Source organism: Algibacter sp. L4_22 (assembly GCF_023473045.1).
GTDB lineage: Bacteria > Bacteroidota > Bacteroidia > Flavobacteriales > Flavobacteriaceae > Algibacter.
Window position 1 is genome coordinate 1,038,087 of the sequence record NZ_JAMCOK010000001.1, and the last position, 52,266, is coordinate 1,090,352.

Consider the following 52,266-nt stretch of genomic DNA (forward strand, 5'->3'; position numbering starts at 1 on the left):
AGGAATGGGTTTAGACCTTTATGAAAACTCTCCTTTAGCACAAAGTTTATTCGAAAAAGCTAACGATATATTAGGTTTTCACATTACCGACATTATGTTTGAAGGTTCTGCGGAAGACTTAAAACAAACCAAAGTTACACAACCAGCTATATTTTTACACTCGGTAATTTTAGCGAAAACTTTAGGCGAAAGTTTTAAACCAGATATGGTAGCAGGACATTCTTTAGGTGAATTTTCAGCATTAGTTGCCAATGGAGCATTAACTTTTGAAGACGGTTTAAAACTGGTTTCTCAACGTGCTATTGCGATGCAAAAAGCTTGCGAGTTAAAGCCAAGTACTATGGCTGCAGTTTTAGGTTTAGAAGATGCTGTAGTAGAAAAAATATGTAAAACCATAGAAGGTGTTGTTGTTCCTGCAAATTATAACTGTCCAGGTCAATTAGTGATTTCGGGAGAAATTGAAGCTATAAATAAAGCTTGTGAGGCTTTGAAAGAAGCTGGAGCACGTCGTGCTTTAGTATTACCTGTTGGTGGTGCATTTCACTCACCAATGATGGAGCCTGCTCGAGAAGAATTAGCGGCAGCTATTGAAAACACAAAATTTAGTAAACCAAATTGTCCAATTTATCAAAACGTAACGGCAAGTGCGGTTACCGATGAATCGGAAATAAAAGCGAATCTAATTTTGCAACTTACTGCGCCTGTACGTTGGACGCAATCTGTACAACAAATGATAAACGATGGTGCTACTTTATTTACTGAAGTAGGTCCCGGTAAAGTTTTACAAGGTTTAGTTAAAAAAATTAATAGAGCTTCGGAAACGGCTTCTGCAACGTTAGATACAAATAAGTAAATGAAAATTACAAAACGCTCGATTTACATTATTTTAGTTATTGTTTTGACTATTGCTGTTGATCAAATTTCTAAAATATTAGTTCGAAATAATATTGTTGGACGCACAGATCTTCATCCTGGAGAACGTATTTCGCTAATTGGGGATGCTTTTATTTTAATGAATGTTGAAAACACAGGAGCTTTTTTAGGTATGGGAAGCGATCTAAACCCAACACTTAGAATTATTTTATTATTAATTCTGCCTATTATTGTTTTAGCTTTTGTTTTGCGTCATATTTTAAAAGATACAAGCTTAGATAATTTATCTCTTTTTGCTTTTGCTAGTATTATTGGTGGTGGTATTGCTAATGTTTACGACCGTGTAGTTTATGGTTCTGTAACCGATTTTTTCTTTATTGATTTAGGAGGTATTTTTAGAACAGGTATTTTTAATATGGCCGATTTATCGGTAACAACCGGAATGATTATTTTGGTGATTATGAGTTTTAAGAAGAAGAAAAAAGAAGCTTAAAAATAGTGATATCTTAATCAAATAAAAAAACCAACTAAAATATTTAGTTGGTTTTTTTTATTTATAATTTTAAAAAAGCTTAGTTCGATTTTTTGGATTTAAACCTATCAAACTCCGATTTTGAATCTGTTTTAGGAAAGCTATTGTTATTCATATCGGTATCTGCAAGCTCAAAATTAGGATCCAAATTCACCTTAACAACTTCTTTATTTTTTATAAAGGTTTTCTTGATTTCATATTCGTTTCTTCTCCATATTTGAGCCGGAATTCTATCAATTTCCGAAGAACCATCAGAATAAATCCATTCAACAATAACGGGCATTACTAAACCTCCAATGTTTTTAACTGTAATTTCATAAATGTTTTTTCCAGAAAGCTGTTTGCGCATTTCAGATTCATCTAAACGTGAAGTAAATTGTCCGTAATCTTTATCGGGAGTCGAAATCATATTAATAATTTCTGGCCCATTCGAGAAATCTTTAGCTGTTGTTTCTCCATGAGGACCACTCATTTCTATCTTGGCATTCAAGGTTGTGTTTTTGCCTTCTAAATTGGAGTTTTCCTCATGTACTTTAAACCATTTTATATTGCTTAATTCTAAATCAACATAATCTGTTGTAAAAAACCAACCTTTGTAAAACCAGTCTAAATCGGTTGCTGTAGCATCTTCTAAGGTTCTAAATAAATCTGCTGGATTTGGGTGTTTGTATTTCCATCGGTTGGCATATTCTCTAAAAGCTTCATCAAATAAGTCTTTACCTATAATTGAATTACGTAACATTTGTAAGCCAACGGTTGGTTTAATATAAAAATTAGCTCCAAATTGATTGAATAATTCATTATCCGATGTTGTCATTATTGGGCGTAAAATGTTTTTGTCGCCAGTCATAAACGGGACAATTTTTTTAGGTGTAACGTGGCTGTAATTTGGGTAACGTTCTTTTAATGTGCGTTGGTGTAAAAAAGTATTTAATCCTTCGTCCATCCACATCCATTTACGTTCGTCGGAACTTACAATCATTGGGAACCAGTTGTGTCCTACTTCATGGATGATGGTGCCAATCATACCTGCTTTAGCTTTTTCGCTTATTTTACCATTTTTTGGACGGCCACCATTAAAACTAATCATTGGGAATTCCATGCCAATATTAGACGTGTTAACGGAAATAGCAACGGGGTAAGGGTAGTCGAAAGTTGCGTTTGAATATACTTCAAGTGCATTTTTAATAGCTCTTGTAGATTCTTCCTGCCAAACGGGTAAACCTTCTTTTGGATAAAACGACATAGCCATTACTGTATTAGTAGGTAATTTTACAGCTTGAGCATCCCACATAAATTTTCTAGATGATGCAAATGCAAAATCCCGAACATTTTTTGCGTTAAATTTCCATGTTTTTTTATTGGTGGATTTATTCTTTTTGTTGAGATCAGCTTCTTCTTTAGTAATTATCATTATCGGTTTTTCGAAACTGGTTTTAGCGTCCTTCAAGCGTTTAAGCTGTGTTTTTGTAAGTACGGATTCACTATTTTCTAATGTGCCAGTTGCAGCAATTATATGATCTGCAGGAACGGTAATCTCAACATCGTAATCTCCAAATTCTAAGGCAAACTCGCCAAGCTTTTGAAATTGTTGGTTTTGCCAACCTTCAGTATCGCTGTAAACGGCCATTCTAGGAAACCAATGAGCAATTAAATATGCATTGTTGTCATCTTCAGGGAAATACTCATAACCTTCTCTAGATAATGTGTACATACTTCTATCTGTTATTGGGTAAGACCATGCGATAGAAAAACTAATTTGTTCACCAGATTTTAGAGGTTCATTCAATTTAACCTTCATCATGGTGTTATTTATCATGATTTTTAGGTTTTGGTTATTAGCGTCTTTTATCTGCTTTATAGAGTAACCCGCAGGAAAGTCAATAGTTCGGGTAAGAAATTGCATTTTTCTAGTAGTAATAAAATCTTTCATCTCATTATTGATACTACCAAAATCTTCATTCTCTTTTTTGTTTACATTTTGTTCTAACTGAAGCCATAAATAGGTTAGCTCATCTGGAGAATTATTAAAATATGTTATAGTTTCTTCTCCTGTAAGGGTGTTAGTTTTTTCATCTATTGTTGCTTTTATTTTATAGTTAGCGCGCTGTTGCCAATAATCTTTACCGGGAGCACCACTTGCTGTGCGGTAAGTATTTGGTGCAGCAATTAAATTATCAATAGGTTCAAATTTACCTTGCCAAGGTTTAGTTTGTGCATTTAAACTAAAGTTAAGTAGAAAAGTGAAAATTATAATAGGGAGTAATCGCATATCGTGATGGTTATATATTGATATATTAAAAAATACAAGATACTAATTATAGATAAGCTTTATAATTAATGTAAGACTTTTATAAAAACAGATCTTTTTTTGGTAAGAAAAAAACATGAAATTATAGAAGAATTATCTTTTAAATCATGAATTAGGATAAGGTGAAATTTGGATTAAGCTTACTGTTTTGTATTAAAACTAGTTGTTTTATCTTGTTTACTGCTTTCGTGTTCAGTACATTTGTATTCTGATATAGAAATAAAATCCTTTCTTAAAAGGATAAATATAAAATAAGATTTAATATGAGTAAAAAGCAAGCACAACCCTTAACTTTTGATGTTTTAATTGAAATACCAAAAGGAAGTAGAAATAAATACGAATACGATTTTACATTACACAAAATCCGTTTTGACCGTATGTTATTTTCTTCAATGATGTATCCTGGTGATTATGGGTTTATTCCCGAAACATTAGCGTTAGATAAAGATCCTTTAGATGTATTAGTTTTAGGTCATCAACCTACATTCCCAATGGTTGTAATGGAAGTTCGCCCAATTGGTGTTTTTTATATGACTGATGAAAAAGGTCCGGATGAAAAAATTATTTGCGTACCAGTATCAGATCCTATTTGGAGTAATAAAATGGATATTGCTGATTTAAACCCACACAGATTAAAAGAAATAGAACATTTCTTTCAAGTATATAAAGATTTAGAGAAGAAAAAAGTTGATACAGGTGGTTGGGGAAATGCAGAGGAAGCTGTAAAAATTTATCATGAATGTGTAGATCGTTATGATAAAAGCGAGCACAAGAAAAAACGCACTTTTACTATCTAATTAGTAGATTCTTAAAATATCGTATAATAAATGAGTCATCTTTAACTAAAGGTGGCTTTTTTTATTAATTATATTTCCTTATTTTTAGCTTTGGAAAAAATTAACTAACCCAAAACCATCTAACTAATATGGAATTAATAATAAAATTTTTACCTCTTTTCGGAATTGGAGCATTATTGTTCGTCTTTATAAAAAGTGCTTGGGTTACTAAGCAAGATCAAGGCGATGAAAAAATGATTAGAATAGCCAAGAATATTGCCGATGGAGCGATGTCTTTTCTTAAAGCAGAATACAAAATCTTATCAATTTTTGTGGTAGCTGTAGCTATCTTATTATATTTTAAAGGAGATGCCGAAATGGGCTCTCATGGTATGGTAGCTGTATCTTTTATTGTTGGCGCTATTTGTTCAGCATTAGCTGGATTTATTGGTATGAAGGTAGCCACGAAAGCTAATGTTAGAACTACAAACGCTGCGCGTACTTCTTTAGGGAAAGCCTTAGAAGTTGCTTTTGCAGGCGGTGCCGTTATGGGGCTTGGTGTTGTAGGTTTAGGTATTTTAGGATTAAGCGGATTATTTATGCTTTATCAAAACATGTGGTCTGGTCCAGAGAATTTATCTTTAGTACTTAATGTGCTTTCTGGTTTTTCTCTTGGAGCATCATCTATTGCCTTATTTGCCCGTGTTGGTGGAGGTATTTATACCAAAGCTGCCGATGTTGGAGCCGATTTGGTTGGTAAGGTTGAAGCAGGAATTCCTGAAGACCATCCATTAAACCCTGCAACTATTGCGGATAATGTTGGTGATAATGTTGGAGATGTAGCTGGTATGGGAGCCGATTTATTCGAGTCTTATGTTGGTTCTATTATAGGTACCATGGTTTTAGGAGCTTTTATTTTAACTCCAGATTTCAATGGTTTAGGAGCTGTGTATCTTCCTTTAGTTTTGGGAGCTGTTGGAATTGTAATGTCTATACTAGGCACATTTTTTGTGAAAGTAAAAGATGGAGGGAACCCACAAACAGCATTAAATATAGGTGAGTTTGGCTCAGCCGGATTAATGGTTGTGGCTTCTTATTTTATTATTAAAGCATTAATTCCAGAATCTGTTGAAGGATTACCTTTTGGTGCTATGGGTGTGTTTTGGGCAACTATAGCAGGCTTGGTTGCAGGTTTAGGTGTTGGTAAAATAACAGAATATTATACGGCTACAGGTAAAAAACCTGTTATGTCTATTGTTGAGCAGTCGGAAACAGGCGCTGCTACAAATATTATAGCAGGCTTAGGTGTAGGTATGATGTCTACAATGATTCCTATTTTATTAATTGCTGCAGCAATTATGGTGTCTCATTATTTTGCTGGATTATATGGTATTGCTATTGCAGCCGTTGGTATGCTAGCTAATACAGGGATTCAGTTAGCAGTTGATGCGTATGGACCAATTTGTGACAATGCTGGTGGAATTGCAGAAATGGCAGAATTGCCAAAAGAAGTACGTGAGCGTACGGATAAATTAGATGCTGTTGGTAATACAACTGCAGCAGTTGGTAAAGGATTTGCTATTGCTTCGGCAGCGTTAACGGCATTAGCCTTATTTGCTGCTTTTATGAAAACAGCTGGCGTAACCGCAATTGATGTATCTCAACCACAGATTATGGCTGGTTTATTAGTAGGAGGTATGTTACCATTTGTTTTTTCTGCATTATCAATGAATGCGGTAGGGCGTGCTGCTATGGCAATGATAGAAGAAGTACGAAGACAATTTAGAGATATACCTCAATTAAAAGCAGCTTTGGCTGTAATGCGTAAATACGATTCGGATATGTCTAAAGCGACTAAAGAAGATCGTGCTATTTTTGATGCGGCCGATGGTTATGCTGAATACGATAAATGTGTTGATATTTCTACAAAAGCATCTATTAGAGAAATGGTATTGCCAGGGTTATTGGCGATTGCTGTACCTGTTGCGGTTGGTTTTATTGGTGGTGCCGAAATGTTAGGTGGGCTTTTAGCCGGAGTAACAACTTGTGGTGTGCTTATGGCTATCTTTCAGTCTAATGCTGGTGGTGCTTGGGATAATGCTAAGAAAACTATTGAAGAGCAAGGTAGAAAAGGAACCGATGCTCATAAAGCAGCCGTTGTAGGAGATACGGTTGGAGATCCATTTAAAGACACGTCTGGACCTTCATTAAATATTCTATTGAAATTAATGTCGGTTGTGGCTTTGGTTATCGCTCCAAGTATTGCAATATCTTCCAATGATGTTGCTGCTTATGTTAATAAAACGGATGGTATAGAGCAAGTTGAAGTTAAAAAAGAAGTAAATGTTCAAATACATAAAAATGACGATGGCACTGTAAAAGCCATTGTGAAAACGGTAATGACAAAAAATGGAGAAGGTTCTACAACTTATGAGAATTTTGAAGGTACAGAAGCTGAGGTAAAGAAAAATCTTGCGACTTTAAATGAAGATGGTAAAGATGTAATTATCGAAATACAAAATGATATGAATAAAGTTGAAGAAGATGTTCTAAATTAGATTAGACTTCTTTTTTTAGTAATTTTTAAAAACCACGTGTAAGCGTGGTTTTTTGTATTTTTGTAATCTGTATGTTCAAAAAAGATCCCGTTCAAATTATAGCATTTAAAACTTATGGCACTGGCAGCCGTGTGTATTTACGTGGTCGAGCTATAGAAGATGAAAGTATTGATTTGGAACAAAAAAGTGTTTTAAAACTACTCATTAATGCATGGAAACGTTTTGAAACCGATGAAATAAAACATGCTGAACTAGTTGTTAAACTTGGCGATGATAGCTTATTTTATACCAAAACAGACGAAAGAGGTTATTTTCTATTAGATGAAACGGTTGATGATATTTGTAAGTATCAAGATGATGAAGGTTGGGTTCGATTTGAATTTTCTTTTAAAAATAAACTTGTAAAACGAGAAATTCAGTTTGAGAATAAGTTTTCTGCACATATGCTTATTCCTTCTGGTAGTGCGCGGTTTGGTGTTATAAGCGATATTGATGATACTATTTTGCATACCGGTATTGTTTCTATGTTTAAATGGCGAGTGCTTTTTAACACGTTTTTAAAGTCGGCAGGAAAACGATTACCTTTAGAAGGTGCTGCAGAATTTTATAAGTTATTACATAAAGGAAAGGCGGGACATGAAGCTAATCCTATTTTTTACGTAAGCCATAGTCCTTGGAATCTTTATAGATATTTGGATTATTTTTTAAAGCAAAATAAATTTCCTGCTGGTCCTATAATTTTAAGGAAATTTCCGAGTGTTTTTAAACGAAAATCTAAAGATGAAAAGCCAGAAAAACAAAGGGAAATCATAAATTTATTAAAGTCCTATCCCGATTTAAAATTTATTTTAATTGGTGATTGCGGTGAACACGATCCTGATATCTATATTGAAATTACTCAGGTTTTTCCCGATAGAATTTCAGCCATTTATTTACGCAGTGTAAAGCATAAAAAGAAAATGCTTCGTGTTTCTGGATTGTTCAAGGATTACAAAACTACACCTGTTTTATTGGTTGAAACTAGCGAACAAGCTATTGAGCATGCTCGAAAAAGCGGGTTTGTATTGTAAATTATGTTATAGTTATTCTGTTTTTTCAATTTTCAGTTTTTTAATAGTGAAATTTTTGTTTAATTTTTTGTCTTTTAAAAACATAATTTTAAAATCTTCTATGGCAGCTATAAACTCTTGTTTTGTTAAACTACCATCATATGGAGAGAAATAGAAAAATAAATTTTTATTTTCTAAATCTATTTTTGGCATAAGTAGCTTTTTTAAGCTCGATTCGAGTGTTTTGTTCTTAAGTTCTTCGGTTGTAATTACAATGCCATATGTATCGTGTAGTGAGTCTTTATCTTTGCTATAAAGCCTATATTTACGTTTCTTCTCTGCTCTTTTTTTCGCATCGAGTTCCTGTTGAGTAAGTTTATAATCTACAACTAGTTTATATTTTTTTGGAGCTTTCTCGGGAATTATCGAATCGAATAATTTTCCTTGGTAAAAGCGAACTCTATTGTTATTCAGCAAGATATCATAACCTTTGCTTTTATTTTGAAGAAAATCGTTTAGTTCATCTGCTCTCCATTGCAGGTTTTGGTAAGACATCGCATACTCGTTCACGTAATAATCAATATTTGGGCGTATAGTAGCTTTTAAATTATTAGTATCGTTAGTGAAAACATAAAGATATTCTGTTTCTTTTAATATTTTGTTTTCATTTTCTTGATAAAGATTGTATACCTTACTGTAATCGTTATTTGCTTTTTCTATTGCTTTTGCAATGGGATCTTGCTTTTTAAAAATAATGGACAAAAGGAAGGGTGCAGCGAGTACTAGAATAAGAATAGAATAGATTTTAAACTGAAACCAGTTGTAGCTATTGGAGTCTATAGTTTCTGTTTTTGCATCGTTGTTTTCGACTTGCTTTATGTGCTCTGGTTGATTTATCTTTGTGTCTAAAGAGTCTTCTTTTTTAGTTTCGATCGGCTCAAAATCAGACTCGTCTATATCAGGAATTAGTTTTTTTATTCGCGCAATAGTTTCGTCGTTAAATTGATTTCCCTCTACCCAAAAATCTAAGGTGCTTAAAATTAAATTACTAAATGAAACTGGTAATTCTTTTAATTGGTTGTGGCTTACATCTAGAGTTGTTAGTTTTTTTAGATTACCAATGTTTTTTGGTAATGCTTGAAGCTTATTTTCTCCGATATGAATGGCTTCGAGGTTTCGCAGGTTTGCAACAGATTCTGGGAGATTTTTTATTTTATTTACTGATAAATTAAAAATCTTTAACGATCGTAAATTACCAAAACTTTCGGGTAGCTTTTCAAAACAATTGCCTTCTGCCCATAACCATTTAAGTTGCCTTAAGTTTTCTATAGAATCGGGTAGAGTTGTTAGGTTATTTCCATCGAGTGATAGGGTTTCTAGGCTACTTATTTTTGTTACCGATTGTGGTAGATGTTCTAAGTTAAGATCGTATATGCCTAAATCTTTTAGCTTGTATAAACGCCATAACCATTCTGGAAATTCAGTTAGTGGGTTAGAGCCTATGTCGAACTTTTCGAGTTGAGTTAAAGTGCTATAGCTTTCTGGAATTTTTGTTATTTTATTTTCAGATAAAGTTAAAATGCGTAATGCTCTAAATTTCAATAATAATTCAGGAGCTACAATAATTTTATTATTCCGAAGAAGTAATACTTCTAAATATTTTAAACGTGTTAAGAATTCTGGTATTTCGGTAATATGGTTATTTCTTAAATCTAGCTCTTTTAGATTGGGGTATTTAAGAATGTCTTCTGTAATGGATGTAATCGACTTATCTGATAAATTTAATTTGTATGTTTCTTTTCGTTTTTTTATCATTTTAAAGTCAATTACGTATAGTATTCTAATTTATAAAAATAATAGATACACCAGTTTTATCACTCACTAAATTAAGCAAGTAATTAATAATTGTAGCTTTTAATAAGGAATTTAGCAGAAGAATGCGTTAGGGATTGAACGGCATGTTTGAGCTCCCCGACCAAAGGAGGGAGCGAGTAGTGAAAGCCCGACCCTTGTGGTGGCGCCCAAAACAGGTTTTTAAAACAGCCCGTTTATTTCGGCATCAATAGTATTTATAACAGTTCCTAAATCTTCAGGATTGTCAACAAAATCTAAGTGATCTACATCTATAATTAAAAGTTTGCCTTTATCATAACCATGTATCCAAGCTTCGTAACGCTCGTTTAATCGGCTTAAATAATCGATACTTATAGAGTTTTCGTAATCGCGACCACGTTTTTGTATTTGCGATACTAAATTAGGGATAGTGCTACGTAGGTAAATTAGAATATCTGGACCCTGTACAAGAGATTCCATGAGCTCGAAAAGTGATTTGTAATTCTCGAAATCACGATTTGTCATAAGTCCCATAGCATGTAAGTTGGGCGCAAAAATATGTGCATCCTCATAAATGGTACGGTCTTGTATAATGGCTTTTCCGCTTTCGCGAATTTGTAAAACTTGACGAAAACGACTATTTAAAAAATACACTTGCAGGTTAAAACTCCAGCGTTCCATTTGGTTGTAAAAGTCGTCTAGGTAAGGGTTATCTACCACATCTTCTAACTGTGCTTCCCAATTATAATGTTTAGCTAGTAGTTTTGTGAGAGTGGTTTTTCCAGCACCTATATTTCCGGCAATAGCAATATGCATAGTGTTAATTTATTTTTAAATGGAATTCTTGTAAAGTTTTCTGGCTGTAAATATACAAGGTTTCATTGATTACAAAAAACTGATTTATTATTAAATTTGGCAGACTAATGGGTATAGGCTGTTCGTCGTTTTTATTGAGATAAAAAAGGGTGTTATCTTTTTTTAGCACCAAGTTTTCGTTGTTTACGGCTATAGTTGTGTAGCCGTCGTTATCTATTTTCTTTATTAGACTTCCAAAATAGTTGTATGTATATAGGTGGTTTTTAGTGAGTAACCAGCAGTAATTATAGTTGCTTTTTAAGTCCAAAACATCACTTTGTATGGGTTGTGTTTGCGCTCGAGAGCTGTTTAGTTTGTAATCGAATAGTTCTAATTTTTGGTTGTTTTGGTTAAAAATCCAAACGGTGTTATCATTTCCTGTGGAAATATATGATACGTTTTTATAGTTTTTGATGGTGTTGAAATCTGTTCTAAAAATCTCGGCTAGCCGGTTGTCTAGAATTATTATTGTATTAAAATCTTTATAAAACAGGTTGATTTTTAATGGGTTAAATGTATTTGCGCTAACCAAATAACCCAATTGTAAGTTGTTGTAATTTAGGATTATATCGTTCTGTTTTTTGTAAAAAACATTGTTATTGATATAAAAAGCGGTGCCGAAATTATTAACCGAAACAAGGGTTTCTGCATGTAATGGTGTTTTTTTTATTAAAGTAGTTTCAATAGCTTCTTGAGAGAACATTGAAAGTGTAAATAGGAAAAGGATAATTGTGCCGTGCTTCATTGGATTGGAAAAATACAAAAATTGAATCAATTTTTTTAAGAATATTTTAACGTTTCGTAATTAAACTTAGTATAACGAAAGGAGTCTAATTTAAAATTAAAGATTAATTTTAATAACTAATAAAATATCTATAGAATGAAATTTAATACTTTAAAACCTATAATAACAGCGGTATTGCTTTTGGTTACCGTAATCTCTTTTGCTCAAAAAGATTTTCAAGGTAAAGCTTACTACGAATCTAAGACTACCGTAGATATGAGTAATTTTGGTGGTGGAAATTTAAGTGAGGAGCGTAAAAAAGAAATTGCAGGCAGAATGAAAAGTATGTTAGAAAAAACATTTATTCTAACTTTTAATCAATCGGAATCTTTATATAAAGAAGAAGAAGCTTTAGAAGCTCCAGGGCAAGGAGGACGAGGTTTTAGATTTGGAGCAATGATCTCTACAGGAGGCAATCAATATAAAAACGTACGAAATAAAGAGCTTTTACAAGAACAAGAGTTTTTTGGTAAGCAATTTTTAATAAAAGATAGTTTACGAGAATTAAAATGGGAATTAGGTTCGGAAACTAAAACCATTGGACAATACACCTGTTTTAAGGCAACAGTAGTAAAACCATTAGAAGGATTCGATTTTAGTGATTTAGGAAAACGACCACCAGAAGGTAAGGCTGATGAAGACACTGAGAACAAAAAGGATGATAAGCCAAGAGAAATAGAGGTAACTGCTTGGTATACGCCACAAATACCAGTAAATCAAGGTCCAGATACATATTGGGGATTACCAGGATTAATTTTAGAAATTAGTGCTGATAAAACAACTATTTTATGTTCTAAAATTGTTTTAAACCCTTCGGAAAAAGATGAAATGAAAGTACCTTCTAAAGGAAAAGAAGTTACACAAAGTGAATATGATGCTATTGTAAAGAAAAAAATGGCGGAAATGAGAGCTTCAAGAGGTCAAGGTAACCGCGGAGGTGGTGGAGGCGGAAGACGCTAGTTTAAGTTGTCTTGTTTATTCTTTAATTAATAGAAAAATTATCCTGTGAAAAATATAATATGCTTTATGCTGCTGTTAGCGGCGAGCTCAGCCTTTGCCCAAGTGAAACTGGAAGGTGTTGTAAAAGATAGTATTGGTATGCCGTTGGAGTTGGCGAATGTAATTGCTATAAACCAAGAAACCCAGAAACTAGATGCTTATGGCATAACAAACCCTGATGGTCGTTTTAAACTTTCTGTAGAAAAAAATTCTAAGTACAATATACAGGTGAGTTATATAGGTATGAAAACTGGACAGGCTGAAGTTGTTACTACCGATGTTGCAGTTACTCAAAACTTTATATTGGTTGAAGATAATGCTTTAGATGAAGTTGAATTGGTTTATGAAATGCCTGTAACCGTTAAAGGCGATACTATTGTGTATAATGCCGATTCTTTTAAATCGGGAACCGAAAGAAAATTAGGAGATATTTTAGATAAGCTACCAGGTGTTGAAATTAATGATGATGGCGAAATTGAGGTAGAAGGCGTTAAGGTTGGTAAAGTTATGGTAGAGGGCAAGGAGTTTTTTGACGGCGACTCTAAATTAGCAACTCAGAATATTCCAGCAAATGCTATTGATAAAGTTGAGGTGCTTAAAAATTATGCCGAAGTTGGGCAATTAAGTGGAGTTACCAACAACCAAGATAATATTGCTATAAACATAAAGTTAAAAGAAGGGAAAAAGAATTTCTGGTTTGGAAATGTTACCGCAGGAGGGGGAACATCCGATAAAGATGCTTTGTATGTTGTGCAGCCAAAATTGTTTTATTACAGTCCAGATTACAGTATTAATGTTATAGGCGATTTAAATAATATTGGCGAAATAGCTTTTACGCGTCGTGATTATTTCAATTTTACTGGCGGTTTTAGATCACCAAGCAGAAGTAGTGGTACTAATATTGACTTGGGAAGTAATAATTTAGGATTCTTATCACTACAGAATGATAAAGCAAAAAGTATAACCACAAAGTTTGGTGCGGCTAACTTTAGCTATTCACCTAATAAAAAATTGGATTTAAGTGGTTTTGCTATTCTATTAAGTAACCGTACAGATTTAACTGAAATTAGTGATGTACAGTTTTTAGATGATCCTTCTCGAGATGAAAATAAGGAAAGCAATACGCGCCAGCGTAGCGATATGGGTATGTTGAAGTTTAGTGCTAAATATAAACCAAACGGAAGTAACCAGTTAGATTATGATATACTTGCTAGAACTTCTAAAGAGTCGCAAGATCAATTTGTATTATCTTCTCAGGTTGGTGATGTTAGTGAGCTAGAAAGTTCTTCACCATTTAGTATCAATCAAAATTTAAATTATTATTATACTTTAGATTCAAAAAATATTTTTGCCTTAGAGGCGCAGCATTTATGGCAAGATGAAGATCCTTTTTACAATGCTATTTTAGAAAACGACCCAACTAATAATGATAATGGTTTAAACGATCCGCTTAATCCTAGCGATGCTTATGATGATATAGCGAGTAATTTAGGGTTTGATAGAGATCAGGTTCAATATGATATCAATCAGGATAAGCGTGTAAAATCTAATCAAATGGATGCTAAAGTTGATTATTGGAATATTCTAAATCAAAAAAGTGATATTAATTTTACTTTAGGAACCATTTATAGTAAGCAAGATTTCGATTCGAATATATTTCAAACTTTAGATGATAATTCCAATTTTGATTCAGCTCCAACTATTAACGATGGTTTAGATGTAAATGATATTGCTTATACCTTTTCCGATGTGTATTTAGGTGTGCATTACCGTTTAAAATCTGGAATTTTCACTTTTACTCCTGGTTTTTCGGCGCATGCTTATAGTGCGAAAAATGATCAATTTAATGTGAATTATACCGATAATTTTTTCCGCCTTCTACCAGATTTCAATACGTTGATTCAGTTAAAAAAGAGCGAAAAAATTATATTCAATTATAGTATGGAAACCGATTTTACCGATGTTAATCAATTAGCAAGAGGTTTGGTTTTAAATAATTATAGTTCTGTGTTTTCTGGTTTTCAGGAATTAGAAAGTGCCTTATCTCATAATTTAAATCTATCTTATTTCAGTTTTAATATGTTTAACTACACCAATGTTTCGGCCAGATTAAATTATAGTAAAACGATAGATCGTATTAGAACGAGTTCGGAATTACCAGCAGGAAGTGTAATAAATGTAAGTTCGCCGTATAATTCTAATTTAGCAGATGAAAGTGCTAGTATTAATGCACGTGTTCAAAAAACGATAGGGAAATTTAGAGCTACAGGTACAGGGAATTTAAGTTATACAAAGTACAACCAGTTGGTAAATAATTTGCCTTTTACTAACGAAAATTACACGCAAAGTTATAGAGGGGAATTGAGAACTAATTTTAGAGAGGCTCCAAATTTTGAGTTTGGCTATCGTTACAGTATCCAAGATAACGATCAAGGTACACAGAGAACAAAGTTTTATACCAAGGCTCCATCGGTAAAATTTGATGCTTTAATTTTAAAAAGCTTCACTTTTAAGACCGATTATACTTATAATAATTTTTCAGATGAAGAAAAAACAATAAATTCTTATGAATTTTGGGATGCTTCTTTAGCGTATAGAAAAGATGAGAACAGCAAATGGGAATATGAAATTAAAGCGAGTAACTTGTTAAATACCAGGTCGCAAAACCAGAGTAGTGTTAGCACTATATCGGTAAGTGCAACCGAATATTATATACAACCTCGTTTTCTAACTTTTAGAATTCGATACGAATTATAAAAAAGATTTGATTTTTGTTTGTAGAATTAATAAACAATAATATATTTGCGGTCAGTTTTGGGGAGATACTCAAGCGGCCAACGAGGGCAGACTGTAAATCTGCTGACTACGTCTTCGTAGGTTCGAATCCTACTCTCCCCACTTTAATTTGAAAAGCCTGCTTTTAAGCAGGCTTTTCTGTTTTATAAGGTTTTCGAATATATTAATACGTGTTTCTTAAGTATTCGAAAATGGTTTGCATGTTTTGTTTTACTTCAGTAGTTGGTTTGGTGTAATGGTTATTCATAAAACTAAAAATTAGAGTTTCTCCAGTGTTGGTAATTAGATAGCCACTTAAAGAATAGTTATTTCCTAACGTTCCCGATTTTGCATAAATATATGGTTGGTTTGTGCCAGCGTACCATTTTTTTAATGTTCCAGATGTTCCGCCAGCAGGAAATAAATTAAATAAGCGCGCTTTTGGAATACTGTCGTATAGTTTGGAAAGAACATCTACAAAAGATTTTGGAGAAAACAGATTGTATCGGCTTAAGCCCGACCCATCAACCCAACGGGGTTTTTCGGTTAATGTTTTTAAATGGTTCTCAAGAATAAATTCTCTCGCGTTTTTAGAGCTTAATGTATCCGATAAAGTTGAAGATGCCATAATGAGCATTTGTTCAGCTAAAAAATTATCGCTTACATGCATCATTCGTTTATACAATGTATCCGAAGGGATACTATAAACGGTTTCCAAATGGGACGGGATTTTAGTTGTAAAATTAACAGTTGGGAGTAAGTCTTTCCATATTTCTTCCGATGTAAATCGATTTAAAACCAATGGGATTTCAACGGAATCGGTATGTTTTGGGTTGTAATAAAATATGTTTTCATTATAGCTTCTTTTATGTTTGCTAATTGTATCACTAATATTTTTTTTGAATATGCTTGGTGTACAAATTAAGCTATCTAAATTACTAATTGTAACGACATTGCCGTAAACGGGAAAGGCGCTTCGTTCGGGATTAAAATAAGTGTCGTAATCTTCCCAAGCCCAGCCAGGACCAAACTTTTCGTCTGCTAAATTGTTTTCTATAATGTTAACTATTTTATACTTCTTGGTTAAGTTTAAAGCTGTGCTATCCTTAAAATAAGTATGTAGGAAAGTTGGATTACCTGTGCCAACTATGGTTAAGGTATCGTTTTTAACGTTGTATTTTAATGCGGGAATACTATCGGGTAGCATTTGTAATGCCGTGTATAACGTGAAGATTTTAGTGTTACTGGCAGGTGTAAAATATTTCTGTGCATTATGTTGATAGATGGTGTCTTTCATTTTGGGGTTATAAACTAAAAAACCAGTAAATTGATTATTGTAAAAATTGGTTTCTAAATCTCTGTTTATTTGTTTTGTAATTCTGGCAGATTTACAACTAGACCCCATGATTAGAATAGATATAAAAATAAAATATTTATTGATTGGGCTCATGTTCTAAAAATTAAAAAGGTCTAGGATAATCAAATATAATTAATAAATTGGTTTATGCTTATTCGTTCTTTCTGCTATTTTAGGTTGGTTTCTAATAGTGAAATGTACTTAATTGCTTAATGTTTTTTGTTAAATAGAACATAAACCTATTTTATACCTATTATAATTTTGTTACATTTGGCTCGAAATTAATTTAACACAAAAAAATGAAAACAATTAAAGTTTTAAGCCTGGTTGCTCTTACAGCATTAATGGCATCTTGTAATAATACAGGAGTTACAAAAAAGCCTATAAAAACAGAATTAGACTCAGTAAGCTACGCTATCGGTATGGATGTTGCTAGAAATGTAAAAACTAGCTTTACAGAATTTGATAACGAATTGTTTATTCAAGGGTTTATGAACGCTATTGATTCTACAGATGTTTTAATAGAGCAAGCAGATGCTCAAAAAGTAGTACAATCTTATTTTCAAAAAAAGCAACAAGCAGACGTAGCTAAACAAAAAGAAGAAGCAGCAAAAAAAGCAGAAGCTGAGTTTGGTGAAGTTAAATTAGCTGGTGAAAAGTTTTTAGAAGAAAATAAATCTAAAGATGGTGTTCAAGTAACAGCAAGCGGATTACAATATATTGTTGAAGAAGAAGGAACAGGTGAAAAGCCAACAACAGCTTCTCAAGTAAAAGTACATTACCATGGTACGTTAACCGATGGAACTATTTTTGATAGTTCTGTAGATCGTGGAACTCCGGCTACTTTTGGTGTAACTCAAGTTATTCCAGGTTGGACAGAAGGTTTACAGTTAATGAATGTAGGTTCTAAATATAAATTCTTTGTACCACAAGAATTAGGTTATGGTGCAACACCAAGAGGTGGAAAAATTAAACCTTTCGATGTTTTAGTATTCGATGTTGAATTATTAGAAATTGTTAAGTAATTTAAAATTCAATCGTTTCGTTTGTTGTGTAGAGTTTCTCAAACAATAATTAAGTTGAAACGTTTAAATATATAGAAAAGACTGTCTGAAAATGACAGTCTTTTTTGTTTTAGTAAATTCAAAAAAATAAAGGTTGTAACTTTGCAGCTTAATAAATTGAAGATTATGAACCATAAAGCAGGTTTTGTAAATATTATCGGGAATCCAAACGTTGGAAAATCGACACTAATGAATGCCTTTATTGGTGAAAAATTATCTATTATTACTTCTAAGGCACAGACTACGCGCCATAGAATTTTAGGTATTGTAAATGGCGAAGATTTTCAGGTGGTATTAAGTGATACGCCAGGAATTATTAAGCCGGCTTATGAGTTGCAAGAATCTATGATGGGTTTTGTGAAATCGGCCTTTGAAGATGCAGATGTATTAATTTATATGGTGGAAATTGGAGAGCAAGCCTTAAAGGATGAAGCGTTTTTCAATAAAATAAAATCTTCTAAAATTCCTGTGTTATTACTTTTAAATAAGATTGATATATCAGATCAAGAACAACTAGAAACTCAAGTACAACTTTGGGCAGAGAAAGTGCCAAGTGCAGAAATTATTCCAATTTCAGCATTGCAAGGGTTTCAGGTAAAAGAAGTGTTTCATAGAATAATAGAATTATTACCAGAATCACCAGCCTTTTATCCAAAAGACCAATTAACGGATAAGCCAGAACGTTTCTTTATAAACGAAACTATTCGTGAAAAAATCCTTATTCATTATAAAAAAGAAATTCCTTATGCTGTAGAAATCGAAACAGAGGAGTTTTTTGAGGAAGAAAAAATTATTAGAATGCGATCTGTAATTATGGTAGAGCGCGAAACACAAAAAGGAATTATAATCGGCCATAAAGGTTCTGCTTTAAAACGTGTAGGGGTAGAGGCTCGAAAAGATTTAGAGAAATTCTTTGGGAAACAAATTCACTTAGAACTATATGTAAAAGTGAATAAAAATTGGAGAAGTAACCAAAAGCAATTAAAACGTTTTGGTTACAATCAATAAAAACTAACGTTATCTTTTTAATTAGGTAACGTTTAGTTTAAACTTGAACAGCATCTTTGTGCTATTCAAAAAAAGAACATTTTGGATATAGTTTGAGTTAGTTTAGTTTAAAAGCTTTGGTTGGTAGCAATTAGAGCTTTTTTTTATGCTTTAAAAACACCTGTCATAAAAACGTATAAAGCGTTCATTTCTTTTTGGTTAGAAAACTTACTTACTCTACCAGCAAAGTAAAGCGTAAACCATATTCCGGTTAAAAGGACTAGGCCCATAATTTGTGCTTGGTAAGTTGTTTTTAATGCCCAATTGCTATATGCCCAAATGCTAAAAACAATAAATAGCATAGCAACTGCGAAGTGGAAAAACATAAACATGGTCCAAACGGCAGGACTAGGGCCAAACAAGCCACGAACTATACTGCTGTTTTCGCCCACTTCATTAATCTCTAAATGTAATTGAGGAGACCAAAAATGTTGTTTCTCTTTGGGGAGTTTTATAAAAACGTGATCGTCAATTGTAGATACGATAAAATTAGACTGTAAGGTTTTGTGATCTTCAAACTTCTTTAAAACTGCCGTATTTGCTTGTGGTAATTCAATTTTAAATCGTGGTCTAAGTACAATTTCATTTAGCGGTGTGTTCATAATAAATTCATTAGGAAAGTAAAATACTCATTTCTATCGAACTAAACACTATCTTTGCAGCCGCTTACAGGATATGTAATGCATAAAAACAAAAATTATGAGTAATATAGTAGCAATAGTAGGAAGACCAAATGTTGGCAAATCAACTTTTTTTAATCGTTTAATACAACGTCGCGAGGCTATTGTCGATGCTGTTAGTGGTGTTACGAGAGACCGTCATTACGGGAAAAGTGATTGGAATGGGAAAGAATTCTCGTTAATTGATACTGGTGGATACGTTCTAGGTAGTGATGATGTTTTTGAAGCAGAAATAGATAAACAAGTAGAATTAGCAATAGATGAAGCCGATGCCATTATTTTTATGGTAGATGTTGAAGCTGGCGTTACAGGAATGGATGAGGATGTTGCTGAGTTACTAAGAAAAGTAAATAAACCTGTTTTTCTTGTTGTAAATAAAGTGGATAACGGTAAACGTGCTGCGGATGCTGTTGAATTTTATTCTTTAGGTTTAGGTGAATACTTCACTATAGCAAGTATAAATGGTAGTGGAACAGGTGATTTATTAGATGCTTTAGTTCTAGCATTACCAGAAAAAGAAGAAGTTGAAGAGCAAGTATTACCTCGTTTTGCGGTAGTTGGCCGTCCTAATGCAGGAAAATCATCCTTTATAAACGCCTTAATTGGTGAAGAGAGATACATTGTTACCGATGTTGCAGGAACAACTCGTGATTCTATTGATACAAAATATAACCGTTTTGGATTTGAATTTAATTTAGTGGATACCGCTGGAATTAGAAGAAAATCTAAAGTGAAGGAAGATTTAGAATTTTATTCTGTAATGCGATCTGTTCGTGCTATTGAGCATGCCGATGTATGTTTAGTAGTTCTTGATGCTACTCGTGGTTTTGACGGACAAGTACAAAATATCTTTTGGTTAGCACAAAGAAATAGAAAGGGTATCGTTATTCTTGTAAATAAGTGGGATTTAGTAGAGAAAGATCACAAATCTATGAAAGAATACGAACGCGTTATTAAGCAGCAAATGGAGCCGTTTACGGATGTACCTGTAGTTTTTATTTCGGTCTTAACTAAACAGCGTATTTTTAAAGCGATTGAAACAGCCGTTGAGGTTTATCATAACAGATCTAAAAAGATTAAAACAAGTAAGCTTAATGAGGTGTTTTTACCACTTATAGAAAATTACCCGCCACCCGCTTACAAAGCAAAATACGTTAAAATCAAATATATCATGCAGTTGCCAACACCGCAACCACAATTTGCATTTTTCTGTAACTTACCACAATACGTAAAAGAACCTTACAAACGTTTTCTAGAAAATAAACTTCGTGAAAAGTTCGATTTTAAAGGAGTTCCTATTAGCGTTTATATGCGTAAAAAGTAGATTATAAGTTGTTTTTTTAATGGTGTTTTTAGATTAAGTTATGTATTTTTATATATTAATAATTTAATCTAATACTATGAAAAATTGCCTTATCAAGAACAGTGCTATTTGTTTAGTTCTAGTTAATGCTGTCTTGTTTTCATGTACTTCAAACACCAAAGAAAAAATGGATGAAATCGATAATCCTTTAGTTCAAAAAAGTACATTACAATATCAAGCACCTCCATTCGATAAAATAAAAGATGAAGATTTTATTCCTGCTTTTAAAGAAGGTTTAAAACAGCACGATGTTGAAATTGATGTTATTACCAATAACACAGCCACTCCTACATTTGAAAACACAGTCTTAGCTCTTGAGTTAAGTGGTGAAACATTAGGTAGGGCACAAAGTGTATTTTATAATCTTACAAGCGCTAATACTAATCCTGAATTACAAAAGATAAAAAAAGAGTATGCTCCTATATTTTCAGCGCATTCTGATAAAATCTATCTTAATTCAAAAATTTATAATCGTATAAAGGCATTAGATCTTTCTACTCTACAAGGTGAAAACCTTAAATTGGTTGATTATTACTTGAAGAAGTTTGAAATGGCCGGTGCTAGTCTATCTAGCGCAGACAAGGAGAAGATGATGGAAATTAATAAAAAGCTGTCCATTTTAAGTACCGAGTTTAGTAGTCGGTTATTGAAAGCTCGTAAAGATGGCGCTTTATTAGTCGATACAGAGATCGAATTAGATGGTTTAAGTAAAGATGATATTGATAGAGCAAAAGCTAAAGCAGAAGAAGCTGGAGCTGAAGGAAAGTATCTTTTAGGTTTGTCAAATACTACACAACAGCCTTTATTAGCGGTTTTAAAAAATAGAGAAACACGTAAGAAATTATATGAAGCTTCTTGGAGTAGAGCTGAAAAGGATAATGATGCCGATACCCGAAAAATTATAGAAGATATAGCTTTATTACGCATGCAAAAGGCTCAATTAATGGGTAAGAAGAATTATGCGGAATGGAATTTGCAAAACCAAATGGCTAAAACACCAGAGCGTGCTTTAAATTTATTGGCTGAGCTAGGGAAAGCATCCGTTGCAAAAGCAAATAAAGAAGCGGCTAACATTCAAAGTATTATTGATGCTCAAAATGGTGGTTTTAAATTAGAACCTTGGGATTGGAGTTTTTATGCAGAGCAAGTTAAAAAGGCAAAATACGATTTAGATCAAAAAGAACTAGAACCTTATTTTGAATTAAATTCAGTTTTAGAGAATGGTGTGTTTTATGCTGCAGAGCGCATGTACGGCATAACGTTTAAGAAACGTAACGATTTACCTGTATATAATCCAGATGTCGTTACTTATGAGGTTTTTGATAAAGATGGATCAAGCATGGCGCTTTATTATTTAGATTTTTACACACGTGATACTAAAAGCGGAGGTGCTTGGATGAATAATTTTGTGAGTCAGTCTCATTATTTAAAACAAAAGCCAGTTATCGTAAATGTATTTAATTATATAAAACCTACAGAAGGAAATCCATCTTTAATTAGTTTTGATAACGTAACAACTATGTTTCATGAGTTTGGACATACGTTGCACGGTTTATTTGCAAATCAACAATATGTGTCTTTATCGGGAACAAGCGTACCTAGAGATTATGTTGAATTTCCTTCTCAAATAAATGAGCATGCGGCTTTAGAACCTGCGGTTTTAAAAAATTATGCAATACATTACAAAACAAAAGAAGCTATTCCTCAGGCTTTAATTGATAAAATCATGAAGGCTGAAACCTTTAATAAAGGTTATGATGTAACTGAGTTGTTAGCAGCATCTGTAATCGATATGATGTGGCATACTGTAGAGAATGAAGCTGATTTTAAATCGGTTTTAGAATTCGAAAAAGAAGCGCTTGCTAAAAATGGATTATTGGTAAAAGAAGTACCGCCAAGATATCATACACCATATTTTGCTCATATTTGGGGAGGTGGTTATGCTGCTGGTTATTATGCTTATACTTGGAGTAAAACATTAGATTATAATACTTACGATTGGATTAAAGCCCACGGAGGTATGAATCGTGAAAATGGAGAGCGTTTTAGAAAATATATATTATCTGTTGGTAATAGTGTTGATTTAAACAAAGCCTTTACCGATTTTGTTGGTCACGATATGGAAGTAGATGCTTATATCAATAATGTAGGATTCTAATAAGAAATTCTAATATTTTAATAAATTATGAAAAGGAGGAATTATTAATTCTTCCTTTTTTTTATGAGCTAAATTTACCAGCCACCAGAAGCGCCACCACCACCGAAGCCGCCGCCGCCAAAACCTCCACCGAAGCCACCTCCGCCTGAACTTCCGCCTCCGAAACCACCGCCAAAACCTCCAGATGATCCTCTTCGGTAATTACCACGGCCCATATTACTCAAAATAATAGCTTCGAGTATATCTGAACCTGTAGATCGATTTCCGCTGTTATTCCCGCCTCCACCGCGTTTATTCTTGGAGATTGAAATGAGAATGATAATAAAAATAAAAACTAGAATGATAATAAACCCAGCAGGAATACCTTCTTGATTCGACGATTGTCTTGTGCCTTGGTATTCGCCGGTTAGTACTTCAAAAATAACATCGGCACCTTTGTTTAGTCCACCGTAATAATCATTTTTTTTAAAGTATGGAATAATGTCTCGATTAATAATTCTGTTAGACATAGCATCGGTTAGCAAGTGTTCAACGCCATAACCTGTATTAATGGCGATGCGTCTATCATCACGTGCTAATAAAATAAGTACACCGTTATCTTCTTTCTCTTGTCCAATTCCCCAAGCTTGTCCCCATTTAGCTCCTAAATAGTTTATGTTTTCACCTTCGGTAGAAGCAATGATAGCCACTACAATTTGTGTAGAAGTGGTATCGGAATATTTTACAAGTTTATCTTCTAAATTCTTTTTTTGTGATGCACTTAAAAGATTGTAGTAATCGTAAACACTAGTTTGGAAATCTGGAGTTTTAGGGATTTCATATTGTGCAAATGAAAAGTTAGTGCATAAAAGCGTAGTGAGTAAAACAATAAAAAAAATATTTTTCATCTTAAACTGCGACCGAATACTGAATACTGAGTGCTGCATGTTTTTTACTATCCTTTTGAAATTTCGTTAGATAATTCGTTGGTATCATCATGTTCCCAAGGGAAAAAAGATTCGAGTTGTTCGCCGGCTTTTTGAATGCCCTCAATAATACCTTCTTTGAATTTACCCAATTTAAAATGCGATTGCATCACGTCTTTAGTGCTATCCCAAAAGTTTTTTGGAACTACTTTATTTATACCTTCATCACCATAAATAACAAAAGCTTTATCGTTTATAGCGACGTAAATAAGCACGCCGTTTTGCAGTTTGGTATTGTCCATTTTTAAATAATGAAACACTTCTAAAGCACGATTTGTAGCATCGCCATTAGAAGTGTTTTCAATATGAACTCTTATTTCACCAGATGTATTTAATTCGGCTAAACGAATAGCTTCAACAATGTCTTGCTCTTCTTTGCTTGTTAAAAATGTTTCAACTTTATTAGACATGTTTGTATTATTTACTTTTGTGAAATATTAAATATAATAGATGTATTTTTTAGAATTCAAAGTCTACATCTGGAGCTTTTTCACTTCCGGCTTCGGCTTTAAAATAACTTAATGGTTCAAAATTAAATAAACCTGCTAATATTGAATTTGGAAAAGTTTTAATGTGCATATTGTATGGCTCTACGGTTCCGTTAAAGCGATCTCTAGCAACGTTAATTCTGTTTTCTGTACCTTCTAATTGACTTTGTAATTCTAAAAAGTTTTGGTTTGCTTTTAAATCAGGATAACGCTCTACAGTTACTAATAAACTTTTTAAAGCTCCAGATAATCCACCTTGTGCTTGGTTGAATTTCGCCAATTGTTCTGGTGTAATATTGGTTGGATCTATAGTGATAGAAGTTGCTTTAGCTCTTGCTTCTATAACGGCTTCTAATGTCCCTTTTTCAAAATCGGCTGCTCCTTGTACTGTTTTTACTAAGTTGCCAATTAAATCGTTTCTACGTTGGTAACTACTTTCTACGTTTGCCCAAGTTTTAGTTGCTGTTTCTTTTAAAGTTACAGCGGTATTATTAAATCCTTTACCCCAAGAGTATGCGCCAATAGCAAGAATTGCAATTATAATTAATGGTAAAAATTTTTTCATGATAAATTAATTTGAATATTGATTTTAGTTCCTAATATATTAGACTCATTATTTATTAAAAAGTTACTTTTTTACGAGAGAAAAGGAAGTTTTAATCTTTTAGAGTCTGTAATAAATGTTTACAAATGCTCTTTTATTTTAATCAGTTGTGTTTTTATGTTTTCTAAAGTATCAATAATTTGAAAGTTACTTAAAGCTTCTTTTTTTTCTTCCTTTAAATGTGTTTTGGCGCCTTCGAGTGTAAATCCACGCTCCTTTACTAAATGGTAAATAAATTTTAGGTTTTTAACATCTTCAGGAGTAAATTTTCGGTTGCCCTTCGCATTTTTTTTAGGTTTAAGGACATCAAATTCTTTTTCCCAAAAACGTATTAACGATGTGTTTACACCAAAAGCTTTGGCTACTTCTCCAATGGCGTAATATCGTTTTTCTGGTAAATCTATATGCATTACTATTAATCTAAAGATTGATTTTCTAAAGAGGCATGCTCTAGTAGCTTACTATATTCTTCTGCCGTTAAACTTCCGTAGTAGAAATTCATTGGGTTAATACGTTGTCCGTCTTTAAAAATTTCATAGTGACAATGTGGTGCCTGCGAGCGTCCTGTACTTCCTACAAAACCAATTAAATCACCACGTTTTACTTTTTGGTTTTTACGTACATTATATTTATATAAATGGGCATATAAGCTAATATATCCAAAACCGTGATCTATTCTAATATGGTTTCCGTAACCAGTAGATCCCGAATCTGCTCGAACCACAACACCATCTCCCGAAGCATAAATTGGGGTGCCGCGTGGTGCTGAAAAGTCCATACCCCAATGCATTTTTCTAACTTTGGTGAAAGGATCCGATCGCATACCGTAACCAGATGCCATACGCTTTAGGTCCTTATTGGCAACAGGTTGAATGGCAGGAATTGCTGCTAGTAATTTTTCTTTTTCTTTTGCAAGAACTGCAATTTCATCTAGCGATTTCGATTGTACTACAATTTGCTTCTGCAGAATATCCAAACGTTTGTTACTTTCAATAATTAGTTTAGAATTATCAAAACCTTCTAAATTTTTATATCTGTTAATTCCGCCAAAGCCAGCTCTTCGTTGTGCTTCCGGAATAGGGTTAGCTTCAAAATAAACACGATAAATATTATTGTCTCTATCTGCCACATTCGCTAAAACGTTTTCTGCTTCGTTCATTTTTTTATTCAACAATTCATATTGCAATTGCATGTTGTGTAATTCTCTAGAAAGTGTACGTTCTTTAGGGGATGCCACGTATTGGCTTGTTATAAAAACAGATAAAAAACCAAATAATCCCGCCGCTAAAATAAACATGAAAGCATACTTAAACGTTGTTCTTTTTTTACGTTCAATCTTCCTGTAAGAAAGTGAATCGGAATCGTAATAATATTTTACCTTACTCATTATTATTTTTATGCTATTTTTGCGCTTTACAATTTTTGTTGTTTGTGCTTTATATTTTAAAAGCAGAACGGACAAATCTACTGATTTATTATTAATAGAATAATAAATCCTTGGCTTGGCGTTTTTAAATTGAAAAGTAAAGATAAAAATTGTTTTGCAATTAATAGAGAATAACTGAAAAGAGAATAATTTATATATGAAGTCTCAAGACATCCGCGCTAAGTTTTTAAGTTTTTTTGAAGATAAAAAGCACAGTATTGTGCCATCTGCTCCCATGGTTTTAAAAGATGATCCAACCCTAATGTTTGTGAATTCGGGAATGGCTCCTTTTAAAGAGTATTTTTTAGGAAATACCAAGCCGAAAAATAATAGGATTAGCGATTCGCAAAAGTGTTTACGTGTTTCTGGAAAGCATAACGATTTAGAGGAGGTTGGTTATGATACTTATCACCATACTTTGTTCGAAATGCTTGGTAACTGGAGTTTTGGAGATTATTTCAAAAAGGAGGCTATTGCTTGGGCCTGGGAACTTCTAGTAGATGTTTACGGTATAGATAAAGATATATTATATGTTACCGTTTTTGAAGGAAGTGATGATGCTGATAATTTAGGAATGGATACCGAAGCTTATGATTTTTGGAAACAATATATATCTGAAGATCGTATTTTAAAAGGTAATAAGAAAGATAATTTCTGGGAAATGGGCGATCAAGGTCCATGTGGGCCATGTAGTGAAATACATGTAGATATTCGTTCTGCGGAAGAAAAAGCTAAAGTTCCTGGAAAAGATTTGATAAACATGGATCATCCGCAAGTGGTTGAAATTTGGAACTTAGTTTTCATGCAATACAACCGAAAAGCTAACGGAACCCTTGAGGGTTTACCAGACAAACATATCGATACAGGTATGGGGTTTGAACGTCTTTGTATGGTTTTACAGGGTGTACAGTCTAATTATGATACCGATGTATTTACTCCAATTATTCGCGAAATAGAAACCATCACAAATAAAGTTTATAATAAGGATAAAGAGATAGATGTTGCTATACGTGTTATTTCCGATCATGTTCGTGCCGTAGCCTTTTCAATTGCCGATGGGCAGTTGCCTAGTAATACTGGTGCAGGTTATGTAATTCGTAGAATTTTACGACGTGCCGTACGTTACGGATTTACATTTTTAGAGAAAAAGGAACCGTTTATTTATAGATTAGTAGATGTTTTAAGTGAAAAAATGGGGGATGCTTTCCCAGAATTAAAAGCTCAAAAACAACTTATAGAAAATGTTATAAAAGAAGAAGAACAATCCTTTTTAAGAACATTAGATCAAGGTTTAGTATTATTAAATAGAATTGTAGAAACAACAAAAGGTGATACTGTTTCGGGAGAAAAAGCATTCGAATTATACGATACTTATGGTTTTCCAATAGATTTAACTGCGCTTATTCTTTCTGAAAAAGGATTAAAGTTAGATGAAAAAGGCTTTAATGAAGAATTACAAAAGCAAAAAAAACGTTCTCGTGCGGCTAGTGAAATGTCTATGGATGATTGGGCTATTCTGAGCGATGATGCTGTAGAGGAATTTGTAGGTTATGATACTTTAGAAGCCCAAGTAAAATTAACGCGATATAGAAAAGTAGTTTCTAAAAAAGACGGCGAAATGTATCAGTTGGTATTTAATATCACACCATTTTACGCAGAGGGAGGCGGACAAGTAGGAGATAAAGGTTACTTGGAAGATGCGCATGGCGATGTGGTTTATATTTTAGATACTAAAAAGGAAAGTAACGTTATTATTCATTTTACTAAAAACTTACCAAAGCACATCAACGAAAGTTTTAAAGCTGTAGTAGATGTTAAACAACGTAATAGAACAGAAAGTAACCATACAGCAACACACCTATTACATCAGGCTTTAAGAGAGGTTTTAGGAACTCATGTAGAGCAAAAAGGATCTGCTGTAAATTCTAAATATTTACGTTTTGATTTTTCTCATTTTTCTAAATTAACGACTGAAGAATTACAAGATGTTGAGAATTTTGTGAATTCTAGAATTGAAGGCAAACTTCCTTTAGTTGAAAAAAGAAATGTTCCAAAAGAAGAAGCTATTGCAGATGGAGCTATGAGTTTATTTGGAGAGAAATATGGAGATACCGTTCGAGCTATTCGTTTTGGACAGTCTGTTGAGCTTTGTGGAGGAACACATGTGAAAAATACAGGTGATATCTGGTATTTTAAAATAGTTTCCGAAGGTGCGGTTGCGGCAGGAATTAGACGAATTGAAGCTATTACTAACGATGCTGTAAAAGATTTTTATTCTGAAAATAACAAGACGTTTTTCGAAATGAAAGATTTGCTTAACAACACTAAAGAGCCGGTAAAGGCACTTCAGAATTTACAAGATGAAAACACAAGCCTTAAAAAGCAAATTGAAGGTTTATTGAAAGATAAAGCTAAAAATATAAAAGGTGAATTAAGAAGTGAATTAACAGAAATTAATGGCGTTCAGTTTTTAGCTAAAAAATTAGATTTAGATGCTGGCGGATTAAAAGATGTTGCTTTCGAGTTAGGGTCTCAGTTTGATAATTTATTCTTATTATTTGCAACCGAACAAAATGGAAAAGCATTATTATCATGCTATATCTCAAAAGAATTAGTTGCAAGTAAAGGCTTAAATGCTGGGCAAGTAGTTCGCGAACTTGGAAAACATATTCAAGGCGGCGGCGGCGGGCAACCATTTTTTGCAACTGCTGGTGGTAAAAATCCAGACGGTATTACAAAAGCATTAGATGGGGCAAAAGCCTATATTGGATAAAACAGAATTGTTTTAATTCATTGTTTATAATGAAAAAGCGCTAAACCTTAATTAAGGGTTTAGCGCTTTTTTGTATGTAGAAATAGCACGTTCTCGTGCAAATTTATGTTCGACCATAGGTTGCGGATAGGTTAATTCATCATAGTCTTCAACCCAACGGCGTATGTAAATGGCTTCTTTATCAAATTTTTTCAACTGCTCAGCAGGGTTGAAAACTCTAAAATAAGGCGCAGCATCACAGCCTGTACCTGCGGCCCATTGCCAGTTTCCATTATTTGCAGAGAGTTCGTAATCTAGTAGTTTTTCAGCGAAATATGCTTCGCCCCAACGCCAATCTATTAAAAGGTGTTTACATAGAAATCCGGCAGTAATCATACGTACACGATTATGCATATATCCCGTTTTGTTTAATTCGCGCATACCGGCATCAACCATGGGGTAGCCCGTTTTTCCTTCGCACCAAGCTTTAAAGTCTGCTTCGTTATTCCGCCAAGGTATCGCGTCGTATTTTTGTTTGAAATTTTCGGTAACAACTTTGGGGAAATGAAAGAGGATTTGCATGAAAAATTCACGCCAAATAAGCTCACTTAAAAATATTGCATTTGTTTTTAAAGCTAGTTTCACCATGTTCCTAGTACTAACGAGTCCAAATCTTAAATGTGGTGAAAGGTATGATGTTTGATCTTGTGCAGGAAAATTTCGGACTTCATCATAGCGATCTAAAGCCGTTAAATTATATGGTTTTACGAGTATTTTACTTTTAGTAAACCCTATGTCTGCTATAGAAGGGAAAGCCAAATTGCTTTTATGAAATCGAGTGTTATCAATCTCATGATTTGATACATCAGCTTTCTCATCGAATTTTTTTAACCACTTATTTTTAAACGGTGTGTATATCGTATAAGGTGTATTATCGTTTTTTAGAATATCGTTTTCTTCAAAAATCACTTGATCTTTGAACGACTTTGTTTCTATGCCGTTAGCACTTAATAAATCTGAGATTTCAAGGTCCCTTTTTATGGCGTAAGGCTCGTAATCTTTATTAAAAAAAACACGCTCAATGTTATGTTCTTCAATTAGAGTTTTCCAAATTTCTAAAGTCGAGCCTTTTTTTACAACAAGGCTCGATCCAAACTCGGTAAGTTCTTTGCTTATGTTTTCTAAAGTGTTGTGAATAAAGGAAACCCTAGCATCATCTTTAGGTAATGAGTCTAAAATATCATCATCAAAAATAAAAACAGGTAATACATTGTTACTCGATTTTAGAGCATAATGTAAAGCCGTATTATCTTCTAGTCTTAAGTCGCGTCGAAACCAAAATAGAGTTATTTTATTTTCCATTAAAGTAGGTTTCTAAGGTTTTAAAACGGTATTCGAAAATACCTTTTAATTGTTTTTTTATGAAAAGAGTTTGAGCTAAATCACCTAAAATTCCAAAAGGTATTTTGTATGAGATTTTATCTTTCATTAATGTTTTTCCGTCAGGTTGGCTGTAAAACCAATGTTCATGATGCCACATTCTGTATGGACCAAAACGCTGCTCGTCTATAAAGAAAGATTCGTTTTCAACTTGTGTTATTTCTGTAACCCAATTTGTATTTATACCTGGTAGAATACCAACTTTATAAGTTATGATTTGTCCGGCATAAGCCTTTTTATCAACTTCAGATGTGATTTTAAAACCCATTTCTGAAGGTGTGATTTTTTCTAGATTATTAGGAGAACTAAAAAAAGACCAAGCTTCGTGTAACGGAATATCAATTTCTTGTGTAGCCTCTAAGGTGTAAATTCCAGAATGTTTTTTTATTTTAATCATAATAAAAACTTAGAGTTTTAGACTAGTTATTCCCGCATCTATTGGGAATGTTTGTCCAGAAATTGATTTAGCATCGCTAGATAACAAGTATTTGGTTAGTGCAGCTACTTCATTAGGATCTAAAATAGATTTTAATGGGTGGCGTTCGCTCATGGTTTCTCTTTGTTTTTCGTTACGTAATAATCGAGAAGCCAGAGGTGTATCTGTAATGGTTGGAGCAATAATATTGAAACGTATTTTTGTTGCATATTCTGCTGCCAACGATTTTGTTAATCCTTCTAAGGCTGCTTTACTTGTAGCAATACTAGCGTGAAAAGGCATACCCATTTGTGTGGCTACACTACTGAATAAAACCACGCTACCATGACCTTCTATTAAAGCTTTTTCGTAATGTTTTATAGTTTTTATAGCACCTAAAACGTTAATGTTGAAATCGTTTTTAAAGTCGTCTAATTCTAAGCGAGATAGTGCTTTTAGGTTTATACTTCCCGGGCAATATACTAGAGCATCTATGCTATCTATTTCTGGTAACTCATCTTCTAAAACATCTAAACTATGTTGCGTAATTGTAGAAGATGTTTCTATAGCCGTACGGCTTATGTTTACAATGCTATATGTATCTTTTAAAGCGTTTATAATGGCTTGGCCGATACCTTTACTGCCACCAATAATGACTAGTTTTTTCATAATTATTTATTTAGGTCTTTGGTAGGTTAATCTTTTATTTTTAGTTGGTATGGCGTAAGTGTCTAAGCCATTAATAACAGCTGTATTGGCTTTCATTAAGTCTGCAAAACCATCATGCTCTACAAGATCATCGTTAATGTATAGATCTGTTATTTCACCTAAAATTAAAATAGTACCATTTGCTTCTATATCTATCTTTTGTAAAAATTTCATACCCATTTTTATTGTCGATTGCTTTACAAAAGGTGCATAAAAATCGTTATTGTATTCTTCCTCTAATCCTGTTTTATTAAACTCTGAAACATCTTTAGGGTATTTGGCAGATGTATGATGAGCATCTTCAACTATAGTTTCGTTAATATGGTTAATTGTGTAACAACCTGTTTCTATAATATTATCGAAAGTATGGCGCCTTACCGTAGTTGGTCTCATTACAAAACCTAAAATAGGTGGAGCAGAACCGTAATGAACTACAGAACTAAAAACAGCTACATTTGTTATTCCTGATTTTGATTTTGTGGCTATTAAATTTGCAGGTTTATAGCCCGTAATACTATTAATCAAATTTATTTTATAAATATGATCGAGTTGGTCTATATCGTTACGGCTAAAATACATTTATAAGGTTTTATAATTGTTTATTACAATATGGTTTGGTTGTAGATCGTGCATTAAATTATACAATCCGAAAAATGTTCTATTAATATATATGAAATGTTTCGAGCCACGATTACCATTCATTTTTTTAAGTTCTGTGCTTTGTGCGTATTTAGTGCTTAGCTCTGCTATTTTATTGAAAAAGGTGGGGTTTGAAAAATCGAAAACCTCTTGTTGTAAAGGCGTTGTAAAAAGCGATAACATTTCGTGAAACAGGGTTTTGAAAAACACAATTTCTTCTGGTGTATCTGTTGGTTTTAAAATTTCTAATTCGTACAATTTCTTTTCAAAAAATGCTGGGTCTTCAATGTTTTCTTTTTCAGCTAATTCAAAATAAGGTGTGTAAAAAGTTAACGGTACTTCTTTCATACAACCAAAATCTATAGCGATTAACGCATTATCTGGCGATACTAAAAAGTTACCAGGATGCGGATCGGCATGTACTTTTTTTAAGATATGCATTTGAAACATGTAAAAATCCCATAAAGCCTGACCAAGTTTATTAGAAACTTCAGGGTCATTATTCTTTTTTGTGAATTCTGAAATATGAAGTCCGTCCATCCAATCCATTGTTAAGATTTTGTTAGATGAAAATTCTTCGTAATATTTCGGAAATTTTAAATTCGGAATATGTTTACAAGCTTTAGATATTTCAATACTTTGTTGAAGTTCGAGCGTATAGTTTGTTTCTTCTATAAGTTTATTCTCGATTTCTTTAAAATAATCGTCGGTACCTTCACCTTTAATGTTGAACATACGTAAAGCGATAGGTTTAACAAGAGCCAAATCTGACGAAATACTATCTGCAACACCTGGGTATTGAATTTTTACGGCAAGTTTTTTATCTCCTTTTGTGGCCTTGTGTACTTGACCAATACTGGCTGCATTTACAGATTCTGCTGTAAACGTGTCGAAAACTTCCGATGGTGTTTTTTTGAAATATTTTTTAAAGGTTTTAGCAACAAGTGGAGCTGATAAAGGCGGGACAGAAAATTGCGAGAGCGAAAATTTCTCTACATAAGCATTGGGCAAAATATTTTTCTCCATGCTTAACATTTGAGCCACTTTTAATGCGGAACCTTTCAGGTTTTTTAAACCATCGTATATATCGGTAGCATTGGCTTCATTTAAATTATCTTTAGCTTCAGCCTCAGTTTTCACCATTTTTTCACCATAGTATTTGGCATAATTTACGCCAACCTTCAGGCCTGTACTCAATAGTTTAGTGGCACGTTGTATTTTTGATGTAGGTATTTTGTCTATTGTTTTCATGTGGACATAGTTTTTTCTTTCCATAAGAACTTAGCGAAATCTAACACGCTTTCTAGCGGTTTTATTTCTTTTAAATCGAAACTAACTTGTACCGATTTTTCTATGAAAATATCTGTTTTTTCAAAATTTAGAGATGTGTCTTCTAGCCAAAACTGTATGGTAAATAATAATTGAGCCCAAGCGGTTTCGTTGCTGCCTTTTTTATTTAAAGAATTAAGTGTTTTGTTTTTTAGATCTACGTTATTGGTGTAAATCTCACTTTCAATATATTTAAGAAATGTTGATCTAAGTTTAGATAGTAGCTTTAAGGCTTCTAACTTATTTTTGTTTTGTGCTAATTTTAAATAAACATAAGATCTGTTCGCGTTTAGCATTTCAAAAAAGGTGAAATAAAAGCTTAGTAACTTATCTTTTGGTGCGTAGTGCCCATAATCTTCATTTTCTGCTAATAGAGCCAAAGTGTTTTCGCAAAAAAGCGAAAATATGTGTTTTTCTAAAACTTCAAAATTGCTGAAATATTTATAGAAATCGTTTTCCTCAAAATTGTTGGTATGCGCAAATGCATATACTGTTTTAGGAATGTTATCGTCTATTAATAAAGTAGACATGTATAAATCTATTATTTTTTCTGCTGTAATATTTTTTTTTCTAGCCATGAGTTTCTGTTTTAATTGTTAAATACAATGTAGGCGTTTAGACTTGTTGCAATCGTCATCCATATTAAGTATGGAGCTATAAATAATGTGTAATACTTTACTGTTTTTATATAATTGAAGGTGAAATAACCTATAAGTAGCCAAAGAGCGATAATGAAGATTAGAGCTATAAGGGTTTGTTGCTGATTAAAGAATAAAAAATTCCATGATACATTTAAAAACCATTGCAAAGCATAGAGTTTCATTAAAGGTTTAAAACCAAATGGGAAATTAAGACTTAATGCAGCCATGTAAACAGCGAAGGCAGCCATAACGGTGGTCCAAGCTGCTCCAAAAACCCATCCTTCTGGTGTCCAAGGAGCTTTGTTTAGTGAGGCGTACCAAGGTGATGTTTGTCCGTTATCCATCAATAGAACACCAACACCAAGTGCTAAAATGTTTATGCACAAAAAAATAGTAAATCTTACTAGTTTGTTATTTTCCATGTGCTTTTTGTTTAAATGAATTAAAAATTAATTGTATTGAAAATAATAAGTTGAAGGCGTAAAAAATATCTTCAAATGGTATCGTAAAAATTCTAAAACCTAAGTTTTCGTTGTCGTTATACCATACAACGGGTTCGTCTATAAAACTTCCGGTTAGTATCCCATTTACTAAAAGAAAGGGTAGTAAAATGATTAAAAAACTAAGGAAGTAACGTTGTAATATTTCCAAATGAAATTTTAAACCATAAATTAATAGCACTATAAAGAATATAAAATTTAAAGTTGTGTACCATTTTCCGAAATGAAATAACAATAAAACAAATACTAAAATTAGTGTTAAACCACCACTTATAATAGTTGCTGTTTTCGAGAGTTTAAAATTTGGCAAATAATATGATAAAACCTCGTGTGTAAACAAACATGCATAGGGAATACAAAAGAAAAACAACCATTCTTCTATTGGCATACCTAAAAGTGCAATGGGTAAATGGTAAGAATCGTTAAATCCCCATATACCGAATTTTGTAAAAAGGACATCCCATATTATAAAAGGTATTGCCACTAATAAAATGCTTAAAAAGGCACTTTTAGCGTATTGTATAAAGTGAAATTTTTTTTCAAAAACACTATACAGCAGGGGAATACTTAAACTCCCTAATGTTAATATGAGATATAAGTATGGCATTATTGTACTTTTTTAAAGTATTTTAAAGGAACAAAAAGCATCCCGAAGCACTCACCGTCTGGTTTGCCCAGGTGTTTGTGGTGTATTTTATGTGCTTTTCTTAAACCACGTAAGTACCAGTTTTGCGTATTTTTAAACCAACTGAAGCGTCTGTGTATCAATACATCATGTATTAAAAAATAAGCTAAGCCGTATAATAAAATACCTAGCCCAATAAAAAATAAAAAATTAAGCTGTGGGCGGATCCCGAAAAAGAACAACAATATACTAGGCGTTGCAAAAATGATAAAGAAGGCATCGTTTTTTTCGAAAACGTGTGGGTATCCCGGTTGGTGATGGTCTTCGTGTAAAAACCAACCAAACCCATGCATAATATATTTGTGTGTACACCAAGTAACACCTTCCATAATAACGAAAGTGATTAGTGTTGTAAGTATGTAGGTTAAAATGATCATAGGGTTGTGTAATTTAAAATGTATGTATCCAAATAATCGCTGTTGTCTTTTGTTTTTAAAAGTTCTGATAAAAAATGTTTATCATTTTCAATATCAGCATTGTAGTTTAACATCTTGGGTAATTGTTCTTGTATAACCAAACGCACATATCTTAAATTGGCATTTTTTGGTTCGTTCATTATTAATTGCTCTAGCTTAGTTTTTCCTTTGCTAAAGGTGTTAAGTTTTTGCCATGGTAATACTTTATATTCTGCTTGTTTCATTTCTAAAGAAATAACATAGGCTTGAATATCTGTACTATCACTTTTTTTATATTTTGTGATGTATTCTATTTCTTGAGCTTTACTTTTAATATCATGATACTCAACAATATGTTCTGGTGTCGAGTTCTGAAATAAAAAGAGTAAAACACAGAAGTAGTACATTACATTAAATTTAGCTTATACTTAACGTAGCTTCGTGCTAGTAAGTTTATTTTCATTGGGTTAGAAACTCTAATCCGTGTATTTATAATTTTTTCTGATGGCGTATTTTTAAGTTTCTTTAGTAATTTTCTATAATATCTATAGGCCATATACACTCCAAACTTGGCTTCAACAGGTAGGTTTAATATACCCTTTTTATAGGCAAATTCAAAATCAGATTCAATATCTTGTATAATGATGTTTTTTGAAATGGCATCTAGCTCTTTTAAATTTATATTCGGAAAATATGAACGGTTTAAAACGTTAATATCATCTTTTAAATCTCTTAAGAAATTTACTTTTTGAAATGCTGAACCTAAGCGTTTTGCTGCTTCCTTTAACTCTTCATATTGTTCGTTGTTTCCGTTAACAAAAACCTTTAAACACATAAGACCAACAACATCGGCAGAACCATAAATGTAAGCTTTATATTCTTCGTCTGTTGTGTATTCCGTTTTATGTAAATCGGCACGCATACTTTTTAAAAATGCTTGAGTTAAATGATCGGGTATTTTATATTCATTCACTGTATGGATAAAAGAATTTAAAATAGGGTTAAGGCTAATGCCTTGTTCTTTGGAAGCATAATAATCCTCCTCAAATTTATTTAATAGAAGTTCTTTATCATATTCATGAAAAGAGTCTACTATTTCGTCTGCAAAACGAACAAAGCCATAAATATTATAAATAGCCGATCGTATTTTTGGTGAAAGCATTTTTGTAGCTAACGAAAACGAAGTGCTATACTTTTGGGTTACCAACTTACTACAAGAGTAGGAAACCTCGTCAAACAGTTGTTTCATAGTTGTTGTTGTTTCTAGTTATCGTTTTTCAAAATTAAATCAGAAGCTATTTTTCCAGAAATTAATGCTGGAGGAACTCCTGGTCCAGGAACTGTTAGCTGCCCTGTAAAATATAGGTTCTTAACTTTTTTACTTTTTATTTTTGGTCTTAAAAATGCGGTTTGTGTCAAAATGTTAGCCAAACCATAAGCGTTTCCTTTATAAGAGTTGTAATCTTTTTTAAAGTCGTTAACACAGAAACTTTCTTTAAATAGAATATGATCTGTAACGTTTTGGCCGGTTAATTTTTCTAATCTTTTTATTATAATATTGAAATATTTTTCTCTTAATTCTGGTGTATCTTCTAAATCTGGAGCTAACGGAATTAAAAATGTTGCGGCTTCTTGGTGTTCTGGAGCAAAGGTATCATCTGTTATAGACGGAAAACTTGCATAGAATAGAGGTTCTTCTGGCCAACTCGGGTTATCGTAAATGGTTTTAGCATGGGTATCAAAATCTGTATCAAAAAACAAAGTGTGATGGCATACATTTTTTAATTTTTTATCTAACCCTACATAAAACAATAAAGACGATGGAGCAAAAACTTTCTTGTCCCAATATTTTTCCGAATATTGACGGTAAGATTGCGGTAATAATGTTTCCGTATGGTGGTAATCTGCACCGCTTAAAATTAATGTCGAAGGAATAAACTCGCCATTAACCGTAAGTCCTTTTATGTTTTTAGATGCATCCACCTCAATAGATTGTACGTTAGCATTTGTTTTGAATGAAACGCCTAAGCTTTTTGCTAGTAATTCCATAGCTTCAATTACTTTATGCATGCCACCTTTTGGGTGCCAAGTACCTAAACCAAAATCGGCATAATTCATAAAGTTATAAAAAGCTGGCGTATTACTTGGCTTAGCACCAAGAAATAATACAGGAAATTCTAAGATTTCAATTAATTTTGGGCTTTTTATATCTTTTCTTACCTGAGTTCTTATGCTCGAGAAGAACTGAGTAATTTTACTAATGGTTGTTGGAGTCACTAATTCTAAAGGAGAAACGCCTGGTTTGTAAACCAAATCGTTTATAGAAACATCGTAATTAAACTTAGCCGATTTTAAAAAAGCTTTTAAGTGTTTCGAGCTTCCTGCTTCTTCACGCTCAAAAAGTGCATAAATTTCCTTTAGAGTTCCTGGAATTGTTAGAGCTTCTCCATCTTCAAAGTAAGCTTTATAAGCTGGGCCTAGCTTTTCTAATTCGTAGTAATCTGATGGTTTTTTGCCAAAATCAGCAAAGAATTTTTCGAAAACATCAGGCATCCAGTACCAAGTTGGTCCCATGTCGAATGTAAAACCATCTCTTTTTAACTGGCGTGCTCTACCTCCAATTAATTCGTTTTTTTCTAATACTTCAACGTTGTATCCTGCTTGTGCAAGATAGCACGCCGCCGATAAGGCAGAGAACCCGGATCCGATAATATGTATTTGTTTTTTCATTTTGTTTAACAAATATACTAAATAAGTTAAACAAAATAAGAAAATAGTTAAAGATCTTTTAAAAGAGGTATTACAGTTGGGTATAATTTAATGTCCGATTTAAAATCCATTTGCTTAAGATCTTGAAGTTTTACGCCTGCGGCTAATAATTTGTGTTGTTTTGGTAATAGCAAGATATCTAAATCTTTAAAGTAACTTTCTATTAAATCTAGAGTAGGGCTAACTGTTATGGAGGTTATAAAACACATTTTTGATTCACTGTTAAAAAAAGAAGATAAATTATCTACCGGTAAGCTTGGTCCTAAATATATGGTTTTGAGTCCTTTTAGTAGTAGCTCGTAGTTAAGATAGAGTAAACCTATTTCATGAATTTCATTTTCGGGTAAGAAAAGCACATAAGTTGTGGATGAATTTAAATTAGAATGTGCTAATCTTTCTGTTTCAACTAATATTTTTTGGGTAATTAAATTTGAAATAAAATGCTCGTGTGCAGGAATTAATGTGTTGGTTTGCCATAATAATCCAATGAAGTTTAGTAGCGGAATAAAAGTATTTTTAATGATTTCGCTAAACTCGTTTGTCTGTAATAATTTGGCGTAGGTTGAGTTAAATAATGAGCTGTCAAATTGAATCATCGCAAGTTTAAATGCCTGAATAGAGTGCTGGTCTACTGCGTTTTGGTTTGCTAGTTCTCGAGCCGTATCTTGTATAACATCATATGGCATTTCGGCTATTTTAGATATCTTATAACCATTGTCTTTCAGCAATACAATGTTTAAAAGTTTTTTTAAACTTTCTGTAGTATAGTATCTAATATTAGTATCAGTTCGTTTTGGTGCTAATAAATTATACCGTTTTTCCCAAATTCGAATGGTGTGTGCCTTAATTCCTGAAATATTTTCAAGATCTTTTATTGTGAATTTGTTCTTAATTTCGTTCAACGTATTTTTGTTTATGTTAAACAAATGTAAGGTTTTTTAAAAGAACTATCATTTAAGGTTTATTGATTAATGTTTACTTTTGAAATATTTAATTAGAACGCTTATATGAAATTGCAAACGCAAATACCATTTTTGTCTCAAGAAAATAATCAAATAGATTATAAGTCTAAAATACTTTTATTTGGCTCATGTTTTTCAGATAATATTGGCAAAAAGTTAGATTATTTCAAGTTTGAAAATGGTCAGAATCCATTTGGAATTCTTTTTCATCCAAAGGCTATCGAGAATTTAATTGAAAATGCTATTCAGGATAAAGTATATTCAGGAGATGATGTGTTTTTTCATAATGAGCAATGGCATTGTTTCGATGCACATTCAAAATTAAGTAATTCGTTTAAAGATGTATTGGTTGATAAACTTAATCTACAAGCTGAATCCACTAAAAATCAATTAAAAAACGCATCCCATATTGTAATTACGTTGGGCACAGCATGGGTTTATAATTTAATTGAAACCAATAGTATTGTTGCGAATTGCCATAAAATACCTCAAAAGCAGTTTAACAAAACCTTGCTTTCAGTTGAAGAAATTACGACTTCATTAAAAAATATATTATCTCAAATACGAAGTTTAAATAATAGTGCGATTGTAATTTTTACGGTATCTCCAGTGCGCCATATTAAAGATGGTTTTGTTGAAAATACCCAAAGTAAATCTCATTTATTAACTGCTATTCATCAAGTAATATCACAAAAATCTTTTTATTTTCCTTCATATGAAATTATGATGGACGAACTTCGAGATTATCGTTTTTATACAGAAGATATGATTCATCCCAACGCTACAGCTATTAATTATATTTGGGAGAAATTTCAACAGGTTTGGATTTCTAATGATGCATTAAACATAATGCAAGCTGTTGATGTTGTTCAAAAGGGGATTAAGCATAAGGCTTTCAATCCAAATTCCGAAGCACATCTCAAGTTTCTTCAGCAATTAGAAAATAAAAAAGAGACGCTTCAATCTCAGTTTCCTAGCATGGTCTTTTAATTTTAAATCTATAAAAATAACATTAAACTTTTAAAAAAATATATTTTCATCATAGCCTAAATATATCTGTTTCTAGTACCTTGTTGCAACTCTTAAACTAGTTTTTACAACATTTTGTCGAAAAATTACCACAAAATAATTAGATTCAATTAATTTTAGATTGCTATTAGTCAGTTCATTTAAAGCACCAAGTTTGTAGATTTTTTTTGCAGTTGGTGTTTTTTTATGCTTGTTATTTTAAAAAAAAGCAAGAACATAATTTTTTTATTACTTCCATATACAGTCAAATATCTTAATTTAAAGTAACGATAACCTTTATGTTACATCTATAAGGCACAACCCTTGTATATTTGTACCGTTAGCAATTGTTAACATAAATTACATTAGTTTAGGCTTCATATGTCGAAGTAAACTGATGTTTTTTTATTTTAGCCATATGCGAAAAATTCTATTTGGTGTTATTATTACTTTAGTTGTGTTATTCACCTTTAAATATTGTGGTGAAAAGCAGGAAGATAAAATTGTACTTCAAGAAAGCTCTGCGCTTATCCAAGAACAAATAAAAAATGTTGGAAAACTAGTTGTTACCGAAGGACACTTTAGTGAAGTTTTTAATTATAAGAACTCTAAAGAAATTTTTGGCGATTATTTTACTTCAGAAAAAAAGGCGCTTGTGGTTGTAAATGCTGATGTTACTATTGCATACGATTTAAGTAAAATAGAATTTCATGTAGATGAAGCTACTAAAACATTAACTATTTTAAGTATCCCTAAGGAAGAAATAAAAATAAGTCCAGATTTTGAGTATTACGATATTCAGGCCGATTTTTTAAACCCCTTTGAAGCCAAAGATTATAATGACATAAAGACTATTGTAAAAAAATCTTTAGATAAAAAGCTAGAAGCCTCCGACTTAAAAAGTAATGCTCAAAATAGATTAATCAGTGAACTTTCAAAATTCTATATTCTAACCAGTTCTTTGGGTTGGACATTGCAGTATAATAATACGCCAATTACTAAAACCGAAGAATTACTTGATATAAAATTATAGTTTTTTCTGTAAACTTTGCCAGCCACCACCGTTGGTAGCTTCTATATTATTTCTTTTTAAAATACTAGCAGCATTAGCCGAACGCATACCACTTGCACAACAAGTAATTACTGGTTTGTTTAACTTTTTTATATAATCAATTTTAGTGTTTAAAGTTTGCAACGGTATATTTTTAGATCCAGCAATAGCCCCTTGTTGGTATTCGCCTTTTGTGCGAACATCAAGAATAATAGCATCCCTGTCTTTAAAATCGCTGATTGTATTTGTTTTATTGCCAAAAAGAAAATTTAGTAATCCCATTTTTTTAAATTTATTTCTGCAAATATCTTCATATTTTATTAAAAACATGTAACTACTGTTACTTAATAATTTTATGTATATTTCACCTTTAATTTATCCGAATAAATGGAAGCATACGTTACGTTAAACATAGAAAATAAGGTTGGATATATTGAGTTTCATCATCCCAATAGAAACTCTATGCCAAGTGATATTTTAGAATTACTAGCACAAACTATTAAGGCTGCTGGTATAAATGATGATATAAATGTAATTGTATTAAAAAGTGGTGGAGATAGAACGTTTTGTGCCGGTGCTAGTTTTAACGAAATTATTGCAATTGAGGACGAGGAAACTGGTTTTCAGTTTTTCTCAGGTTTTGCAAAAGTTATAAACGCTATGCGGAAATGCCAGAAACTTATTATTGGTAGAGTACAAGGTAAAAGTGTTGGTGGCGGTGTTGGTTTAGCGGCAGCTACAGATTATTGTTTAGCAACTCAATACGCTTCTATTAAATTAAGCGAACTTAGCATAGGTATTGGTCCCTTTGTTATCGAACCTGCTGTTTCTAGGAAGATTGGGAAGAATGCGATGTCGCAAATGACGATAGATGCCGAAACTTTTTTTTCTTCGGAATTTGCTAAGGAGAAAGGATTGTTTTCTGAAGTTTTTGAAAGCACAGAAGTACTAGATGAAGCAGTAAAAATACTCGCTGAAAAATTGGCGACTTACAACCCTAAAGCATTAAAAGAAATGAAAAAGGTGTTTTGGGAAGGCACCAATAACTGGGACGATTTATTAAGTGAACGTGCCAGAATTAGTGGAAAACTTGTACTTAGTACGTTCACGAAAAACACGTTGAAACGTTTTAGATAGTATGTTGTTTTCTCCTTATAATCCCCAAACCATCATCAATTAATCTCCCAATTTGTGGCTGGTTTTGTTTTACTATTTCTAAGTGAGTTAGAATGTTTTTACAAAGTTTGGTTTCATTTTCAATAAAAGCTAATTCGAAAATTTCTATAGGTAAGAGCCAATCGTTTTGGTGATTTTCGATCAATTCTTCTAAAACTTTAGTTCTCGAAATAGTTTTGTTTATTCCTTGGCGATAGTCTCGAATTTGTTGGTAGAGTTTTTCTAACTCTAATTGTTTTTTAGATTTTTTATTCTGAATAGTTTTAGATGAAGTTTTGTGTGTTATTAAATCGAAACTATTTAAATCGGCTGGGCCAGAGAAAGCTGAAACAATGGTTTTGCCAACGGCCATTTCGTAAACCCCAAATTCAGGTTTAAAAAGAATAGTGTCGTTATGTTTTACCGTGCAGTTATTAAAACTTATGAGTATTATTTTTCCTTGAAGATTTCGTTTTCCTGTAATAATTTCTCCCGAAACAGTAATGCCGCCTTCAAATTCTAAAGTGGTTTCTTTTTCTTCATATATGTTATAGGCGCTTAAATCACGCGGACTCATATCTTCAATAGCAATGTTTATTCCTTTTAATTTCCCGATGGGAGAGCTAAAACCATTGGAATAATGATTGGTACCATGCCCAACCAATTCTTTTTCACGATAGGCTAGGGCCGTTTTTCCTTTGGTATGTATGTAAATTACTTGTCCGTCGTTATCTTTTACTTCATAGAAAACTCCAGATATTTGAAGACCTGTACTTAGTTCCACGGTTCCTAAAGCATTCGACTGTATTAATTTTTTAACACCTAAAAGACCACCTTTCCTAACAGACATCGTATTAGCAAATTCTTCTAAAATTAAACTTAAATGAGCAAAGTCTGGCGTTACAAAAAGTTGAGGTTGGGGTTTTGTAATATCAAAATCTTGATATGTAGCATTTATATTGTAGGGATGTTTTTTAACAATGTCCGTCATGCACCAAGCACTTTCTCCAATTGAGGATAGTAATCCGGCACCATAAATTTTTGGATTTTCAATAGTTCCAATTAAACCATATTCTACTGTCCACCAATGTAAATTCCGTATTAAAGACATTTCACTTGGCTCCTCCATGTTTTGTTGTAAATGTTCTACCTTTTTTTCCGCGGAAGCGATAGCATCTTTATTTGAATCTGAAGCCTCTTTTATAATAGACAAATGTCTAACAGCTTCATAGAGTTCGTAATCTTTAGCCGATGAAATAGCTTTACAACCAATTTCTCCAAAACGACGTAAATACTCAGCGTATTCTGGGTTTGCAATTATAGGAGCGTGGCCTGCACCTTCGTGGATAATATCTGGAGCCGGTGTATACTCAATATGTTCCAATTGGCGAATATCGCTTGCAATAACCAATACATTATAAGCTTGAAATTCCATAAAAGCATTTGGAGGAATAAAGCCATCTACTGCTACAGCTGCCCAACCAATATCTTTTAAAATACGATTCATGCCATACATATTGGGGATGCTATCAATTGAAATCCCTGTAAGTTTTAAACCATCTAAATAAGATTTGTGTGCTACTTTTTTTAAGAAATCAACATTTTTGCGCATCACATAACGCCAAACGGCTTGGTCTATCGCCGAGTAGGCGGTATAATTTTGTGGCTTAATAAATTGCTTTAGATGTCTCGGTAAGCGATTTAAAATCACGTTTGGTTTTATTGATGTATCCATAAATATAAACGGTTTTACTTAGGTGAAAATACGAATTAATCATTGATGTGGTGTTTTGCTTCATTTATTTTGATTGTATCATGTGTAATAATGTTCTTCTTTCATTTTTGTCATTCATGTTGGTATTGAACTAATAATAGTTTTATTTTCGCTCAAACTTAAAAATCAACCCATATGAAATTTATTAAACTACTTTGTGTCTTTATCTTTTTTTAATTGCGCGTCGCGTTATCGAGTGATTGAGCCAAATAACATAAACTACGTGTCTAAGACTGAAACGGAAGGAGTGACATTAGAGTATAAATACGATTTACTAGATAAAAAATACTCTAAGAAAGAAGATAAAAAAGGTATACGATTGGTAGCTGTAAAAATTTCTAATAATTCTGATAGAGATTTAGTTTTCGGTAGAGATTTAAACTTGGTTTATGCAAACGAAAACGAAATTTATGTTTTAGATAAAGAAAAAACTTTTAAAACTCTAAAACAAAGCCCTGCAACGCATTTATTTTATTTATTATTAACTCCGGTTAATTTTTACACAACAAAAACAAGCGAATATGGGTTGCAAGAAACAACGAGTTCAACGCCTGTAGGATTAATTTTAGGACCTGGTTTAGCGGCAGGAAATTTAATAGCAGCAAGTTCGGCTAATAAAAAGTTTAAAACTGAATTAGCAAATTTTGATATAAAGGGATCAACAATAAAGCAAGGTGAGGTAAAATACGGTTTAGTAGGTGTTAATTCTGAATCTTATGATGCTTTAAAGCTTAGTTTGCAATAGGGATTAAAAAGTGAGATAAAAAAAAAGGCGATTATAAATTTATAATCGCCTTTTTTTATGTTTATTTATTCGCTCCTGGAGGATACTTCATCATAATTTCTGAAACAAACTCTTTAATACGTTCATCTTTCTTTTCCATTTTTTGAGTTAAATAACCGGTACCCATACCTTGCCAAACTAGTTCTTTTTTCTTGGCATCAATTAAGTCAATATATAAAACACCTTGTGTAGAGGTAGATACACTTGGCTGGCTATTCCAACCCCATCCCCATCCAGGACCATAGCCTCCAAAACCACCCCATCCCCAAGAGCCCATGCCCCAAGAGTTGTTGTAAACATCAACACGTTGATTTGCTTTGGTAAATAGGCTTATTAGTAAATCTGGATCTTCAGATTTTGTAAAACCTTTTGCCATTAGTTCGGCTTCAATAGCGCGTAAAATACGGCGTTTATCTAAATCGCTAATTTCAGCTTTATCAATACCTGTTTTAAAAAAGGCAAATGTTTTGTAGCTGTTAAAATTGGCATCTTTGTCGTAGTCGGCAGCAACTTTAACTGAGCTACACGAAGTTACTACAACCAACAATGCTAAAAGCGGTAGTGTTTTTAAAAATGTTTTCATAAGGAAGCGTTTTTTAAGTTTTTCTTTTCAATTTACAACTTTTTAATCAACATGTAATTGATTTTGAGTTGGTTTGTATTTTTTAAAGGCTGCAATAATCGTACCATATTATAAGTTTTAGATTCTACTGCTTTTGTTATTATTTAATGGAGTTACTTTTCTTGTTAAATCCATATGGGCAATGTCGACATCCGCTTTCGCAACAATATTCTCGTTTTAATAAGTATTGCGCCGTGAAACACCGGTAACCTTCGGGTGTCCAATAAAAATCGCCTTCTTCAATAGGGATAATTTTTTTCATAGATTACAAAGATAACGTAAAATGGAATTATTTATTTCTGAAACTTTCATATATTGGATTGGTTTTTGTTTAGAATACAGTATGATTTTTATTTCAAAATATTTAGTTCCAAAAGGATATTCGGGCATAACCCTTTATCCCTTTGTATTTTTGAAAAGTAAAAAGCTAAAAACGGATATTGTATTACTCAACCACGAGAAAATTCATTTAAAACAACAAATAGAACTGTTTATTATTCCTTTTTATATATGGTATGTTTTGGAGTTTGTGTTTCGCTTTTTTCAGCATAAAAACTGGAATGTTGCATATAGGAGTATTTCATTTGAAAAAGAAGCGTATTTAAACGAAAGGAACCTACAATATTTAAATGAACGTTCGTTTTGGAGATTTTTAAAGTATCTTTGAAACCATGATTTTTCAACTAGAAAATAGCGTAAATCAACGAATAAGTTTGCCAAATAATAGTGATATAGAACTTTACATTAAACGTGAAGATGCTATTCATAGTTTTGTTTCTGGAAACAAATACAGAAAACTTAAATACAACCTTATTGAAGCCGAAAAGTTAGGGTTTAGAACCTTGCTTACTTTTGGTGGAGCCTATTCTAACCATATTGTCGCAGTTGCTGCGGCTGGCCAAATTCTAGGATTTAATACTATTGGGGTTATTAGAGGGGAAGAATTAGTTGATAAAATTGAGGGCAACCCAACTTTAAGCTATGCCAAACATTGCGGTATGCAGTTTAAGTTTGTATCGCGTGAGGCTTATAGAAATAAAACTTCTGATGATTTTCTGAATTATTTAAGTGAAGAATTTCAAGATTTTTATACCATTCCAGAAGGTGGTACAAATACACTTGCCGTAAAAGGGTGTGAGGAGATTTTAACTATTGAAGATGAAAGTTTCGATTATATATGTTGTTCGGTGGGAACCGGAGGAACAATTTCTGGACTAATCAATAGATCGAACCCAAATCAACAAATTTTAGGTTTTCCTGCTCTAAAAGGCGACTTTTTACAACAAGATATTAGTAAATTTGCAACCAAAATGAATTGGAAATTAACGTCCGAGTATCATTTTGGTGGTTATGCTAAAATAAATGCGGATTTAATCAGTTTTATAAATAACTTTAAATCTGAAAATAGTATTGCGTTAGATCCTATTTATACAGGGAAAATGATGTTTGGGCTTTTCGATTTAATTGAAAAAAATGAGTTTCCGAAAGGTTCAAAAATATTAGCTATTCATACAGGAGGTTTACAAGGAATCGATGGAATGAATGTTAATTTGAAAAAGAAAAATTTACCATTAATTGAATAAATAATGAATAGAGTTTTAATATTGCTTTGTGTTGTGGTTGTAAGTTTTAGTTGTAAATCTAAAAAAACGGTAGTTACAAAAAAGCGAAAAACGAAAACAGAGCGTGTTACAAAAAAAACTGAGGGTGTTAAAACAGCAACTAGAAGTTCTTATACAAATGCCACTGAGGAATATATTGCAAATTATGCAGATGTGGCGGTTGCAGAAATGGAATGGTATAATATACCTGCGAGTATAACTTTAGCACAAGGTATTTTGGAATCGGCTTCTGGTAATGGACGACTTTCTAAAGAGGCTAATAATCATTTTGGTATTAAATGTCACGATTGGGATGGTGATAGAATTTATCATGATGATGATGCCGCGCAAGAATGTTTTAGAAAATATGATGATGCGAAAAATTCTTTTCGTGACCACTCATTATTCTTAACCGAACGCAATCGATATTCTGGATTATTCAAGTTGAAAAAGACCGATTATAAAAGTTGGGCCAGAGGATTAAGAGCTGCTGGTTATGCTACCGATCCTAAATATCCTGCTAAATTAATTAGCCTAATTGAGCGTTATAATTTGGATCAATACGATGGAGGAAGAAAATCATCAAAATCAAATTCAGATTTTAAACAAAGAGATGAAATTGTAATTAATGCGAAGACTAATGTGGTTAGCGTTCGTGATGTTCCAAAAGTAATAACACATGTTGTTGTTAAAGGTGATACCTTGTATTACATTGCTAAAATGCATAATATTAGTGTTCCAGAGTTAAAAGCGATAAACGATTTAGAGGATAATAACATTAAAATAGGACAAGAACTTCAAGTGAGTCCAAAATAAAACATATGATTTATAAACGAAGTAGCGCCTTATTTGCCAAGGCAGAAAAAGTGATTCCGGGTGGTGTGAATTCACCGGTTAGAGCGTTTAATGGTGTTGGTGGAACTCCAATTTTTGTAAAAGAAGCAAAAGGAGCTTATTTATATGATGAAGATGGTAACCGGTTAATCGATTACATTAATTCTTGGGGACCAATGATTTTGGGGCATGCTCACGAACCCGTTGTAAATGCCGTAATTGAAAAAGCTAAAAAAGGAACATCTTTTGGTATGCCTACAGAAATAGAAACACAAATTGCAGAATTAGCAGTTTCTATGGTGCCAAATATTGATAAAATACGTTTTGTAAACTCGGGAACAGAAGCTTGTATGAGTGCTGTGCGCTTGGCTCGTGGATTTACAAATAAAGATAAAATAATAAAATTTGCGGGTTGTTACCATGGGCATTCAGATTCTTTTTTAATTCAAGCAGGAAGTGGGGCAAGTACATTTGGAACACCCAATAGTCCTGGTGTTACAAAAGGAACAGCGAAAGATACGTTGTTGGCTATTTATAATGACATTGAAAATGTTAAGTCATTAATTGAAGCGAATAAAAACGAAATAGCCTGTATTATTATTGAACCTGTGGCTGGTAATATGGGGTGCATTCCTCCAACCGAAGGTTTTTTACAAGCCTTGAGAAATGTTTGTAGTGAAAATGATATCCTGTTAATTTTTGATGAAGTTATGACGGGGTTTCGCTTGGCAAAAGGAGGAGCACAAGAGTTATATAATATAAGTGCAGATATTGTATGCTTCGGAAAAGTAATTGGTGGCGGTTTACCTGTAGGTGCTTTTGCTGCTAGAAATGAAATTATGAATTATTTGGCGCCAATTGGTCCAGTATATCAAGCGGGAACATTAAGCGGAAACCCATTAGCTATGGCCGCGGGTTTGGCGATGTTAACTGAATTAAATAATAACGATACTATTTTTACAAGCTTAGCCAAAAAAACAGCTTACCTACATAAAGGAATTGCTAAGGTTTTAACCGAAAATAATATTACACATACTATAAATAGAGTAGGGTCTATGATTTCTATTCATTTTGATGAGGCTAAAGTTGTAGATTTTAAAACAGCGGCAAACGGAAACAATGATACTTTTAAAGCCTTTTTTCATGGATTGCTAAATGCTGGTGTTTATATAGCGCCAAGTGCTTTCGAAACTTGGTTTATTACAGAAGCATTGAGTTATGAAGATTTGGATTTTACCATCGCAGCAGTTAATACAGTAGCCAAAACTCTTTAAGTAATAAAGAAAATCTAAGCGTAAAGCTTATATTGATATTCAATATCGATCGTCATTTATATGGGGATCGATATTTTTTTTGAAGAAACACTTAAGCCCTTATCTGTTTTCTTTAAAAACACTTCCCAAATAAAAACAGCATAAACCACAGCGTATTCCAAGGCGATTACCCATAAGTTTTCCGATTTATCTGCCTTGTCAATATTAACATAAGCCAAATAACTAAGTATTATTACAAAGCTCCAAACCAACGGGAACTTATATTTCGTAAAAACACTCAAAATTAAAAGTGTTGCAATATACCAAGGGTGTATAGTAGTTGCTGTAAAGTAGTAGAAAGACAAAACGAGTAACATTGCAGAAATTAATTCAACCATTGTTTTATTCTTTCTAAAGAAAGTAATAATCAAAATAAATAAAACAACCAAAATTGGAGTCACCTTTCCTATAATGCCAATTTCATTATAACCTCTAAACGTATAGCCAACTTCTCGGGCTATATAATAAAGACTTGCGTTAAATTCAAAATTCTGAAACCATAAGCCAACAGTTTTAGCGTAATTATTAAAGAATTCCGCAGACAGAAAGGGTGCAAACAATAGGAGTGTGGTTAGTAAAGTTATACTGTAAAAACCAACAAGTTTCCATAAGCCTGCTAATAAATTTGGTCTTTCATTGTTCGTCTTGTGTTTATTAAATAAAAACCACTTAAAAAATAAAGCCAAAAATATTAAAGGAATTAGTTTAACAGTAATGGATAATGCTAAAATCACGGCAGCAAATTTCCATTTTCCACAATGTAGCAAATATAAACTCCATATTAAAAAGAATATCATTACACCTTCAAAATGTAAATTACCCGTAAGTTCAATAATTATAAAAGGATTCAATATATACCAGAAAATATTATAAACAGGAATATCTAATCTTTTAAGTAATTTACTACCATAGAAAAACGTACCAAAATCGGCAGCAATAATAAGAAGCTTAAAAACAACAACCGAACCCAAAATACTTTTTCCAGCAAAAACTGAAGCAATAAAAAAACAAAGCTGATTAATAGGTGGGTAATTTGTAAAATGACTCCCGTTAAGCACTCCCATTCCAGAGTACAAAGCCTCGGCTTGGGCTATAGGGGATTGTTCGGAATTTATAAATGATTCAGGCGTAAATAGATAGGGGTTAAAACCAGCAAAAATCATCCGGCCATCCCAAATAAAACGATAAAAATCTTGAGATAAGTTCGGTATAGCCAAAATAAAAACACACCTAAACCCAAAAGCCAAATAAGTTAAAAGCTTAAGATCATCTTTAAATTTAGATACCAAACGGTAAAACAAAGCAAACAGGGTAACATAAAGTCCTATAAGTTTCAAGTAATCTGTACGTACCAAATTATAAGCAAAAGCCCAATAGAGTAAAACAGACAAAATAGCAAGGAGTAATGATTGCTTATTAAGTTTTAAAAAAGTCGAATTCATAAACATGCGGTAAATATATTAAACCTAGTCATTATATATAGGTATATTTCTTTTAGAATAATTTGGGCGTTACTCTTGCTGCACCTTTAGTCGTGCATCAAGAGTCGGGCTTTCACTACTCGCTTTTTTGTATTGCATAGGCGCAACCACACAAAAAGAGCTCAAACATACCGTTCAATCCCTAACGCAGGGCTGGGCCGTTAAGCTTGTTTTCTTCAAAAGTGAATTTTAAATCTGTTGAGGTATCTAGTCTTTAATATATAAAGAACATGAATTTTAAAGTAGATAGAGTATAAGATCCTTAAAAAAGGATATCTATATAGTAGTAAGTTTTACTATAAAATATATGTATAACATATTATAGAAGAAGAAAAATAAATAGATTGTATTCGTTTTTTCTATCCCATAAAGGTATTTCATTGCTTAAATCATAAAAAATGAAATAAAACTCAAGCCTAATCGAATAGAAGTAACAAAATACACAAGTAAGGATTACAGCAAATGGCGATATATTAGCGGAGATGTAAAGTGTTATCCAGCTAAATATATAAATCACAATAAAATCTAATAAAAAAGAAGTATTGTAAAATGTTAAAAATCAATTAATTAAAATGCTTTCGAGTAATAATCAAAAATACTTCACAAAAAAGGTTGTCAGAACTAAAAAGGCATGTATATTTGCAGCCCGCTAAAAAAGGTAAAAATTTTAAAGCGGTAACGTTCATACAGAGGTTGATTAGTTTAGATTTTGAAGGGATTAAATTTCTTTTAAAAAAAGAATTAAAAACATTGTGAGTTTCAGAAAAGGTTGTAAGTTTGCAGCCGCTAAAAACGGCAACGAATTTAGCGAGACGTTCATAAGAAGGTTATTGAGTTTTAGTTAAGAAAGGGTTTCAAATTTTTTCAAAATAAAAATCAAATAATTGTTGTGGGAGTTAAAAAAGGGTTTT

49 protein-coding genes and 1 tRNA gene (1 of these 50 cut by a window edge) are annotated in these 52,266 nt (G+C 32.7%); 21 read left to right on the forward strand and 29 right to left on the reverse strand.

Annotated elements, in window-relative coordinates; genetic code table 11:
• Together fabD and lspA are read left to right on the forward strand one after the other, a co-directional pair.
• Window positions 1-853, forward strand: the 3' portion of a protein-coding gene (gene fabD / locus M4I23_RS04355) for an ACP S-malonyltransferase (protein WP_158847238.1). Its footprint begins 41 nt before the window's first position; the window shows 853 of its 894 coding nt (coding positions 42-894); its start codon lies off the left edge, out of view; the stop codon is at window positions 851-853.
• Window positions 854-1,366, forward strand: coding sequence for a signal peptidase II (lspA, locus tag M4I23_RS04360; RefSeq protein ID WP_249753557.1), 513 nt, complete (start codon window positions 854-856; stop codon window positions 1,364-1,366).
• A gap of 79 nt (window positions 1,367-1,445) precedes the next feature.
• Here the strand turns inward: lspA and M4I23_RS04365 are convergent, their stop codons facing one another.
• Complete coding sequence (locus tag M4I23_RS04365; protein ID WP_249753558.1) at window positions 1,446-3,677, reverse strand: M1 family metallopeptidase; 2,232 nt, start codon at window positions 3,675-3,677, stop codon at window positions 1,446-1,448.
• A gap of 302 nt (window positions 3,678-3,979) precedes the next feature.
• On the opposite strand from M4I23_RS04365, the gene M4I23_RS04370 reads away from it, so the two are divergent.
• From M4I23_RS04370 to M4I23_RS04380, 3 genes are all read left to right on the forward strand, one after another.
• Window positions 3,980-4,513 (forward strand): inorganic diphosphatase, encoded by a 534-nt coding sequence (locus tag M4I23_RS04370; RefSeq protein WP_158847244.1) that lies wholly within the window; start codon window positions 3,980-3,982, stop codon window positions 4,511-4,513.
• A 128-nt stretch (window positions 4,514-4,641) separates the two neighbouring features.
• A complete protein-coding gene (locus M4I23_RS04375) occupies window positions 4,642-7,050 on the forward strand; it encodes a sodium-translocating pyrophosphatase (RefSeq protein WP_249753559.1) in 2,409 nt (802 codons plus the stop codon).
• Between the two features lie 71 nt (window positions 7,051-7,121).
• Window positions 7,122-8,120 carry an App1 family protein gene (locus M4I23_RS04380; RefSeq protein WP_249753560.1) on the forward strand — a complete coding sequence of 333 codons (999 nt, stop codon included), beginning with the start codon at window positions 7,122-7,124 and terminating at the stop codon, window positions 8,118-8,120.
• 12 nt (window positions 8,121-8,132) lie between these two features.
• Here the strand turns inward: M4I23_RS04380 and M4I23_RS04385 are convergent, their stop codons facing one another.
• From M4I23_RS04385 to M4I23_RS04395, 3 genes are all read right to left on the reverse strand, one after another.
• On the reverse strand, window positions 8,133-9,914 hold the full coding sequence (locus M4I23_RS04385; protein WP_249753561.1) for a leucine-rich repeat domain-containing protein: 1,782 nt from the start codon (window positions 9,912-9,914) through the stop codon (window positions 8,133-8,135).
• Window positions 9,915-10,133: 219 nt separating this feature from the next.
• Window positions 10,134-10,748: a deoxynucleoside kinase gene (locus M4I23_RS04390; RefSeq protein WP_158847254.1), complete on the reverse strand. Its 615-nt coding sequence runs from the start codon at window positions 10,746-10,748 to the stop codon at window positions 10,134-10,136.
• A gap of 4 nt (window positions 10,749-10,752) precedes the next feature.
• Window positions 10,753-11,532 carry a hypothetical protein gene (locus M4I23_RS04395; RefSeq protein ID WP_249753562.1) on the reverse strand — a complete coding sequence of 260 codons (780 nt, stop codon included), beginning with the start codon at window positions 11,530-11,532 and terminating at the stop codon, window positions 10,753-10,755.
• Between the two features lie 135 nt (window positions 11,533-11,667).
• Here M4I23_RS04395 and M4I23_RS04400 point away from each other — a divergent pair, with 135 nt between their 5' ends.
• From M4I23_RS04400 to M4I23_RS04410, 3 genes are all read left to right on the forward strand, one after another.
• Entirely contained in the window at window positions 11,668-12,531 is an 864-nt protein-coding gene (locus tag M4I23_RS04400; RefSeq protein WP_158847258.1) for a GLPGLI family protein, read from the forward strand.
• A 45-nt stretch (window positions 12,532-12,576) separates the two neighbouring features.
• Entirely contained in the window at window positions 12,577-15,327 is a 2,751-nt protein-coding gene (locus tag M4I23_RS04405) for a carboxypeptidase regulatory-like domain-containing protein (protein WP_249753563.1), read from the forward strand.
• A 59-nt stretch (window positions 15,328-15,386) separates the two neighbouring features.
• Window positions 15,387-15,468: transfer RNA gene (locus M4I23_RS04410), tRNA-Tyr, on the forward strand.
• 61 nt (window positions 15,469-15,529) lie between these two features.
• Here the strand turns inward: M4I23_RS04410 and M4I23_RS04415 are convergent.
• Window positions 15,530-16,795, reverse strand: a complete 1,266-nt coding sequence (locus tag M4I23_RS04415) for a D-alanyl-D-alanine carboxypeptidase (RefSeq protein ID WP_249753564.1) — start codon at window positions 16,793-16,795, stop codon at window positions 15,530-15,532.
• Window positions 16,796-17,001: 206 nt separating this feature from the next.
• Here M4I23_RS04415 and M4I23_RS04420 point away from each other — a divergent pair, with 206 nt between their 5' ends.
• A complete protein-coding gene (locus tag M4I23_RS04420) occupies window positions 17,002-17,727 on the forward strand; it encodes an FKBP-type peptidyl-prolyl cis-trans isomerase (protein ID WP_249753565.1) in 726 nt (241 codons plus the stop codon).
• 165 nt (window positions 17,728-17,892) lie between these two features.
• A complete protein-coding gene (gene era / locus M4I23_RS04425) occupies window positions 17,893-18,774 on the forward strand; it encodes a GTPase Era (protein ID WP_158847266.1) in 882 nt (293 codons plus the stop codon).
• A gap of 143 nt (window positions 18,775-18,917) precedes the next feature.
• Here the strand turns inward: era and M4I23_RS04430 are convergent, their stop codons facing one another.
• Window positions 18,918-19,415, reverse strand: a complete 498-nt coding sequence (locus tag M4I23_RS04430; RefSeq protein ID WP_158847268.1) for a GTP-binding protein — start codon at window positions 19,413-19,415, stop codon at window positions 18,918-18,920.
• Window positions 19,416-19,512: 97 nt separating this feature from the next.
• Here M4I23_RS04430 and der point away from each other — a divergent pair, with 97 nt between their 5' ends.
• Together der and M4I23_RS04440 are read left to right on the forward strand one after the other, a co-directional pair.
• Window positions 19,513-20,817 (forward strand): ribosome biogenesis GTPase Der, encoded by a 1,305-nt coding sequence (gene der / locus M4I23_RS04435; RefSeq protein WP_158847269.1) that lies wholly within the window; start codon window positions 19,513-19,515, stop codon window positions 20,815-20,817.
• 76 nt (window positions 20,818-20,893) lie between these two features.
• Window positions 20,894-23,014, forward strand: a complete 2,121-nt coding sequence (locus M4I23_RS04440; protein ID WP_249753566.1) for a M3 family metallopeptidase — start codon at window positions 20,894-20,896, stop codon at window positions 23,012-23,014.
• 74 nt (window positions 23,015-23,088) lie between these two features.
• Here the strand turns inward: M4I23_RS04440 and M4I23_RS04445 are convergent, their stop codons facing one another.
• The 5 genes from M4I23_RS04445 to M4I23_RS04465 form a co-directional block, all read right to left on the reverse strand.
• A complete protein-coding gene (locus tag M4I23_RS04445; RefSeq protein ID WP_249753567.1) occupies window positions 23,089-23,901 on the reverse strand; it encodes a YgcG family protein in 813 nt (270 codons plus the stop codon).
• A 47-nt stretch (window positions 23,902-23,948) separates the two neighbouring features.
• Window positions 23,949-24,389, reverse strand: coding sequence for a TPM domain-containing protein (locus M4I23_RS04450; protein ID WP_249753568.1), 441 nt, complete (start codon window positions 24,387-24,389; stop codon window positions 23,949-23,951).
• Between the two features lie 49 nt (window positions 24,390-24,438).
• Window positions 24,439-25,032 (reverse strand): LemA family protein, encoded by a 594-nt coding sequence (locus tag M4I23_RS04455; protein ID WP_158847274.1) that lies wholly within the window; start codon window positions 25,030-25,032, stop codon window positions 24,439-24,441.
• A 119-nt stretch (window positions 25,033-25,151) separates the two neighbouring features.
• Complete coding sequence (locus tag M4I23_RS04460) at window positions 25,152-25,481, reverse strand: MerR family transcriptional regulator (protein ID WP_158847276.1); 330 nt, start codon at window positions 25,479-25,481, stop codon at window positions 25,152-25,154.
• Between the two features lie 5 nt (window positions 25,482-25,486).
• The gene (locus M4I23_RS04465; RefSeq protein WP_158847278.1) at window positions 25,487-26,458 is read right to left on the reverse strand and encodes a M23 family metallopeptidase; all 972 of its coding nucleotides are present in this window, start codon (window positions 26,456-26,458) and stop codon (window positions 25,487-25,489) included.
• A 196-nt stretch (window positions 26,459-26,654) separates the two neighbouring features.
• Here M4I23_RS04465 and alaS point away from each other — a divergent pair, with 196 nt between their 5' ends.
• Window positions 26,655-29,270, forward strand: a complete 2,616-nt coding sequence (gene alaS, locus M4I23_RS04470; RefSeq protein ID WP_249753569.1) for an alanine--tRNA ligase — start codon at window positions 26,655-26,657, stop codon at window positions 29,268-29,270.
• A 51-nt stretch (window positions 29,271-29,321) separates the two neighbouring features.
• On the opposite strand, the gene M4I23_RS04475 is transcribed toward alaS, so the two are convergent.
• From M4I23_RS04475 to M4I23_RS04535, 13 genes are read right to left on the reverse strand one after another with little or no spacing between them, the layout of a single operon-like run.
• Window positions 29,322-30,611 (reverse strand): deoxyribodipyrimidine photo-lyase, encoded by a 1,290-nt coding sequence (locus tag M4I23_RS04475; RefSeq protein ID WP_249753570.1) that lies wholly within the window; start codon window positions 30,609-30,611, stop codon window positions 29,322-29,324.
• The gene (locus tag M4I23_RS04480; protein ID WP_249753571.1) at window positions 30,601-31,086 is read right to left on the reverse strand and encodes an SRPBCC family protein; all 486 of its coding nucleotides are present in this window, start codon (window positions 31,084-31,086) and stop codon (window positions 30,601-30,603) included. Before M4I23_RS04480 ends, M4I23_RS04475 begins: the two co-directional genes overlap by 11 nt.
• Window positions 31,087-31,095: 9 nt before the next feature.
• Window positions 31,096-31,773 (reverse strand): SDR family NAD(P)-dependent oxidoreductase, encoded by a 678-nt coding sequence (locus M4I23_RS04485; RefSeq protein WP_249753572.1) that lies wholly within the window; start codon window positions 31,771-31,773, stop codon window positions 31,096-31,098.
• A 6-nt stretch (window positions 31,774-31,779) separates the two neighbouring features.
• Complete coding sequence (locus M4I23_RS04490) at window positions 31,780-32,391, reverse strand: flavin reductase family protein (RefSeq protein WP_249753573.1); 612 nt, start codon at window positions 32,389-32,391, stop codon at window positions 31,780-31,782.
• Window positions 32,392-33,702: an AarF/ABC1/UbiB kinase family protein gene (locus M4I23_RS04495; protein ID WP_249753574.1), complete on the reverse strand. Its 1,311-nt coding sequence runs from the start codon at window positions 33,700-33,702 to the stop codon at window positions 32,392-32,394.
• Window positions 33,699-34,358, reverse strand: coding sequence for a TetR family transcriptional regulator C-terminal domain-containing protein (locus tag M4I23_RS04500; protein WP_158847292.1), 660 nt, complete (start codon window positions 34,356-34,358; stop codon window positions 33,699-33,701). The genes M4I23_RS04495 and M4I23_RS04500 overlap by 4 nt, the downstream gene beginning before the upstream one ends.
• An 11-nt stretch (window positions 34,359-34,369) precedes the next feature.
• Window positions 34,370-34,843 carry a TspO/MBR family protein gene (locus tag M4I23_RS04505; protein ID WP_158847295.1) on the reverse strand — a complete coding sequence of 158 codons (474 nt, stop codon included), beginning with the start codon at window positions 34,841-34,843 and terminating at the stop codon, window positions 34,370-34,372.
• The gene (locus M4I23_RS04510) at window positions 34,833-35,528 is read right to left on the reverse strand and encodes a lycopene cyclase domain-containing protein (RefSeq protein ID WP_158847296.1); all 696 of its coding nucleotides are present in this window, start codon (window positions 35,526-35,528) and stop codon (window positions 34,833-34,835) included. Before M4I23_RS04510 ends, M4I23_RS04505 begins: the two co-directional genes overlap by 11 nt.
• Window positions 35,528-35,983, reverse strand: coding sequence for a sterol desaturase family protein (locus M4I23_RS04515; RefSeq protein ID WP_249753575.1), 456 nt, complete (start codon window positions 35,981-35,983; stop codon window positions 35,528-35,530). The genes M4I23_RS04510 and M4I23_RS04515 overlap by 1 nt, the downstream gene beginning before the upstream one ends.
• Entirely contained in the window at window positions 35,980-36,408 is a 429-nt protein-coding gene (locus M4I23_RS04520; RefSeq protein WP_249753576.1) for a hypothetical protein, read from the reverse strand. The genes M4I23_RS04515 and M4I23_RS04520 overlap by 4 nt, the downstream gene beginning before the upstream one ends.
• Window positions 36,408-37,250, reverse strand: a complete 843-nt coding sequence (locus M4I23_RS04525; protein ID WP_249753577.1) for a phytoene/squalene synthase family protein — start codon at window positions 37,248-37,250, stop codon at window positions 36,408-36,410. Before M4I23_RS04525 ends, M4I23_RS04520 begins: the two co-directional genes overlap by 1 nt.
• Before the next feature lie 14 nt (window positions 37,251-37,264).
• The gene (locus tag M4I23_RS04530; RefSeq protein ID WP_249753578.1) at window positions 37,265-38,731 is read right to left on the reverse strand and encodes an NAD(P)/FAD-dependent oxidoreductase; all 1,467 of its coding nucleotides are present in this window, start codon (window positions 38,729-38,731) and stop codon (window positions 37,265-37,267) included.
• A 47-nt stretch (window positions 38,732-38,778) separates the two neighbouring features.
• Window positions 38,779-39,696: a MerR family transcriptional regulator gene (locus tag M4I23_RS04535; RefSeq protein WP_249753579.1), complete on the reverse strand. Its 918-nt coding sequence runs from the start codon at window positions 39,694-39,696 to the stop codon at window positions 38,779-38,781.
• Window positions 39,697-39,777: 81 nt separating this feature from the next.
• Here M4I23_RS04535 and M4I23_RS04540 point away from each other — a divergent pair, with 81 nt between their 5' ends.
• Both M4I23_RS04540 and M4I23_RS04545 read left to right on the forward strand, forming a co-directional pair.
• Window positions 39,778-40,722, forward strand: coding sequence for a GSCFA domain-containing protein (locus tag M4I23_RS04540; RefSeq protein WP_249753580.1), 945 nt, complete (start codon window positions 39,778-39,780; stop codon window positions 40,720-40,722).
• 436 nt (window positions 40,723-41,158) lie between these two features.
• A complete protein-coding gene (locus M4I23_RS04545; RefSeq protein WP_158847311.1) occupies window positions 41,159-41,773 on the forward strand; it encodes a DUF4230 domain-containing protein in 615 nt (204 codons plus the stop codon).
• Here M4I23_RS04545 and M4I23_RS04550 read toward each other — a convergent pair.
• Complete coding sequence (locus M4I23_RS04550) at window positions 41,768-42,121, reverse strand: rhodanese-like domain-containing protein (protein ID WP_306799983.1); 354 nt, start codon at window positions 42,119-42,121, stop codon at window positions 41,768-41,770. The two genes, M4I23_RS04545 and M4I23_RS04550, sit on opposite strands and share 6 nt — an antisense overlap.
• Before the next feature lie 57 nt (window positions 42,122-42,178).
• On the opposite strand from M4I23_RS04550, the gene M4I23_RS04555 reads away from it, so the two are divergent.
• Window positions 42,179-42,928, forward strand: coding sequence for an enoyl-CoA hydratase/isomerase family protein (locus tag M4I23_RS04555; protein WP_249753581.1), 750 nt, complete (start codon window positions 42,179-42,181; stop codon window positions 42,926-42,928).
• On the opposite strand, the gene M4I23_RS04560 is transcribed toward M4I23_RS04555, so the two are convergent.
• Window positions 42,921-44,681: an aromatic amino acid hydroxylase gene (locus M4I23_RS04560; RefSeq protein WP_249753582.1), complete on the reverse strand. Its 1,761-nt coding sequence runs from the start codon at window positions 44,679-44,681 to the stop codon at window positions 42,921-42,923. The genes M4I23_RS04555 and M4I23_RS04560 overlap by 8 nt on opposite strands.
• A 262-nt stretch (window positions 44,682-44,943) precedes the next feature.
• On the opposite strand from M4I23_RS04560, the gene M4I23_RS04565 reads away from it, so the two are divergent.
• A complete protein-coding gene (locus M4I23_RS04565) occupies window positions 44,944-45,465 on the forward strand; it encodes a hypothetical protein (protein ID WP_249753583.1) in 522 nt (173 codons plus the stop codon).
• 61 nt (window positions 45,466-45,526) lie between these two features.
• Here M4I23_RS04565 and M4I23_RS04570 read toward each other — a convergent pair whose 3' ends face one another.
• Together M4I23_RS04570 and M4I23_RS04575 are read right to left on the reverse strand one after the other, a co-directional pair.
• Window positions 45,527-46,087 (reverse strand): DUF4136 domain-containing protein, encoded by a 561-nt coding sequence (locus tag M4I23_RS04570; RefSeq protein ID WP_158847321.1) that lies wholly within the window; start codon window positions 46,085-46,087, stop codon window positions 45,527-45,529.
• Between the two features lie 139 nt (window positions 46,088-46,226).
• Window positions 46,227-46,388: a DUF5522 domain-containing protein gene (locus M4I23_RS04575; RefSeq protein WP_158847323.1), complete on the reverse strand. Its 162-nt coding sequence runs from the start codon at window positions 46,386-46,388 to the stop codon at window positions 46,227-46,229.
• Window positions 46,389-46,469: 81 nt separating this feature from the next.
• Here M4I23_RS04575 and M4I23_RS04580 point away from each other — a divergent pair, with 81 nt between their 5' ends.
• Genes M4I23_RS04580 through hemL form a run of 4 tightly spaced genes read left to right on the forward strand, consistent with a single transcriptional unit; the run spans window position 46,470 to window position 49,835 of the window.
• A complete protein-coding gene (locus tag M4I23_RS04580; RefSeq protein WP_158851675.1) occupies window positions 46,470-46,793 on the forward strand; it encodes a hypothetical protein in 324 nt (107 codons plus the stop codon).
• A gap of 4 nt (window positions 46,794-46,797) precedes the next feature.
• On the forward strand, window positions 46,798-47,709 hold the full coding sequence (locus M4I23_RS04585) for a 1-aminocyclopropane-1-carboxylate deaminase/D-cysteine desulfhydrase (RefSeq protein ID WP_249753584.1): 912 nt from the start codon (window positions 46,798-46,800) through the stop codon (window positions 47,707-47,709).
• Between the two features lie 3 nt (window positions 47,710-47,712).
• Window positions 47,713-48,543, forward strand: coding sequence for a glucosaminidase domain-containing protein (locus tag M4I23_RS04590; protein ID WP_249753585.1), 831 nt, complete (start codon window positions 47,713-47,715; stop codon window positions 48,541-48,543).
• 5 nt (window positions 48,544-48,548) lie between these two features.
• Window positions 48,549-49,835 (forward strand): glutamate-1-semialdehyde 2,1-aminomutase, encoded by a 1,287-nt coding sequence (hemL, locus tag M4I23_RS04595; RefSeq protein ID WP_249753586.1) that lies wholly within the window; start codon window positions 48,549-48,551, stop codon window positions 49,833-49,835.
• A 56-nt stretch (window positions 49,836-49,891) separates the two neighbouring features.
• Here the strand turns inward: hemL and M4I23_RS04600 are convergent, their stop codons facing one another.
• Window positions 49,892-51,322, reverse strand: a complete 1,431-nt coding sequence (locus M4I23_RS04600; RefSeq protein ID WP_249753587.1) for a mannosyltransferase — start codon at window positions 51,320-51,322, stop codon at window positions 49,892-49,894.
• Window positions 51,323-52,266 lie beyond the last annotated feature (944 nt).

Coding starts and splice junctions, on each gene's coding strand:
- M4I23_RS04580 (WP_158851675.1), top strand. CDS start 46,470: ATGATTTTTATTTCAAAATATTTAGTTCCAAAAGGATATTCGGGCATA.
- M4I23_RS04365 (WP_249753558.1), bottom strand. CDS start 3,677: ATGCGATTACTCCCTATTATAATTTTCACTTTTCTACTTAACTTTAGT.
- lspA (WP_249753557.1), top strand. CDS start 854: ATGAAAATTACAAAACGCTCGATTTACATTATTTTAGTTATTGTTTTG.
- M4I23_RS04495 (WP_249753574.1), bottom strand. CDS start 33,702: ATGAAAACAATAGACAAAATACCTACATCAAAAATACAACGTGCCACT.
- M4I23_RS04520 (WP_249753576.1), bottom strand. CDS start 36,408: ATGTACTACTTCTGTGTTTTACTCTTTTTATTTCAGAACTCGACACCA.
- M4I23_RS04570 (WP_158847321.1), bottom strand. CDS start 46,087: ATGAAAACATTTTTAAAAACACTACCGCTTTTAGCATTGTTGGTTGTA.
- M4I23_RS04430 (WP_158847268.1), bottom strand. CDS start 19,415: ATGAACACACCGCTAAATGAAATTGTACTTAGACCACGATTTAAAATT.
- M4I23_RS04380 (WP_249753560.1), top strand. CDS start 7,122: ATGTTCAAAAAAGATCCCGTTCAAATTATAGCATTTAAAACTTATGGC.
- M4I23_RS04420 (WP_249753565.1), top strand. CDS start 17,002: ATGAAAACAATTAAAGTTTTAAGCCTGGTTGCTCTTACAGCATTAATG.
- M4I23_RS04555 (WP_249753581.1), top strand. CDS start 42,179: ATGGAAGCATACGTTACGTTAAACATAGAAAATAAGGTTGGATATATT.
- M4I23_RS04395 (WP_249753562.1), bottom strand. CDS start 11,532: ATGAAGCACGGCACAATTATCCTTTTCCTATTTACACTTTCAATGTTC.
- M4I23_RS04540 (WP_249753580.1), top strand. CDS start 39,778: ATGAAATTGCAAACGCAAATACCATTTTTGTCTCAAGAAAATAATCAA.
- M4I23_RS04590 (WP_249753585.1), top strand. CDS start 47,713: ATGAATAGAGTTTTAATATTGCTTTGTGTTGTGGTTGTAAGTTTTAGT.
- M4I23_RS04500 (WP_158847292.1), bottom strand. CDS start 34,358: ATGGCTAGAAAAAAAAATATTACAGCAGAAAAAATAATAGATTTATAC.
- M4I23_RS04575 (WP_158847323.1), bottom strand. CDS start 46,388: ATGAAAAAAATTATCCCTATTGAAGAAGGCGATTTTTATTGGACACCC.
- M4I23_RS04510 (WP_158847296.1), bottom strand. CDS start 35,528: ATGCCATACTTATATCTCATATTAACATTAGGGAGTTTAAGTATTCCC.
- M4I23_RS04445 (WP_249753567.1), bottom strand. CDS start 23,901: ATGAAAAATATTTTTTTTATTGTTTTACTCACTACGCTTTTATGCACT.
- hemL (WP_249753586.1), top strand. CDS start 48,549: ATGATTTATAAACGAAGTAGCGCCTTATTTGCCAAGGCAGAAAAAGTG.
- der (WP_158847269.1), top strand. CDS start 19,513: ATGAGTAATATAGTAGCAATAGTAGGAAGACCAAATGTTGGCAAATCA.
- M4I23_RS04450 (WP_249753568.1), bottom strand. CDS start 24,389: ATGTCTAATAAAGTTGAAACATTTTTAACAAGCAAAGAAGAGCAAGAC.
- M4I23_RS04455 (WP_158847274.1), bottom strand. CDS start 25,032: ATGAAAAAATTTTTACCATTAATTATAATTGCAATTCTTGCTATTGGC.
- M4I23_RS04460 (WP_158847276.1), bottom strand. CDS start 25,481: ATGCATATAGATTTACCAGAAAAACGATATTACGCCATTGGAGAAGTA.
- M4I23_RS04600 (WP_249753587.1), bottom strand. CDS start 51,322: ATGTTTATGAATTCGACTTTTTTAAAACTTAATAAGCAATCATTACTC.
- alaS (WP_249753569.1), top strand. CDS start 26,655: ATGAAGTCTCAAGACATCCGCGCTAAGTTTTTAAGTTTTTTTGAAGAT.
- M4I23_RS04375 (WP_249753559.1), top strand. CDS start 4,642: ATGGAATTAATAATAAAATTTTTACCTCTTTTCGGAATTGGAGCATTA.
- M4I23_RS04545 (WP_158847311.1), top strand. CDS start 41,159: ATGCGAAAAATTCTATTTGGTGTTATTATTACTTTAGTTGTGTTATTC.
- M4I23_RS04385 (WP_249753561.1), bottom strand. CDS start 9,914: ATGATAAAAAAACGAAAAGAAACATACAAATTAAATTTATCAGATAAG.
- M4I23_RS04415 (WP_249753564.1), bottom strand. CDS start 16,795: ATGAGCCCAATCAATAAATATTTTATTTTTATATCTATTCTAATCATG.
- M4I23_RS04490 (WP_249753573.1), bottom strand. CDS start 32,391: ATGTATTTTAGCCGTAACGATATAGACCAACTCGATCATATTTATAAA.
- M4I23_RS04485 (WP_249753572.1), bottom strand. CDS start 31,773: ATGAAAAAACTAGTCATTATTGGTGGCAGTAAAGGTATCGGCCAAGCC.
- M4I23_RS04505 (WP_158847295.1), bottom strand. CDS start 34,843: ATGGAAAATAACAAACTAGTAAGATTTACTATTTTTTTGTGCATAAAC.
- M4I23_RS04400 (WP_158847258.1), top strand. CDS start 11,668: ATGAAATTTAATACTTTAAAACCTATAATAACAGCGGTATTGCTTTTG.
- M4I23_RS04390 (WP_158847254.1), bottom strand. CDS start 10,748: ATGCATATTGCTATTGCCGGAAATATAGGTGCTGGAAAAACCACTCTC.
- M4I23_RS04480 (WP_249753571.1), bottom strand. CDS start 31,086: ATGATTAAAATAAAAAAACATTCTGGAATTTACACCTTAGAGGCTACA.
- M4I23_RS04515 (WP_249753575.1), bottom strand. CDS start 35,983: ATGATCATTTTAACCTACATACTTACAACACTAATCACTTTCGTTATT.
- era (WP_158847266.1), top strand. CDS start 17,893: ATGAACCATAAAGCAGGTTTTGTAAATATTATCGGGAATCCAAACGTT.
- M4I23_RS04550 (WP_306799983.1), bottom strand. CDS start 42,121: ATGTTTTTAATAAAATATGAAGATATTTGCAGAAATAAATTTAAAAAA.
- M4I23_RS04585 (WP_249753584.1), top strand. CDS start 46,798: ATGATTTTTCAACTAGAAAATAGCGTAAATCAACGAATAAGTTTGCCA.
- M4I23_RS04440 (WP_249753566.1), top strand. CDS start 20,894: ATGAAAAATTGCCTTATCAAGAACAGTGCTATTTGTTTAGTTCTAGTT.
- M4I23_RS04530 (WP_249753578.1), bottom strand. CDS start 38,731: ATGAAAAAACAAATACATATTATCGGATCCGGGTTCTCTGCCTTATCG.
- M4I23_RS04465 (WP_158847278.1), bottom strand. CDS start 26,458: ATGAGTAAGGTAAAATATTATTACGATTCCGATTCACTTTCTTACAGG.
- M4I23_RS04560 (WP_249753582.1), bottom strand. CDS start 44,681: ATGGATACATCAATAAAACCAAACGTGATTTTAAATCGCTTACCGAGA.
- M4I23_RS04475 (WP_249753570.1), bottom strand. CDS start 30,611: ATGGAAAATAAAATAACTCTATTTTGGTTTCGACGCGACTTAAGACTA.
- M4I23_RS04525 (WP_249753577.1), bottom strand. CDS start 37,250: ATGAAACAACTGTTTGACGAGGTTTCCTACTCTTGTAGTAAGTTGGTA.
- M4I23_RS04370 (WP_158847244.1), top strand. CDS start 3,980: ATGAGTAAAAAGCAAGCACAACCCTTAACTTTTGATGTTTTAATTGAA.